Raw genomic sequence first — 51,171 nt, 5'->3', positions numbered from 1 at the left:
CGGATCGTAGCCATGTCGTTCTGTGAGCCAAGGAGTTGGAATCCTGATTTGTCTTTCTAAGACCGCTTGGCCTCCGACTTGGGGCGGCCTGGTCGTCGCCCTGGTGCTCGCCGGGCTGTACTTCCTCGGCACGCAGCTGGCCGGCGGTGGCGCAGCGGAGACGCCCGTCGCGACGACCCCCGCATCCGCCGAGCCGACTCCCGAGCCGGCCCCCGAGCCGACCGGCCCGCAGCCCGCGGGCGTCCACGCGTGGGACACGCTGTTCGGCGGCGAGTGCCTCGACGGGTTCACCTCCGTGTGGGCCGAGGAGTTCTCGGTCGTCGACTGCGCGGCGCCGCACGCCGCGCAGCTCGTCTACCGCGGCGTGCTCGCCGAGGATGCCGCGGCGCCGTTCCCGGGCGAGGCCGAGATCGGCTCGCGCATGAACCTCCTGTGCACCGCGCCCGGCGTCATCGAGGTCGGCGCGGCCGCGGGCATCGACGACCTGCAGGTGCAGGGGTCCTATCCCGTCACCGAGGAACAGTGGGCCGACGGGGAGCGCACCTACTACTGCTTCGTGAATCGTGCGAGCGGCGAGCCGCTCACCGGGTCGTTGCAGGGTCCCGGGCCGACGGGCTGACGCGGTCTGACGCGGCCTGACGCGGGCTGACGCGGGCTGACGCGGCCTGCGCGCCACGCGCCGGCCTGAGCGGGGGTTCGGCGGTGACGGTGCTCGCCGGTAGCGTCGTGACATGGGTTCGGCCGAGGTGACGCGCGCGGGCGCGGCGAGGGAGCAGCTCGCGGCGGTCGCCCGCGATCCGGGGTTGCTCGCCGACTGGCAGGAGACGGACTGGCCCGACGGGGTCGAGCCGCGGGCCGCGGCCGTGCTCATGCTCTTCGGGGTGCTCGACCGGGTCGAGAGTGCGCGGGACGCGCAGGCGAGCGCGGTCTCGGCCGACCTCGACGTGCTGCTGCTCGCGCGAGCGACCACGCTGCGCGCGCACGCCGGCCAGGTGGCCTTCCCCGGCGGGCGGGTCGACCCCGGGGACCGCGGGCCGGTCGATGCGGCGCTCCGTGAGGCGACCGAGGAGACCGGGCTCGACCCCGAAGGGGTCGAGGTGCTGGGCAGCCTGCGCCAGGTCCCGCTGCCGTTCTCGGGTCACGTCGTGACCCCGGTGCTCGGCTGGTGGGCGGTGCCGTCGCCCGTGCGGGTCGTCGACGTGGCCGAGTCGGCGGGCGTGTTCCGGGCGCCGGTGGCCGACCTCCTCGACCCGGGCAACCGGTACACGTCGGTGATCCGGCGCGATGGGCGCGACTGGCGCGGCCCCGCGTTCCTCGTCGAGGCGGGCGGTGCCCGCCGGCTCGTCTGGGGGTTCACCGGGCTGCTGCTCGACCGGCTCTTCGACCGGCTCGGCTGGAGCGAGCCGTGGGACGCGGGGCAGGAGCTGGAGCTGCCGTCGTCGTGAAGCCGGACGCCCTGCCTACTGACATAGTGATATACTTTCCCGACCGTGTCGAGCGTGAGGGGAAGTCCCGATGTCACTGCGATCCCGCGCTCTCGATTCGGCCCTGTTGGGCGCGCTGGTCAGCGTCGCGATCGTCGCCGGCGGGCTCACGTCGGCCTCGGCCGCCGAAGGGGGCGGCGAGTCGTCCGTGGTCGGCGGGTTCGGCGTCGGCGACGCGAGCGAGGCGCTGATCGACGAGCGCGACGGCTCGGTGCAGCTCTCGGTCCCCGTCGCCGATCTCGGCTTGGCCTGGAGCTCGCGAGCGGTCGCGGGCGGCGACCTGACCGGCTTCGGGCCCGGGTGGGGCGTCGGGCTCACGCGCATCGGCGTGCGCGGCGGGGTCACGGTCGCGATGCCGTCAGGCGGCGTGCACGAGGCCGACGACACCCAGGCCTCAGGGCTCGCCGGGTATGGCGTCGGCGATCTGCGGTTCGACGTCACACCCGGCGGGGTGCTCGAAGCCCGTGCCGACGGGGCGGCCGGCGAGATCGGCTACGCCTACACGCTGGCCGAGCTCGGCGGCATCGTGACCTACTTCGACGCCGACGGGCGCGCCGTCCGCGAGGTCGACGTGGACGGCACCGTCACCGAGACCGAGTACGCGCCAGCGGCGCCTGGCGCGACCCGACCGCCCGTCGGGCTCGCGGTGCGCGAGCGCGTGACCGGGCCCGACGGATCGATCGTCGAGACCAGGCACGCACTCGACGACGCAGGCAGTGCGATCGTCGCGACCGAGACCCTGGCCGGCGACGACCCGGCGGCGCTCGCGGTCACGGCGCGCACGGAGTTCGCCGTCGAGCCCGACGGCTTCGTCTCCGAGCAGCGCGCGTACCCGGCGGGCGACCCGGCGCAGACGCCCGTCGTCACCCGCTGGCAGCGCGAGACCGACCTCGTCGCGGGCATGCGGACGGTCACCGAGACCTCGGCAGCCGGGAGCGGGGTCGAGGCCACGGCATCGACGACCGTCTCCCTCGCGCACGGCGGCGTGGTCGCCGAGGTCGACGCCGCAGGCACCGAGCGCGCGGCCGAGTACGACGCGCTGGGCCGCGTCACGGAACTCACCGACGCCGCCGGCGCGGTGACGACGCGCTACGCGTACGGCGACTACGGGCAGGTCACGGTGCGCGGCATCGCCGAGACCGAAGCCGATCCGCTCCGCCGCAATCCGTTCCAGTACTCGGGCGCGTACACGCATATCGACGGCACGCAGTGGCTGCGGGTCCGCACCTACGACCCCGTCAGCATGCGCTTCACGACCATGGACGAGGAGGATCTGCTGAACGTCTACGCGTACGCCGACCTCAACCCGGTCATGATGGTCGACCCGAGCGGGCGTGCGTCGAAGGCGGACTCCGCCCTCGACATCCTTCTGCTCGCTGCGGCCGCGGGATTCGCCGTCGGCATGGCGGTCGCAGCGGTCTTCACCGGGGGCTGGTCGTTGACCATGCTCGGCATCGCCGGCTGGGTTGCCGACGCGGTGACCATCGGCGCCTCGGTCTACCGCATCGACGCCGCGATGCGCGGCGAGGTGATCGACCCCGAGGTCGACCAGGCGCTGTTCTGGGGCGAGATCGCGTTCGCCGCCGTCGGGGCCATCGCGCTCGTGCACACGGTCAAGACCCTGCCGCGAGCAGTGGAGCTGCAATCAGCCGCGTCGAAACTGCAGTTCGTTCCGCACGAACAGGTCGCTGCTCTTTCCTCGACGAAGAAGGCGACCGACCGGTGGATCTTCGCCAACAACGGGACGGTCGACGGAGGGCTTCGCGGCGCGATCGAGAATCGCTTCAAGTCAGACCGAAGGCTCATTGGCAAAGCCACCCGGCTCCAGGATGCGCGATTGAACGAGACCAAGACACTCATCAGCGACTCTTGGCCCATATCGGAGGCAGCACGCGGCCCCTTGCTCACCAGACCGCTCCTGGCGGCGTCCACTGAGCGACGAGTGATGGATCAGCTGCGCCGTGTCAACCAGAACGTCAAGACGCTCCAGGACTACTCCCGCCGGTGGATGAAGGAGGCGCTCGAAACCGGGGTGGTCAAGCGAGCAGCGAGCACTCCGGAGAGACCAACAGGCGGTCTCGCAAAGCCCGCAGCCGGCGATGGCGAGTACTGGTACCCGCCGTCCGACTCTGCAACCCGTGCTCCGATCAGGTCAACGGACTTCGCGCCGAAGCCCGTGCGCAAGTACAGCTGACGCCAAGCGCCCCCGCTACAGCTCCGTCTCGCGCGGCTCTGCCGCGACCAGCTCGTGCACGCCCTTCAGGATCTCGTCCGGCCGGAACGGGTACTTCTCGAGCTCGCGCTGATCGCTGATGCCCGAGAGCACGAGGATGGTGTGCAGCCCCGCCTCGATGCCCGCCACGATGTCGGTGTCCATGCGGTCGCCGATCATGGCGGTGTTCTCGGAGTGCGCGCCGATGGTGTTGAGCGCCGAGCGGAACATCATGGGGTTCGGCTTGCCGACCACGTACGGCTCACGCCCGGTCGCCTTGGTGATGAGCGCCGCGATCGCGCCCGTCGCGGGCAGCGGGCCTTCGGCGCTCGGCCCGGTCGCGTCGGGGTTCGTGACGATGAAACGCGCACCCTTGCCGATCAGTCGGATCGCCTTCGTGATCGCCTCGAACGAGTAGTTCCGGGTCTCGCCGACGACGACGAAGTCGGGGTCGGTCTCGGTCATCACGAATCCGGCCTCGTGCAGCGCCGTGAGGATGCCGGCCTCGCCGATGACGAATGCGGAGCCGCCCGGCACCTGCTGCTTCAAGAAGTCCGCGGTCGCGAGCGCCGAGGTCCAGATGCGCTCCTCGGGCACGTTCAGGCCCGAGGCGCGCAACCGTGCCGACAGGTCGCGCGCGGTGAAGATCGAGTTGTTCGTCAGCACGAGGTAGGGCGTGCCCGCGTCCTCCCACTGCTGCAGCAGCTCGGCGGCGCCCGGCAGCGCGTGGTTCTCGTGGACGAGCACACCGTCCATGTCGGTCAGCCACGCCTCGACCTCGTCACGTCCTCGCAAGCGCTCCATGCGTTCCAGCGTAGAGGGATCGGGAGACCGCCGGGTTCAGTGCAGCAGGCTCCGCCAGTCCTCAGGCACATTGCCGGTCGGCCCGGGGCACTCCTGGTCGTCGGGGCGCCAGCGCGGCGGCGTCAGCGGCACCGGCCGGGCCGCCGAACCCGTCGCGTAGTTCCAGAACCACCCCTCGCCCGGTTCGAACGACGCCGCGATCGGGTGCCCGGTGTCACGCGCGTGCGCGCTCGCGTGCTGCGCGGGGGAGGAGTCGCAACAGCCGACGTGCCCGCACTCGACGCACCGCCGCAGATGGAACCACCACCCGCCGGCCTCGATACAGCTCGCGCAGCCCACGCCCGATGGCGCCGGCGCGAGCCCCGTCACGCGAACACCTCGGCCGCAGCCAGCGCCCGGTGCACCGACGCGACGGCGCTCGAGCCCTCGCCGACCGCCGCCGCGACGCGTTTCATCGAGCCCCGCCGCACATCGCCCGCGGCGAACACGCGCGGCAGACTCGTCTCGAACGGCAACGGCATGCGCCCGAGACTCCGCCACGGATCGCCGAGCGAGATGACGTCGGCGCCCGTGTGCACGAAGCCGTGCTCGTCGCGCTCGACCGCGCCCAGCCAGTCGGTCGCGGGCTCGGCGCCGATGAAGCAGAACAGCGCCGCGCACTCGACGGCGCCGTCGACGGCGCCCGCGAGCGTCACGCGGTCGAGCCGCTCCCCGCCGTGCAACTCCACGACCTGGGTGCCGGTGTGCACGTCGATGCGGGCGTCCTCGACGATCCGGTCCGTGAGATAGCTCGACATCTGCGCGCCGAGGTCGCCGGAGCGCGCGACGAGGCGCACGTGGCATCCGTTCGCGGCCAGCGCGAGCGCCGCCTGCCCGGCGGAGTTCGCGCCCCCGACGACCACGACCTCGGACCCGGCGGCCTGCCGCAGCTCGAGCGTCGACGCCGCATAGTGGATGCCGGCCCCCTCGAAGTCCTTCCAGCGATCGAGGTCGAGCGAGCGGTAGGCGACGCCGGTCGTCACGACGACCGCTCGCGCGTGCACGGTCGAGCCGTCGGCGAGGGCGATCTCGAGCGCGCCGCCGTCGCCCGGCTCGAGCCGCACCGCCTCACACGGCGCGATCACGCGCACGCCGAACTTGAACGCCTGCAGCGAGGCCTGCGATGTGAGCTGGTCGCCGCTCACGCCGAACGGGAAACCCAGGTAGTTCTCGATGCGACTCGTCGCGGCCGACTGGCCGCCGGGCGCCACCGAGTCGAGCAGCACCGTGCGCAACCCCTCCGAGGCGCCGTAGATCGCCGCGGCGAGCCCCGCGGGACCGGCCCCGACGACCGCGAGGTCGACGGACTGGTCGTCTTCGGCCGTGTACGCGAGCCCCAGCACCTCGGCGAGCCGCCCGGGCGTGGCACGCAGGATCGGCTCGCCCTGCACGAGCGCGACCGGCAGGTCGTCGGGGGAGAACCCGTGCGAGGCCATCGACTCGGCGCCGCCCGGCTGGTCGATGTCGAACCACGTGTGCACGAGCTCGAGGCGTTCCGCGTACCGGCGCAGCGCGACCGCGTCGCGGTCGCGCTCGGAGCCGACGATCTTCAACGTCCAGGCCGCCGGCCCCCGGCGCAGCTCTTCGCGGCGAGCCCAGAGCGTGCGCAGCATGAGATCGCACAGCTCGTCGTCCTCCGCCATCATGCGCTGCAGCGACTCGTGGTCGACGCGGCGCACCCGTCCGGGCTCAGCCACGCGTGCGGTGAGGAACGCGCGCTGCCCGTTCAGCAGCCCGAGCTCGCCCACGAACGTGCGCGGGCCGAGCGTCGCGATGTGCGTCTCGTCGATCCAGGCGAGCGCATCGCGCACGACGTCGACCGCGCCGGTCTCGACCAGGATCAGGTCGATCCATCGCTCGCCCGAACGGAACAGCACGTCGCCGGCGCGGGTGTCGACCGCCGTGCCGTACTGCCGCAGGCGGTCCCACTGTGCGTCGGTCAGGGTGGGGACGATGTCGGGGTGCTCGGCTCCCATGGGGCCCATCCTGCCCCAGCCCGACCCGTTGGTCGAGTAGTGAGCGCCAGCGAGCGTATCGAGACCCTGGTGGGCCGCTCTCGAGGCCGGGGCACCGGGTCTCGATACGCTTCGCTACTCGACCAGCGGGTCGGCGCTCACCCAGATCGCCTCGGCTGCGGCGCGCGGCAGCGCGACGGATGTCTCGGCGCCGGCGATGCGCAGACGAACCGCCTCGGGCGAGGCATCCGTCACCTCGATGGCCGCGCCGGGGCCGAGCCCCGCGTCGTCCAGGTCGCGCAGGATCGCCGGGTCGCGGTCGCTGATGCGGATCACGCGGCTCGCATGACCCACGGCCGCCTCGTCGAGCCGCGTGTACGGCTCGCTCACGAGCGTGCCGTCGGCGGCCGGGATGGCATCGCCGTGCGGATCGCGCGCGGGGCGTCCGAGCCGGGCGTCGACGGCCTCGAGCAACCGGTCGGAGACCGCGTGCTCGAGCACCTCGGCCTCGTCGTGCACCTCGTCCCACGCGTACCCCATCTCGCGGACGAGCCAGGTCTCGATGAGCCGGTGCCGCCGCACGACCGCGAGCGCGCGCGCCCGGCCCGCCTCGGTGAGCCGCAGCGGCCCGTACGGCACGTGCTGCACGAGCCCCTGCGCAGCCATCTTCTTCACCATCTCGGTCACCGACGACGGGGCGACACCGAGCTGGGCCGCGAGCACCGACGGCGTGATGGGGTCGGGCTGCCACTCGGTGTGGGCGTACACCGTCTTGAGGTAGTCCTCGATGGCTGGGCTGGCGGTCGCGGGCATCGGACTCAGGATACCGGCGGGTGCGAGCGCGCGGATGTCTCGGCACGGCGAAGACCGCCCCGGTCACCTCATGCGTCGGTGACCGGGGCGGCCGGTTCAGCGGGACGATCCTCGTCAGTCGGCCCGCCGCTCAGCGGCGGGTCAGTTGCCCAGCCCGCCGAGGTCGATGGCGCCGGTGACGTCGTCGACGATGCCGCCGATGTCGACGCTGCCGGTCACGTCTTCGACGATGCCGTCGACGCTTCCGGTCACATCGCCGACGACGTCGTCCACGTCGGCTTCGATGCCGCCGAGGTCCACGTTCGTCTCATTGCCCGAGCCGATGGGGGCCTGCACGTCGTTGCCCGAGCCCACCTCGTTGCCCGAGCCCACGTCGTTGCCCGAGCCGACCTCGTTGCCGGAGCCCACGTCGCCGACCTCGTTGCCGGAGCCGATATCACCGGGCGCGACCACCACGGGGCTCGAGTTCGAGACGTCGCCGTTCGCGATCCCGCCATCCGCGACGTCGCCGAGCACGTCGCCGAGCACGTCGCCCACGCCGAGCCCGGTCGAGACGCTGCCGATCAGGTCATTGGCGATGTCGGTCCAGTTCGACGTCTCGGTCGTCGACGAGTCGCCGTGCTCGGCCGACCAGTCGGCGGCTGCGGCGGGCATCGCGAGGCCCGCGGTGAGCAGGCCTCCGGCGGCGAGGGCCGAGATGCCGATGGCGGTGGCGCGGGTCTTGCGGGTGCCGGTGAACGCGTTCATGTGAACTCTTCCTTCCGTCGTGGATCCGGGCCGGCTGCCGTGTGGCGGCCGTGCTGCCCGGGACGTGAAGGGATCCGGCGCGGGGTCGCGATCGGATTGGCCATCGGGGCGGACCCGCCCGGGATCGGGCTCGTTCCGCACGGGTTCCTGAGAGACCCTGGGAGCGCGCTCGCGCACGAGGCCGGGCGGCGTGCCGCCGAGGCATCCGGATCCTGAGCGTTGGCTCAGAGCGCGGCCTGCCCGACGCTGCTATCGGGCAACCGGTCCCGGGCCCGGTCCCGGCCCCCGCGGCCGCGGGCATAGGGTGGCTGGAGCATGTCCGAGAACGACTCCCGCTCCCGTATCCGCTGGCCCGCCGCGGCCGCACTCGACGTCGCCCTGGTGCTCGTGTTCGCGACCATCGGCCGCGCGAGTCACGAGCGCGGGCTGAGCCCGCTCGGCATCCTCGAGACCGCGTGGCCGTTCCTCGCCGCGCTCGCCGTCGGGTGGCTGGTGCTGGCCGCGTGGCGTGCACCCGCGGCGCCGCTGCGCACCGGTCTGCCGCTCGCGGCGATCACGGTGGCCGGCGGGATGGTGCTGCGGCTCGTGAGCGGCGCGGGCGCCGCGATCCCGTTCATCATCGTCGCGTCGATCACCGTGGTGGTGCTCCTGGTGGGCTGGCGGGCGATCGCCCGGCTGGTCGCGCCGTCGCGGTCGCGGTCGCGGTCGGCGGGGCGGCCGGTCACGCCCCGGTGAACACGAGCCAGAGCAGCAGGCCGTTCAGCGTGATCAGGAAGATCGACGCCGCGACGCCCGCGGCCGTGGTCGCCCAGTGGTTGCGCCAGCGGCCGAGGAGCCCACGCTTCGCGGTGAGCGCGACGAGCGGCACGAGCGCGAACGGGATGCCGAACGACAGCACGACCTGACTCAGCACCAACGAGAGGGTCGGGTCGAACCCGAGCGCGAGGATCGCGAGCGCCGGGACCAGCGTCACGAGTCGCCGGAAGATGAGCGGGATGCGCACGCGCAGCAGCCCGTGCATGATCTCGGCGCCCGCGTAGGCGCCGACCGAGGTCGAGGCGAGGCCAGAGGCGAGCAGCCCGATCGCGAACAGCGTCGCGATCACCGGGCCGAGCGACAGCTCGAGCGCGGCGTAGGCGCCCTCGAGACTGTCGGTGCCGGCGACGCCCGCGAGGTTCACGGCGGCCAGCAGCAGGATGCACAGGTTCACGGTTCCCGCGATCGCCATGGCGACCGTCACGTCGATGCGGGTCGCGCGGAGCAGCGTGTCGGTCGGCAGGTGCGTCGCGCTGCCGGGCAGCAGCTCGGCACGGTCGGTCCCTCGGGTCACGCGGAACCACGAACGGATGCCGCGCGCCGAGGTCGCGGCCTGCGGGCCGTCGGCGGCGCCGCCCGCCCTGGCCTCGGCGGCACCGCCCGCCTGGAGTCCCGGGGTCGCGAACCGGTCGCGGCTCAGCGCTGAGTGCGCGTAGATCGCGTGCGGCATGATCGTCGCGCCGAGGATCGAGGCGGCGAGCAGCACCGAGTTCGTGTCCTCGAAGCGCGGCACGAGCCCCGCGAACAGGCCGCCGGGATCGGGCGGGGCGATGAACACGCCGACCGTGAATCCGATCGCGATGATCGCGAGCAGGCCCATGATGACGAACTCGAACGTGCGCGGTCCGCGCCGCGACTGCAGCACGAGCAGCCCGATCGACACGGTCCCGGTGATGACGCCGCCCCAGATCAGCGGGATGCCGAACAGCAGGTTCAGGGCGACCGCGCCGCCGATGACCTCGGCGAGGTCGGTGGCCATCGCGACGAGCTCGGCCTGCAGCCAGTACGCGCGGCGGCCCCAGGCGTTGCGGAGGCGCCCCCCGAGCACCTCTGGCAGGCTGCGGCCGGTGACGATGCCGAGCTTCGCCGAGAGGTACTGGATGAGCCACGCCATCACATTGCCGAGCACGACGACCCAGACCAGCAGGTAGCCGTACTGGGCGCCCGCCGTCATGTTGCTCGCGACATTGCCCGGGTCGAGGTAGGCGACCCCGGCGACCAGCGCCGGCCCGATCAACCAGGCGACGCGCGGAATCCCATTTCGGGCGGCTCGCGGAGCGGGCGCGGCATCGTCACGTTCGACGGACTCGTCTTCGAGAGTTTTCGGCACGCCTAAATCGTACACATATTCGGCACACCGAAACCCGGCGGTCCGCTCCCCGATGTCGGGTCACCAGGTCTCGATACGCGTGCTCGTTCCTCGCGCGCTACTCGACCAACGGGGGCGCGATAGCGTGGCCGGGTGGACGACGAGCGCGAGACGGATGCCCCGGGCGCGCCCATGCACGGCGTCGGGCCCTGGCCGGGCGGGCGAGAGACGTGGCCCGACGACCCGCGCTACGACCCCGAGCTGCTCGAGGCGGGCGACACGCGCAATGTCGTCGACCAGTACCGGTACTGGCGCATGGACGCGATCGTCGCGGATCTCGATGCGAAGCGACACCCGTTCCACGTCGCGATCGAGAACTGGCAGCACGACATGAACATCGGCTCGATCGTGCGCAGCGCGAACGCGTTCGCGGCCGACACCGTGCACATCATCGGCCGTCGCCGCTGGAACAAGCGCGGGGCGATGGTCACCGACCGCTACCAGCATCTCGCGTACCACGAGGACGTCGCGGCGTTCGCGGCCTGGGCACAGGGTGCCGGGCTCCCGGTCATCGCGGTCGACAACATCGACGGCGCCGTGCCGATCGAGGTGTTCGCCTGGCCCGCGCGCTGCGTGCTGCTCTTCGGCCAGGAGGGCCCGGGCCTGTCAGCCGAGGCGCAGGCCGCGGCCGACGCGGTCGTTGAGATCACCCAGTTCGGCTCGACCCGCTCGCTGAACGCGAGCGCCGCGGCCGCGATCGCCATGCACTCCTGGGTGCTGAGCCACGCCGCCCTCCCCCCGCGCTCCTCGCTGATCGAGTAGCGAGCGAGGAACGAGCACGCGTATCGAGATCCGGTGCGGTGGTCTCGATACGCTTCGCTCCTCGACCGGCGGGCTCGCGTCAGGCCGGGGTCTGCTGGTGCGCGGCGACGTGCCAGGCGCCGTCGTCGTAGAGGTACGTGGTCGACATGCGCAGGTTGGCGACGTCGTCGCCGCGCCGCGCGACGGCCCGGTAGACCAGCACTCCTGCGTGCTCGCCGAGCCGGATCACCGCGGGCTCGTGCAGCTCGTACTCGTCCCACGGGGGAGCGCTGCGGAACGCCGCGATCATCTCGTCGCGCCCGAGCACCGCGCCCTCGATCACCATGAGTGCGTCGCGGGTCATCGCCCGGGCGTAGTGCTCTCCGCCGCGGCCGGCGAGGATCGCGCGCCAGCCGGTGTGCTCTTCGTGCAGGAGTCGCGCGGGCAGATCGTCGGTGATCTCGGTCATGGTTCCACGCTATCCGCGCACGCGGCGCACTGTCACGGGTTGACGGATGTCCCGTGCCCGGCGCCGGCCCCGAGGCATCCGCGCTGCCCGCCCCGCGATCTTGCGCGTCGACGAGCGCGATGCCTCGCCCGCGCCCCGTGTGACCGTCTGCGCCGCGTACGACCGTCGTACGTGGCGCAGACGGTCACCGATGGCGCGATACCGCGGGGCTCAGTCGGTGCCGAGGTCGAACGCGGCGGCCTCGTTCGCGGCATCCGTCGCGGCCTCGAGGTCGCTCTCGGTCGCACCCGCGGCGATCTCGGCCGCCTCGCCCGGGGCGAGGTCCCCGACCAGTGCCGCGGTCGCGCCGCCCACGATGCCGAGCTGCGCGTACTGCTCGAGACGCGCGCGCGAGTCCGCGATGTCGAGGTTGCGCATGGTCAGCTGGCCGATCCGGTCCTCGGGGCCGAACGCCTGGTCGCCCACGCGCTCCATGGACAGCTTGTCGGGGTGGTAGCTGAGCGCGGGGCCCGTCGTGTTCAGGATCGTGTAGTCGTCGCCGCGGCGGAGGCGCAGCGTGACCTCGCCGGTCACGGCCGAGCCCACCCAGCGCTGGATCGACTCGCGCAGCATGAGCGACTGCGGGTCGAGCCAGCGGCCCTCGTACATGAGCCGGCCGAGGCGGCGGCCCTCCTGGTGGTAGTTCGCGACCGTGTCTTCATTGTGGATCGCGTTCAGCAGCCGCTCGTACGTGATGTGCAGCAGCGCCATGCCCGGCGCCTCGTAGATGCCGCGCGACTTCGCCTCGATGATGCGGTTCTCGATCTGGTCGCTCATGCCGAGCCCGTGCCGGCCGCCGATGCGGTTGGCCTCGAGCACGAGCTCGACCGCGTCGGCGTACTCGACGCCGTTGAGCGCGACCGGGCGGCCCTGCTCGAATCGCACCGTGACGTCTTCGGCCGCGATCGCGACCGACTCGTCCCAGAAGCGCACGCCCATGATCGGCTCGACGATCGTGACGCCCGCGTCGAGGTCTTCGAGCTTCTTGGCCTCGTGCGTGGCGCCCCAGATGTTCGCGTCGGTCGAGTACGCCTTCTCGACGCTCGACCGGTACGGCAGGTCGCGCGCCTGCAGCCACTCGCTCATCTCGGTACGTCCGCCGAGCTCGGTCACGAAGTCGGCGTCGAGCCACGGCTTGTAGATGCGCAGCCGCGGGTTGGCCATGAGGCCGTAGCGGTAGAACCGCTCGATGTCGTTGCCCTTGTAGGTCGAGCCGTCGCCCCAGATGTCGACGCCGTCCTCCATCATGGCGCGCACGAGCAGCGTGCCCGTGACCGCGCGGCCGAGCGGCGTCGTGTTGAAGTAGGTCTTGCCGCCCGAGCGGATGTGGAACGCGCCGCACTGCATCGCGACGAGGCCCTCCTCGACGAGCGACGACCGGCAGTCGACGAGCCGCGAGAGCTCGGCACCGTACTGCAGGGCGCGCCCGGGCACCGCCTCGACGTCGGGCTCGTCGGGCTGCCCGAGGTCGGCCGTGTACGTGCAGGGCACGGCGCCCTTCTCGCGCATCCATGCGACCGCCACGGAGGTGTCGAGACCACCGGAGAACGCGATGCCGACACGCTCGCCGACGGGGAGGGAGGAGAGGACCTTGGACATGAGCACCAGCCTACTTGCGCGCGCGGGCGCGAGATGACGCGACGGCGGATGCCTCGTGCGGGCCGCTGCGCGAGGCATCCGCCCGCCCGCCTCCCGGGCCGTCGGGAGGCCCCGCGATACAGTGAGGTGTGACTGCAGACCAGACACCTCCGGCGCGCGTGCCCACGCTCGCCGACGAACCCGAAGTCCGTGCGGCGCTCGCCGAACGCGAGCGCGGTGCCGTGGACGAGGTCGTGGCGGAGCATCCGTCGTCGCCCCTCGCGTGGGCCGAGCTCGCCGATGTCGCCGACTCGCAGGGCCGGCCTGTGGACGCGTTCGCCTACGCGGTCGTCGCGGTCGACCTCGCGTGCGAGCAGCTCAGGGCGGCCGGCTGGGAGCCGGGCGCAGCCGTCTCGTGGTCGGACGAGCCCAACCGCGCCTACCTGCGCGCGCTCGACGCCCAGCGTCGCGCGGCCCGCGCGCTGGGGCTCGACGCGCGAGCCGAGCGGCTCGCGGGCGAGCTCGCCGCCGCCGACGCCGAGGCGCCCGCTCGCATCGCGAGCGAGTTCACGCCAACGCAGATCCTGTCGCTCGCCGACGTCGAGGCGGCGGTCCGGCGCGAGACCGCGACTGAGGCCGCGACCGCCACCGGCGCCGTCGCCGGTGACCCGATCACCACCCCCGGCTCGTTCGAAGCCGTTGGCGCCGCTGGCGCCGGAGAGGACTGATATGCCCGCGGTCGTACTCGTCGGAGCACAGTGGGGCGATGAGGGCAAGGGCAAGGCGACCGACCTGCTCGGCTCGCGCCTCGACTACGTCGTGAAGTTCAACGGCGGCAACAACGCCGGCCACACGGTCGTCGTCGGCGACGAGAAGTACGCGTTGCACCTGCTGCCGTCGGGCATCCTGACGCCGGGCGTCACGCCCGTGATCTCGAACGGCGTGGTCGTCGACATCGAGGTGCTGTTCGAGGAGCTCGAGGGGCTCGAGAGCCGCGGGGTCGATGTCTCGAAGCTGCGCATCTCGGCGAACGCGCATGTCATCACGCAGTACCACCGCACGCTCGACAAGGTCACCGAGCGGTTCCTCGGCAAGCGTCAGATCGGCACGACCGGGCGCGGCATCGGACCGACCTATGCCGACAAGATCAACCGCGTGGGCATCCGCATGCAGGACCTGTTCGACGAGAACATCCTGCGGCAGAAGGTCGAGGGCGCCCTCGACCAGAAGAACCACCTGCTGGTCAAGGTGTACAACCGGCGCGCGATCGGCGTCGACGAGATCGTCGACGAGCTGCTGACGTACGTCGACCGGCTGCGCCCCATGGTGACCGACACGGCACTCCTGCTGCACCAGGCGATCGATCGCGGCGAGACCGTGCTGTTCGAGGGCGGCCAGGCCACGATGCTCGACGTCGACCACGGCACCTACCCCTTCGTGACGTCGTCGAACGCCACGTCGGGCGGAGCCGTGACGGGCTCGGGCATCGCGCCGAACGCGATCGACCGGGTCATCGCGGTGGTCAAGGCGTACACGACGCGGGTCGGTGCCGGCCCGTTCCCGACCGAGCTGTTCGACCAGTGGGGCGACTTCCTGAGCGAGCAGGGCCATGAGTTCGGCACGACGACGGGCCGCCGTCGCCGCACGGGCTGGTACGACGCGCCCATCGCGCGCTACGCGAGCCGCATCAACGGCGTGACGGACTTCGTGCTCACGAAGCTCGACGTGCTGACCGGCATCGAGCGCATTCCGGTGTGCGTCGCCTACGACGTCGACGGCGTGATCATGGAGGAGGTCCCGGTCTCGCAGTCGGACTTCCACCACGCGAAGCCCGTCTATGAGGAGTTCCCCGGCTGGACCGAGGACCTCTCGGGTGCGCGCGAGTTCGACGACCTGCCCGCGAACGCGCAGAGCTACGTGCGCGAGCTCGAGGCCATGTCGGGCTCTCGCATCTCGGCGATCGGCGTCGGCCCCGAGCGCGACGAGATCGTCCAGGTGCACGACCTGCTCGACTGAGCGGCGCCGCACGCCAGTGTGGCCGGTGCACGCGAATGTGGCCGCCCGAGCGGTCTGTCTCGGGTGCAGTGGTCACACTCACGGCTGCCGGCGCTGTATTTGGAGCCACCAGTCCGTTTCTTGCTATGGTCTGGAGTGTGCCCCTCGGGAGGGGCGCGGCGCCGGCGAGGCCCTCACCTCGTCCGACGCCACTCTCTGGGCGCCCGAAAGGCCCCCACCATGGCTCGCTTGGTTCCGAACGCCTTTGCCCCTGCCGCCGCACGGCGCAGCCGACGACGCTCGAACGCGCCGCTCGTCCGCCGCCTCGGCGCGGTGCTCGCGGCGCTGACGCTCGCCGTCACGTCGGCGGTCATGCTCCCGGCCGCCGCGACTGCGGCGCCGAACCCGGCCATCGTGGTGGGCGACGTCACGGTCACGAGCTCCGACGGCGAGCAGGCCACGGTCGGCGACACCCTCACCGTCTCCGGCAGCTGGGATGCGACGACCGCAGACCCCCACGTGGGCGACACGTTCACGGTCGGCCTGCCGATCGAGCTCGCGTTCGACCAGGCCGTGCCGTTCACGCTCGACGGCCCGGACCCTGGCGGCCAGATCCAGACCTGGGCGAACTGCCTCACCGACCCTGCGACCGGAATCGCGACGTGCACGCTCACGCCCGAGGTCGAGCTCTACCCCGAGCTCGTGCACGGCACGTTCGAGTTCGACGTCGAGCCGTGCAGGCGACCACCGCGGAGGAGTTGGTCTTCGACCTGAACGGCACCGCCACGCCCGTGGAGCTGCCGGGCGGCGGGGGCATCGACGACGGCATCGTCGTGCCCGACGACTGGACGAAGTCCGGCTCGCTGAACGACGACAAGTGGTCGATGTCGTGGACGATCGAGCTCCCGGGTGCCCGGCTCGCCGGGCAGGATGTGGTCAACATCTTCGAAGATCTGAGCGACAACCACGTGCTGTGCGACCCGTCGAACCTCCGTGTGGAGACCGTGCGCGGCACGACCGTCGTCGACGTCACGTCGATCGCCTCGACCTCGACCGACGTCGCCGAGCCCTACGAGTTCGCGATCGTGCTGAACGCGCCCGAGGGTGGCTTCGACCCGTCGGTCACCTACCGCATCACGTACGACACGTGCACGCCCGACGGTCAGATCGACCCGCAGGGCACCGAGTACCTCAACGAGGCCACGGTGGACATCTGGGGCGAGACCTCGGGCGTCATCGGCGTCGAGCAGGACTGGGCGTTCTCGGGCGAGCTGAACAAGCAGGGCACGGTCCTCGGCGGCGCGAACCGCAACGGTGTCATCCGCTGGACCGTGACGGTCGCGGGCGACCATCTGGCCGGCAAGGACGGGTTCACGTTCAGCGACACGCTGTCTGGTGCGCACGAGCTGTGCACCGACGCCGACGGCGACTACGTCGTGCAGGGGCTCGGCGTCCAGGAGCGCTACGGACCCAGCCAGGCGATCACGAGGTCGATCGGCACCGACCTGCTCTCCGTCGCGGTCTCTGACGCGACGGCAACCGGGTTCACGCTCGACTTCGGCGTCGTTCCGGGCTCGGGCTTCGAGTTCCTGCCGTCCGACTACCTCTACGTCATCACCTACCAGACCTGTGCGAACACCGACGGGCTCCCCGAGGCCGGCACGGCTTTCGGCAACGAGGCGAACGTCGACGGCGCGATCGACGGCAGCGAGGCGACCGTGCCCGGCCGGTCCGAGGGCAAGGGCGGACGCATCAATACGACCCCCGTCGAGCTCGACGGCGTCACGTACCTGCCGCAGACGACACTCGGCTGGACCATCACGGTGCCGGGCCAGGAGGTCGCCGCGGTCGGCGGTCCGCTGACCATCACCGACACGCTCACCGGCGCGCACGAGGTGTGCACGGGCAGCGGCGGCGATCTCGTGGACCGGCTCGGCCTCCGGGTCGAGGCGCGCGATCAGATCTCGGGCGGCGGTCTCACGACGGTCGACCTGACCGAGGGAACCACCGCGGAGATCGTGGACGGCTCGATCGTCATCACGATCGCGCAGCCCACGCTCGCGCTGCCTGACGGCAGCTCCGCGACCGGCTTCAGCCGCGAGTACCAGTACGTGGTCGCCTACTCGACGTGCACGACGAGCGGGGGCATGGATGCTCCGGGCACCACGTACGGCAACAACGCCGAGGTCGCGGGCACCACGTACACGCAGTCTGTGACGCAGAACAACCGCGGCAGCGGCACCGGCACGGGCGTGACGCGCGGCTCCATCGCCATCGTGAAGTCGCTCGCGGACACCCCGGGTGCGGCGTTCGTACCCGAGGACACCACGTTCTCCGTGCACGTGAAGGAGATCGACCCGACCGGGGTCACCCAGATCGAGTACGACCTCGAGCTCCCGCTCGACGGTTCGCCCGTGAGCGGTCCGAACTCGCGCGGCACGGGCTGGACCGTGGAGCTCTCCGAGGTCGAGTTCCCGACGGTGCCCGGCGTCGTGTTCGGTGCTCCCGTCTTCGCCGAGTCCGAAGGGGTCACGCTGAGCGCCGACGGCACGGTCGCGACCGCCGCGCTCGTGCCCGCCTCGAACATCGCGGTCTCGCTCACGAACACCGCTCAGACGGGCGCACTCGAGGTGCTGAAGGCGATCGAGGGCCCGGCCGCCGATCTGGTCGAGGCGGACCGCGAGTTCGCCCTGACCGCGGCGATCGACGTCACGGCGCTCAGGCCCGACTTCCCGGCCCAGGCGGACCGTTCGTTCTCGATCACGGCGGGTGAGCCGCACGTGCTCGACGGCCTGCCGATCGGCGCGACGGTGACCTTCACGGAAACCCAGCCGGCCGATGACGACCGGCTGACCTGGTCGGAGCCGGTCATCGAGCCGGGCAGCATCGAGGTGCTCGCCGAGCACGCGGCGGAGCCCGCGGTGATCTCGGTCACGAACACGGTCGAGCGCACGGTCGGCACCTTCGCGGTGACGAAGACCGTGACGGGCGACGAGGCCGAGAACCCCGCGGTTCCGGCCCAGGTGACCGTCACGGCGACCTGGGATGAAGAGGGCGTGCCGGGCTCGAAGACCCTGACGCTGCCGACGGACGGCACGTCCGTGCCGTTCGGCGAGGACCTGTTGATCGGCACCGAGGTGACGCTCACCGAGACGCCGCTCGAGAACGGGTCGGGCATCGCCTGGGGTGCGCCGGTCTGGTCGGGCACGGGCGTCGAGCTCGCGGGCGAGTCCGCGATCGTGACGGTCGGCCGGGATGCCTCGGCGGCGGTCGCGCTCGAGAACCACGCCGCGACGTCGACGGCCGGGATCAGCCTGCTCAAGGGCATCGGCGGCGAGGCGGCCGGCGAGGTCGACCCCGACGCGCAGTTCCCGGTCACCGCGGCCTGGATCGATGCCGAGGGCGTCGAACAGACGCGGGATCTGCTGATCGGCGCGCTCGAGCCGACGCCGCTCGGCGAGGAGCTCCCGGCCGGCACGGTCGTGACGATCACCGAGGGCGAGCGTCCCGCCATCGACACCGTCGTGTGGGGGTCGATCGTCATCAGCGGCACGGGCGTCGAGGACGCCGGTGACGGGAGCGCCACGGTGGTCGTGTCCGACCTGCAGGACGACGTGACGCTCGTCACCGTCGTCAACGAGGCGACGTGGGCGCCGGGCACGTTCTCGCTCGCGAAGGACGTGACGGGCATCGCGCTCGATCACCCGGGCGTGCCCGAGTCGGTCGTGGTCGTTGCGACCTGGCTGGACGAGGAGATGGTCGAGCAGGTCCGCGAGCTCGTTGTGCCGACCGACGGCTCGGCGGTGGGCCTCGGCGAGGATCTCCCGCACCTGACCGAGGTGACACTGACCGAGGTCGACCTGCCGGAGGCGGCGAGCTTCACGTGGGCCGTGCCCGAATGGGCCGGGCCGGGTGTCGTCGCTGGCGAAGACGGCAGTGCGGTCCTGACGATCGGCGCGGCCACCGAGGCCGAGGTGTCGCTCACGAACGAGGCGGTCGCCTCGACCGGTTCGCTCGTGCTCACCAAGGCGCTCGCGGGTGCCGGCGCGGGCAAGGTCCCGGCCGACCGCGTCTTCCCGGTGACGGCGACCTGGACCGACCTGCTCGGTGAGGAGCACGAGCGCCGCATCGAGCTGAAGGCAGGCGCGACGACGACGCTCGAGGAGCTTCCGCTCGGCGTCGAGGTCCGCCTCGTCGAGGGTGAGACGGCTGTGCCGGACGACGTGCGCTGGACGAGCGTGACCTGGGCCTCCGACGACGAGCGCGTGCACGCGGTCGCCGAGTCCGGCACCCGGGCCGTCGTCGTCACGGTGTCGGCCGACCCGGGCGCATCGGTCGCGCTCACCGCGACGAACGCGTACGAGCTCGTCCCGGGCCTCGCGTCGACCGGCCTCGACCTGGGTGCCTGGCACCTCGCAGCGCTCACCGGCGGCCTCCTCGTGCTCGCCGCGGGAGCCTGGCTGCTCGTGCGCCGCCGCAGCACCGCGAGCTGACCGGGCCGTTGGTCGAGTAGCGCAGCGTATCGAGACCTCGTGAGCGAGTCCGAGGAGTGGCTCACCGGGTCTCGATACGCTCGCCGGCGCTCGCTACTCGACCAGCGTGCTCGGCCTACTGGTTGCCGATCTTCTTGTCGAGGTTCTCGCGCACGCCGTCGATCTTCGCGTCGTGCTCGTCGGGCGTGATCTTCTTCACGCCCTCGGCGAGCCCGCCCAGGATCTTGTCGCTGATGTCTTCGGCCTGCTCGCTCTTCAGCGCCTCGTCGATCTTGTCCTTGTTGTCGGCGATGAAGTCCTGTGCCTTCTTGCCGAGGTCGTCCAGTGCACCCATCGAAGCATCCCTCCTCGCTTCCATCGACGACGGACCCGCCGTCGCGCTCATGCTAGGGCGACGCGTGCACGGCCGGAAGGGGTTGCCGTCCGCCTTCGCCGCCCGCGCTGGTCTGGACCGGGGGAGCAGACACGCGTAGCGTGGAGCGACCGAAGGGGAGCGATGGTGACGTGGATCGTCGACCCGGAGTCCCAAGTCGAACTCTGGGTTCCTGAGTATGCAACACCGGAGAGCGTCATCGTCCGCGAGTCGATGCGACGCGACGGCACGCTCACCGTGGTGCGAGTATTCCCCGAGTGGGGCACGGAGTCACCCCTCTGGGTGAGCGGGCCGGACGATGGCGTGATCCGCGCTGAGCCCGCGCTGAGCGAAGCGCTTCGTGTGGCCCTGCAGAGCTGGGTCGAGCGATGGCGGACCGACTTCGATGTCTTTTCGGGCTGGTCCTCCGCCGAACGCCGCGAGAGCTGGTTTCGTGAAGGAGACCTGCTCGCATCCCGCCTTCAGCAGGAGCTCTGGGACTTCGCCGAGATCGTTCCCGAGTTTCGCCTCGCCGCATACTGAGCCCGGTGGTCAGCGCTCGGGGACGTGCAGGCGCGCGAGGAAGGCGTCGACGCCCCGCGGGACGCGCGCGCGGTCGAGGCGCGAGACGAGCACCGTGACGGCGATCGCGAGGGGCACGGTCCAGGCGGCCGGCTGCTCGACGAGCGGCGAGAGCCACGGCGCGCCGACCGCCACGGCGGGCACCGCGAGGATCGCCGTTCCCGAGAGCAGCGCGCCGCTCAGCATGCCGGCGATCGCGCCGCGCGCGGTGAGCCCGCGCCACCAGATGCCGAGCAGCAGCACGGGGCACAGCGTCGACGCGGTGAACGCGAACACGAGGCCCACGCTCCCGGCGAGCCCGGCGGGTTCGGTGAGCAGCGCGACGCCGAGCGGCACGAGCGACGAGATCATCGCGGCGACCCGGAAACCGCGGACGCTGCCGCCCATCAGGTCCTGGCTGATCACGCCCGCGAGCGAGACGACGAGCCCCGACGACGTCGACAGGAACGCCGCGAACGCCCCGGCGATCACGAGTGCGGTGAGCAGCTGACCGACGGGGCCCGGAACGAGCCGGTCGGGCAGCACGAGGATGAGGGCGTCGGCCTCGCCCGGCACCGCGAGGTCGGGCGCGAACGCCCGGCCGAGCAGGCCGAACGCGGTCGGGAACAGGTAGAACGCCGACAGCAGGCCGAGCACGATGAGCGTCGTGCGCCGCGCCGCGGTTCCGTCGGGGTTCGTGTAGAACCGCACGAGCACGTGCGGCAGCCCGAGCGTGCCGAGCAGGAGCGCCACCATGAGCGACACGGTGCGGTAGACGTCGAGTGAGCCCGGCCCCGCGGTCGCGGGGAACGCCGCCTCCTGCGCGAGCTCCGGGCGGGGCTCACCGCCCCCGAGGATGAGCAGCAGCACGACGACCGGCACCGCGAGCGCGGTGAGCTTCAGCCAGAACTGGAACGCCTGCACGAACGTGATCGAGCGCATGCCGCCCATGATGACGACCGCCGCGACGATGACCGCGACGGCGAGCGAGCCGACCCACGAGGGCAGTCCGGTCGTGATCCGCACCGTGAGCGCCGCGCCCTGCAGCTGCGGCACGATGTAGAACCAGCCGATCACGATGACGAGCAGGCTCGTGACCCGGCGCACCGCGACCGAGTCGAGGCGGGCCTCGGTGAAGTCGGGGACGGTGTACGCCCCCGACCGGCGCAGCGGTGCCGCGACGAACAGCAGCAGCATGAGGTATCCGGCCGTGTACCCGATCGGGAACCACAGCCCGCCCGCGCCCGTCAGCAGCACCAGCCCGGCGACGCCGAGGAACGAGGCCGCCGAGAGGTACTCGCCGCCGATGGCTGACGCGTTCCACCACGGGCGCACGGTCCGGCTCGCGACGTAGAAGTCGCCGGTCGTGCGCGAGACGCGCAGGCCGTAGAACCCGATGAGCGCCGAGCTCACGGCGACCAGGGCGATCGCGGTGTACCCGATGGCGGGGTTCACGCGTCCTCCGCGAGCGAGCGGTACCGGGCCTCGTTCCGGGTCGCGGCGCGCACGTACAGCGCGGCGACGGTGATCGCGAGCGGGTAGACGCCCGCGGCGAGCAGGAGCCACGACACGGGCACGCCGGCGACGAAGGTCTCATCGAGCGCCGGCGCCCACACGATCGCGAACACGAACAGCGCGGTCGCGATGACGAAGCCGCCGGCGCACACGAGCGCGAGTCGCAGCTGCGACCGGATCAGCGAGCGGACGTACACGGCGGGGACGTCGGTCGACTCCGGCGCGCCGGTCGCGCCGGTCGCTGCAGACGGATGCCTCGGGGCATCCGGTCGTGGCGCGGTGACCCGCACCCGGGCGGGCGGTGCGCCACCCGCGGCGCGGCCGCCCGCGGCGCGGTCACCCGCGGCGCGGTCGCTCGCGGCACCGTCGTCACGTGCCGGGGTGTCCGTCATGACCGCATCCGGAGCGTCGTCGACTCCAGGCGCTCCCGCAGCGCGGGCAGGAGCCGCCGGCTCACGGGCAGCTCGGCACCGCCCACGGTGACGCTCGCCTGGTCGCCGCCGAGCCGGACGCGCGTGACGTGGGGGAGCGCGACGAGGTACGAGCGGTGCACGCGCACGAAGCCCGCGTCGGCCCACTGCCGCTCGAGGTCCGCCATGGGCACGCGCACGAGGTAGCTCGCCTCCTCGGTGTGCAGGCGGGCGTAGTCGCCCTGCGCCTGCACGTAGCGGACGTCGTCGCGACGGATCATGCGCGTCGTGCCGCCCAGGGTGACCGCGATCGTCTCGGGCTGGCTGGGCGGTGCGGGTGCGGTGCCCGCGCGCAGCGTCTCGACGATGCGCGAGACCGACCGCTCGAGACGCTCGGTGCGCACGGGTTTCAGCAGGTAGTCCACCGCGGCGAGGTCGAACGCCTCGAGCGCGCCCTCCTCGTCGGCCGTCACGAACACGAACGCGGGCGGATGCTCGAAGCGCTGAAGCGCGCGGGCCAGGTCGAAGCCCGTGAGACCCGGCATATGCAGGTCGAGGAATGCGGCGTCGACCCGCTCGCGCGTGAGCAGCCGGATCGCCTCGGCGCCGGACGACGCGACATGGATCATGCCGATGCGGGGATCCTGCCGCAGCAGGAACGCCAGCTCGTCGATGGCGGGCTGCTCATCGTCGGCGATGAGGACGGAGATCACCGTTCGATCCTTCCATCTGGGTCGTGCCGCGGTTGCGACTTCGGCACGCGGAGGCGTACGAGCGTACCGGCACCGACGTTGGTCTCGATCACGAGGCCGTGTTCGTCGCCGTAGACCTGTCTGAGCCGGGCGTCGACGTTCCGCAGGCCCACGTGGTCACCGACCGGGCCGCCGGCCAGGGCGCGCTCCAGCGCTGCGGGGTCGATGCCGACGCCGTCGTCCTCGACGGTGAGCTCGGCGTACGCGCCCGAGTCGACGGCGGTGATCGTGATGCGCCCGCCGCCCTCCTTCGACTCGAGCCCGTGCCGGACGGCGTTCTCGACGAGCGGCTGGATGGACAGGAAGGGCACGACCGTCGACAGCACCTCGGGCGCGATCTGCAGGGTCACGGCGATCCGGTCGCCGAACCTGGCGCGCTCGAGCCGCAGATAGCTGTCGATCGAGCGGAGCTCCTCGGCCACGGTCGTGAAGTCGCCGTGCCGCCGGAAGGAGTAGCGCGTGAAGTCGGCGAACTCGAGCACGAGCTCACGGGCGGTCGCCGGGTCGGTGTTGATGAACGACGCGATCGCGTTCAGGGAGTTGTAGATGAAATGCGGGCTGATCTGCGCGCGGAGCGCCCGCACCTCGGCCTCCGCGAGGGCCGCGCGCGACGCGTCGAGCTCGCCGAGCTCGACCTGCGCGGCGACCCAGTCCGCGACCTCGCCGGTCGCGCGGACGAGTCCGGCGCGCACGGTCGGCTCGAACGCGACGACGGCTCCCACGGTGCGGCCGCCGACGAGCACGGGTGCCGCCGCGGCATCCGTCTCGTGACGACCCGAGCGGATGCCTCGCCGGATCTGCTGACGCCCGCTCGCCGCGACCTCGGCCGCGAGCTCCGCCGCGGCCGGGCGGAGCGCGTCGTCGCCGTCGAGCGCGACCCCGCCGGCCGCGTCGACGAGCGCGAAGCTCCGGCAGTCGAGCAGCGCGCGGAGATGGCGCACGGCGCGCGCCGCGTCGGGCTCGCCGAGCCCGTCCCGCAGGTGCGTGGCCGCACGCGAGGCGAGGTGCAGGGTCTGATACGTGGCCCGCTCCTCGTCGGTGCCGAGGTCGCGCGCGGCGAGCACGACGCGCCGCAACAGCACGACGAGCCCGACCGCGAGTGCACCCGCCACGACGCCGGCTGCGGCGGCCAGCAGCGTCGACTCGGGCATGCGTCAACGGTAGCCGTCGTTCGTCGGGGCTCGGGCACCGTTCGTCGCACGAAGCCCGCCGTTCGCCGACGACGAGCGGTCTGCGCGCACGGGTGGGCCCCGTGTCTCGGCACGATGGTGCGAACTGCCGGCACGCGTGACGTGCACGAACAGCGACCATCGAAGGAGATGCCATGGGCAACGACGCCCTGAGCGTGGGACGTGCCGATCTCGAGCACGTCGACTACCGCGCCGTGCAAGAGTCCCCAGAGTTCCAGCGACTGCGGAGCCGGCACCGGCGCTTCGTGTTCCCGGTGCTGGGCGCGTGCCTCGTCTGGTACCTCGCGTACGTGCTGCTCGCGGTGTACGCGCACGACTTCATGTCGACGCCCGTGTGGGGGAGCGTGAACATCGCCATGGTGCTCGGGCTCGCGCAGGTGGTGACGACGTTCGCCGTCACGACCTGGTACGTGAGCTTCGCGAACCGGCGGCTCGACCCGCTCGCGGGGCAGATCCGTGAGGAGATCCTCGCGGACGACTTCGACGCCCGCGCCATCGATCCGGAGGGGACGCGCTGATGCTGCGCTTCGAACAGGCCGCGGCGACCGCGCCCGGCGAGCCCTGGCTCAACATCGCGATCTTCGGCGCGTTCGTCGCGATCACGATGGTCATCGTGTTCCGCGCGAGCCGGAACAACAAGACCGCGGCCGACTACTACGCCGCCGGCCGGTCGTTCACGGGCGGCCAGAACGGGTCGGCGATCGCGGGAGACTACCTGTCGGCCGCGTCGTTCCTCGGCATCGTCGGCGCGATCGCGCTCACCGGGTACGACGGGTTCCTGTACTCGATCGGCTTCCTCGTCGCGTGGCTCGTCGCCCTGCTGCTCGTCGCCGAGCTGCTGCGCAACACGGGCAAGTTCACCATGGCCGACGTGCTGAGCTTCCGGCTCAAGCAGAAGCCCGTGCGCATCGCGGCCGCCACGACGACCCTCGTCGTCTGCTTCTTCTACCTGCTCGCGCAGATGGCGGGCGCGGGCGGGCTCGTGTCGTTGCTGCTCGGCATCGGCGACCAGCTCGGCCAGGCGCTCGTGATCACGGTCGTCGGCGCGCTCATGATCCTCTACGTGCTCGTCGGCGGCATGAAGGGCACGACCTGGGTGCAGATCATCAAGGCCGTGCTGCTCATCGCGGGCGCCGGCGCCATGACGATCTGGGTGCTCGCGGTGAACGGGTTCGACTTCTCGGCGCTGCTCGACAAGGCCGTCGCGGTCGCCGACAACCCGGCGATCCTCGACCCGGGTCTGAAGTACGGCGTGTCCGAGATCGCGAAGGTCGACTTCGTGTCGCTCGGCCTCGCGCTCGTGCTCGGCACCGCGGCGCTGCCGCACGTGCTCATGCGGTTCTACACCGTGCCCACGGCGAAAGAGGCCCGCAAGTCCGTCGTGTGGGCGATCTGGCTGATCGGCATCTTCTACGTGTTCACGCTCGTGCTCGGCTACGGTGCCGCGGCGCTCGTTGGGCCGGCGGTGATCGCGGCCGCGCCCGGCGGGCCGAACTCGGCGGCGCCGTTGCTCGCGTTCGAGCTCGGCGGCCCGCTGCTGCTCGGGCTCATCTCGGCGATCGCGTTCGCGACGATCCTCGCCGTGGTCGCCGGTCTCACGATCACCGCGGCCGCGAGCTTCGCGCACGACATCTACGCGTCGGTCGTGAAGAAGGGCAAGCCCGAGCCGGGTGCCGAGGTGAAGGTCGCGCGGCGCACGGTCGTGATCATCGGGGTCGTCGCGATCATCGGCGGCATCGGGGCGAACGGGCAGAACGTCGCGTTCCTCGTGGCCCTCGCGTTCGCGGTCACGGCGTCAGCGAACCTGCCGACGATCGTGTACTCGCTGTTCTGGAAGCGGTTCACGACGCGCGGTGCGCTCTGGAGCATGTACGGCGGGCTGGCGTCGGCCATCGTGCTCATCGTGTTCTCGCCCGTCGTGTCGGGGTCGGAGGCGTCGATGCTGAAGACCGCAGACATCGACTTCGCGTGGTTCCCGCTCTCGAACCCCGGCATCGTGTCGATCCCGCTCGCGTTCTTCCTCGGCTGGCTCGGCACCGTGCTCTCGAAGGAGAAGGAGGACCCCGCGAAGCAGTCCGAGATGGAGGTGCGCTCGCTCACGGGCGTCGGCGCCGAGGGCGCCACCCAGCACTGACCCGTCGTTCGACGAGGAGAGCTTCCGGCGGCGGGCGGTCCCACCCGCCGCCGGAGACGAACTTCGGCCCGGCCCCCGCATCGCCTGCCCGGGGCCGGGCCGAAACGCGCCTTGACGGGAAAGAGGGCGCCGCGCGATGTACTCGAAGCGGGATATTAATGTTGTAGCAGGCGGAGATGTACGGCACTCTTTGAGAGGCATGTCGCCACGGGGTGTCATGCGGATCGGGGGAATGATGAAGACACGTATCAGATCGACACTGGTCATCGCCTCGGCGCTGGCCTTCATTGGCGCGGCCATCGCGCCCACGCAAGCCATGGCCGCGGACGTGGCTTCCGCGTCGGGTGGCGCCTCAGGCGTCGCGGACGAGCTGCCGCCGGAACTCCTGCAACGGGCGTACAGCGATTTGGTCGCTTCCGCCGTGCCGCGCACGCGTTCACACGCCGATGTGGCCGGAATCATCTTGACGACGTTCACGCTTCCGACGGGGTCCGAGCTCACGTTCACGATGCCGGAGGTGACGGCTGAGCTCGGGGGCGGCTGGGATGAGCGATATGGGCTGTATGTGGAGTTCAATCGAACAGATCAGGGCGTCCTTCTGGCCGGCGGCGGTGGAGCGCTCGCGGTCGCCATGTGCGCGATCCCTGGTGTCGGGATCCCGCTGTGCATCGTGGCAGGTGGCGTCGTCGCCGCGGCCACCACGGCGCTGGCTGCACATGGACTCTGTCGAAACATCATGCGGGTATATGCGCAGATGCTCGGGTACCCCGAATGTCGATGAGTGAAAAGGGTGGAGCCCACATGAAGCGCCCCCTGCACCTACTGCGAGCGATGATCGCCGGGGTCACCGTTGCGACGATCACGATCGTGGCCTGTTCTCTGGCATTGGGTTACTCCGTCGCCGAGGTCCTGGTCGTGAGTCTGGGTGCCGCAGCAGTCCTGTCCGTCGTTTTCGTGATCCTCTGGTTCATCAATCGCCGACGAATGGCGCATGATCCGAAGAGGTCGGGTTGACCGGCTATTGAGACGAACTTCAGCCCGGCCCCCGCATCGCCTGCCCGGGGCCGGGCCGAAACACGTCTGCACGTGTCAGTCCGAAGATTCCTCTCGGGTTATGCCAGGATCTGCGCGGAGACTCTCTCGCACCACGCTGATGAAATCGATCACGGCCATCACGACGAAGGCCAGTGCGGTCGCCGACATCACTCCGAGGACTACCCAAGTCTGGGCCTCAGTCATCTCGATCCCTTTTCCAGCGTCAGTTGCGGTCGAGCCCGAACGTGCGCTTCACGAGCACCTGCACATCCCGATCGATAGCGTCCACCCGTGAGCCGAGGGCATCGATGCGCGTGTTGACGGTTTCGAACTTGGCGTTCATCTCACCTCGGAGCCCGCCGATCTCGGCCCGGAGGACGCGGGTGAACAGCACGGCGAAAATCGTGAGGGTGCCGAAGAAGAGCGTGGTGAACACGCCCAAAACGGTCCAAATCTGAGGTTCATTCAGTTCGATCACCTTCCCATTCTTGTATATCGGGAAGGACTATGCCAGCCGCTCGCTGAACTCGTGGAGATAACGGCCGAACCGTGGAGAACGCGAGAGGCGGCCGCGCTGCGGAGGAGCGGTCGGCGCGGGGCTACATGTTGATCATGTGCCCCGTGAGGCCGTGGAACGCCTCCTGCAGCGCCTCCGACAGGGTCGGGTGGGTGTGCACGTTTCGGGCGAGCTCGAGGGCACCCAGGTCCCACTTCTGCGCGAGCGTGAGTTCGGGCAGCAGCTCGGAGGCATCCGGCCCGATGAGGTGACCGCCCAGGAGCTCGAGGTGCTTGGCGTCGGCGACCAGCTTGACGAAGCCGACCGGGTCGCCGAGGCCGTTCGCCTTGCCGTTCGCGGTGAACGGGAACTTCGCGACGACGACGTCGTAGCCCTCGTCGCGGGCCTGCTGCTCGGTGAGGCCGAAGCTCGCGATCTGCGGTGAGCAGAACGTCGCGCGCGGCATCATGCGGTAGTCGCCGAGTTCCATGGTCTCGGCGTCGCCGATGGTCTCGGCTGCGACGACGCCCTGCGCCTCGGCGACGTGCGCGAGCATGAGTTTCGCGGTGACGTCGCCGATGGCGTAGATGTGCGGCACGTTGGTTCGCATGCGCTCGTCGATCCCGATCGCGCCCCGTTCGGTGAGTTGCACGCCGGTCTGCTCGAGTCCGAAGTCCTCGACGTTCGGGGCGAAACCCACGGCCATGAGCACGCGGTCGGCCTCGAGCGAGCCCGGCTCGCCGTTGGCACCGGTGTACGTCACGGTCACCGACGAGCCGTGGTCGGTGACGGTCTCGACCTTGGTCGACGCCAGGATCGGGATGCCGAGGTTGCGGTACTGCCGCGTGACCTCCTTCGACACCTCGACGTCTTCGTTCGGCAGTGCCCGGTCCAGGAACTCGATGACGGTGACCTCGACGCCGTAGTTGCGCAGCACGTAGGCGAACTCCATGCCGATGGCGCCCGCGCCGACGATCGCGATCGAGCGCGGCAGGTCGCGGGTGAGGATCTGCGACTCGTAGGTGACGACGTTGTCCGACAGCTGCACGCCCGGCAGCAGGCGCACCCGCGAGCCCGTCGCGATGATCGCGTGGTCGAACGTGACGGTCGAGGTCTCGCCGTCGGCCTTCGCGACGTCGATGGTGTTCGCGTCGCGGAACGTGCCGCGCCCATCGAGCTCGGTGATGCCGTTCTTCTTCATCAGGAAGTGCACGCCCTTGACGTGCTTCTCGGAGACCTGCCGGCTGCGGTCGAACGCCGCGCCGAAGTCGAAGTGCACGTCGCCGGAGATGCCGAACGTCGCGGCCTGGTCGTGGAAGATGTGCGCGAGCTCGGCATTGCGCAGCAGCGCCTTCGACGGAATGCAGCCCACGTTGAGACAGACCCCGCCCCAGTACCTCTCCTCGATGACCGCGACCTTCTGGCCGAGCTGCGCCGCGCGGATGGCGGCGACGTAGCCGCCGGGGCCCGCGCCGAGAACGATGACGTCGAAGTGGCTCATGCGGGCCAGCCTAGGCGCGTCGGTCGCTGCGCGGCAGGGGCGAGCGGATGCCTCGGGCCGGCCGTGCCGGCTCACCCCGCCGTCGGCTCGCAGTTCGCGAGTTCGGTCTCGGCGAGCGGCTTGCCCTCTTCCGTGACATACGTCACGAGCAGGACGAGGTCTTCGTCGCCCTCGTTCACGCCCTCGTGCACGTAGCTCGCGCCCTCGATGACCGAGTCGCCGGCCTCATAGACGTGGACGCCGTCGGGGTAGATGGGCGCCCGATGCGTGAACTCGCCCGACTCGACGACCGCGATGAGCTGACCGTAGTGGCAGTGCAGACCGGTGCCGGCGCCCGGTGCGATCGTGATGCGCCGATAGGTCACCGCGACCGGCCCGGCCACGTCGACCTCGACCGTGGCCTCGGTCTCGCCGGCGCCGAGCTCCTCGACGGTCACCGGCGACGCCGTGGTCGGGGCCGGGCTGGTCGTCGGGCTCGCGGTGTCGGCGGCGGGGGCGAGGGGCGTCGCGGCGCAGGCGCTGAGCGCCACGGCCGCGGTGAGTCCGGCGAGTCCGGTGAGTGCCAGGGTTCCGGCGGTGCCGAGGCGACGTCGTCTCGATGCGTTGGGGAGGGGCATGGCGCGAACCTAGCGGAGAACGGTGTTCGCCGTCCGATTCGGCGCGCACCGTGCGTTGGGCTGCCGACGGCCGGCGGATTCCGGACAACGTGCTCGGCGGGGGTCATTGGGTGTCGGTGGGCGGTCCTATGCTCGGTCCGTGAGTGAACCGCGCACCGTGCAGCAGGCCCCTGTCGTGGCATCCGTCGCCAAGCCCGGCGCGGTCTCGGCGTGGGTGCAGTTCCTGGCCATGGGCCTCGTGTGGGGAGCGAGCTTCCTGTTCATGAAGGTGGCGCTCGACGGGGTGTCGTTCGGCCAGATCGCGTGGTCACGCACGGTGCTCGGCGCGCTCGCGCTCGGGCTCATCGTGCTCGTGACCCGGCCGCACGTGACGTCGCCCGACGGGCGGCGCGGCCCGGTGCTGCCGCGCGAGCCGATCGTGTGGGTGCACTTCCTGGTGGTCTCGCTCACGACGTGCGTGATCCCCTACCTGTGCTTCGCGTGGGCCGAACAGTACGTCTCGTCGAGTCTCGCGTCGATCTACAACGCGACGACGCCGATCATGACGGCCATCATGGCGACGCTCGTGTTCCGCGTCGAGAAGCTCGGTGCGAGCCGGTGGTTCGGGGTCGGCCTCGGCATCCTCGGCGTGCTCGTGGTGATCGGCCCGTGGCAGCTCGCGGGTCTCACCGGCAGCCTCGCCGGGCAGATCGCGTGCCTCGTCGCGACGCTCTGCTACGGCATCACGTTCGGCTACCAGCGCCGGTTCCTCAGTCATCGGCCGATCGCGCCGGCGACGTTCGCGTTCCTCTCGATCGGCACCGCCGCGGTCGTCATGCTCCTGCTCACGCCCGTGCTCGCACTCGAGCCGGTCACGCTCACCTGGCCGATCATGCTCTCGCTGCTCGCCCTCGGCGTGCTCGGCACCGGCGTCGCCTACATCTGGAACATCAACGTGCTGCGCGCGTGGGGCCCGACCGGCATCTCGACGGTCACCTACGTCACACCCGTGGTGGGCGTCGCCCTCGGCATGGCCGTGCTCGGCGAACGCCTGAGCTGGCACGAGCCCGTCGGCGCGCTCGTCGTCTTCCTCGGCATCCTCTTCGCGCAGGGCCGCCTGCGGTTCGGGCGTCGCCGCGAGCCCGCCTCCGCGTAACAGGTTCCAGCACACCGTGCTGCTCGCCGAGCGCGCGTAAGCGCCGGGCCTCGCGCGCTCCGCGCCTGACCCGAGCTCACTCACCGCGCCTCCGCACTTCCGCGCCTCCGCACTTCCGCGCCTCCGCACTTCCGCACTTCCTTGCTCAGGAACACGGCGCTTCAGCGCGGCGTGTCGGCAGCGCCGGCACGGCGTGCCGCGCCGATCTTCCTGAGCAAGGAGATCCGTCGACGGAGTCAACGCGGCACTTGACAGCGACCGCCTTCAGCTGGTTGGTTAGTTACACAAGTAATGAACCAACCAGGTTGGACCCGGACGAGTGAAGGCGGCATGGACGAATCACGACCGATCTTCATCCAGATCGCGGAGCAGATCGAGAACGACATCATCGACGGGAGCATGCCCGAGGGCAGCCAGATCCCGTCGACGAACGAGTTCGCGGCGTTCCTCCGCGTGAATCCGGCGACCGCGCTGAAAGGGGTGAACCGCCTTGTCGACGACGGCATCGTGGAGAAGCGACGGGGGATCGGCATGTTCGTGACCGTCGGGGCCAGGGACCGGCTCGTCGAACGGCGGCGTGCCGAGTTCAGTGCCCAGTACATCCGACCGCTCATCATCGAGGCCGAGAAGCTCGGCATCGACATCGACCAGCTCGCGGGCCTGCTCCGCGCCGAAAGGATCGAATCATGACCGCCACCGTCGTCCGCGTGGAGGGGCTGACGAAGCGCTACGGCTCCTTCACCGCCCTCGACCGCGTCGGCTTCAGCCTCGAGGAGAACCGCATCTACGGCCTGCTCGGCCGGAACGGCGCGGGCAAGACCACGATCATGCAGCTGCTGACCGGTCAGCTCTTCCCCGACGGCGGCACGCTCGACGTCTTCGGCCGCACGCCGGCCGAGCACGCCGACGTCCTGCGCCGGGTGTGCTTCATCGCCGAGTCGCAGCGCTACCCCGAGGACTTCACCGTCGCGCACGTGCTCAAGTCCGCGCCGTGGTTCTTCGAGAACTGGGACCAGGAGTTCGCCGAGCGGCTCATCGCCGACTTCCGGCTGCCCGTGAAGCGCCGCATCAAGAAGCTCTCCCGCGGGCAGCTGAGCGCCGTCGGCGTGATCGTCGGCCTCGCAAGCCGCGCGCCGCTGACGTTCTTCGACGAGCCGTACCTCGGCCTCGACGCGGTGGCCCGGCACATCTTCTACGACCGGCTGCTCGAGGACTACGCCGAGCACCCGCGCACGGTCGTGCTCTCGACCCACCTGATCGACGAGGTCGCGAACCTCCTCGAGCACGTGATCCTCATCGACCAGGGCCGGATCCTGCTCGACCGCGACGCCGAAGAGGTGCGTGGCTCGGCCACGACGGTCGCCGGCCCGAAGGCGGCGGTCGAGCAGTTCGTCGCGGACCGCCCGGTCATCGGGCGAGAGGGCCTCGGCGGGCTCGCCTCGGTCACGATCGACGGCCGGCTCGATCAGTCGTCGCGTATCCAGGCGGCCGAGCTCGGTCTCGAGCTCGCGCCGGTCTCGCTCCAGCAGCTCATCGTCCATCTCACCGGCACCGACCTCGCCGGTTCGTCAGATCAGGAGGCCGCAGCATGACCGCCGTCGCCACCACTGCGTCCGTCGCCACGTCGACGTCGCGCATCCGACCCAACGAGCTCTGGCGGATCATCCGGCTGCACGCCGTGAACCCGTCGGTGTTCTTCGGGATCCCGTGGATCATCCTCGGTGCCGCGTGGGCGGTGACCATGGTGATCGCGCTCATCATCAGTGGTGCCGCCGGGCCCGAGGGTACCGCCGACATGACCGAGGGCTTCCGCTACAGCTGGGCCGTGCTCTCGCCGCAGTGGTACCTCATCGTCGTCGGCGTGCAGGCCGTCGCGTACACGTTCTCGTTCGCGCTCGGCTTCGGCGCGACCCGCCGGGACTTCTGGCTCGGCACCGCGCTCATGTTCTTGTTCGTCTCGTTCGAGATGGCGATCGCGATCGCGACGCTCGTGCAGATCGAGCTCGCGACCGACGGCTGGGGCATCGGCGCGGCCATGTTCAGCTCGCTCTGGTACGGGCAGGAGGGCTGGCTGGTCGACTTCTACACGACGTTCGCGCTGCAGCTGCTCGTGCTCTTCATCGGCGCGAGCGCGACCACGGTCTACATGCGCTGGCGCACGCGCGGCATGCTGATCGTCGCCCTCGGCGCGGTCGTCCTCGTGCTCGGCCTCATCGCGATCGCGACGTTCACCGACGCGTGGATCGACGTGTTCACGTGGTTCGGCAGCATCGGCATCGTCGGGGTGTTCACGATCGTGCTCGGTCTCGCGGCGTTCTTCGCGGCCGCCGGCTTCCTCGTCATCCGGCGCGCGACCCCGCGCTGACCCCGGCCTGATCCGGGCGCCCGCAGACCGCGGCGCGGCATCCGTCCCCCAAGGCGGATGCCGCGCCGCTTCAGCCGAACGCGATGGAAGTCGAATAGTGGGTTGGAGGTCGGGTAGGGCCGACTTCCAACCCACTATTCGACTTCCAACACACCAACGGCGGCATCGGGTGCGGCATCGGGTGCGGGTGCGGGTGCGGGTGCGGGTGCGGGTGCGATCAGGCGCGTTCGAGCACGGTCGCCTCGGTGCCCCAGCCGAGCGGGATGACGCGGGCCGGCCGCCAGCCGGCGGCGCCGGCGAGTGCGGCGATGGCGGATGCCTCGCGCAGCGGGCTGCCCGTCGCCGCGAACGCGAGCAGTGACGCCTCGGCGGTGTGCGCGCCGAGCCCGTCCGGACGCGAGGCCTCGATCACGATCGCGGTCTCGGACCATCGGGCGAGATCCGAGAGCAGTTCGACGCATTCGCCGTCGGTGCGGTGCGCGAGCGCCCTGGCGGCGATGGCGAGGTCGGCCGGCCCGGCGGTCCATTCGAGTCGCTCGGGGTGCTCGACGGCGTCGCGCAGCGCGGCCGCGGGGCCGTCGTCCTCGGCCACGCGGAGGAACGGGCGGACCGCGCTCTGCTCGAGCGCCGCGACGACCGAGGCCGCCCCGGGTCCGGTGAGCAGGCAGGTCTCGGCGCGCTGTACGAGCGGGTCCGCGACGAGCCCGTCGAGGATGAAGGCGAGCTGCTCGGACTCCTCGACGAGGTGCGCGAAGCGCTCGCGCTCGGCGCGCGCGGACTCGGCGAGCGTCGTGCCGGTCGCGGTTCGCCACGGCGACTCGCCCGCGCGGATCGACGACGCGAGGCCGCCGAGCGCGAGCAGCAGATCGGCCTCGGGGCCGTCGAGCTCCTCGCGTTCGTGCTCGTCGAGCAGCTCCTCGCCGGCCGGCCCGAGCGTCAGCTCGCCGTCGGCGGCCTCGGCGAGCACGCCGTGCGCGGTGAGCACGGGCAGCAGCATCGCCAGTGTGCCGCTCGCGACCCCGACGCGTTCGGCGAGGCGCTCGACGGGCATTCCGGGTGCGTCGGCGACCGCGTCGATCACGCCGAGCTGCAGCGCGGCGCGCGTGACGAGCCAGGGCAGCGGCGAGGGGATCTCGCCGGCCTCGGCCGGCGTCTTGTCGGAGCCGGGTGCCGCCGAGGCATCCGCCACCGACTCGCGATGCCAGTACCCGGTGATGTTGACGCGGTCCTTCGCGAGCCCGCGCTCGCGCTGCAGGTAGCGGCGCACGGGCAGCAGCGCGCGGCTCTCCGCGGCGGCCCACGCGTAGCCGTCGCCGTCGGGCAGCTCGACGGCGCGCACCGCTGCGTCGAGCGCCTCCGCGTCGCCGGGCTCGGCGACCACCCAGGCGATCGTGTCGCCGTCGCGTAGCGCGAGCTCCTGCCTGGCCTCGTCGTGCGAGACGGTGACGAGCACGTGCGCGGGCGCATCGTGCGGGCGCTCGTCGAGGTAGCGGCCGATCGCGGGCAGCGCGGTCTCATCGCCGATGAGCACGATCCAGTCGAGCTCGTCGGGCAGCTTCAGCGAAGACTTGGGGCCGACGAACCACAGCTCGTCGCCGACGCCCGCCCTGCTCGCCCACTCGGCAGCCGGCCCGTCGCCGTGCAGCACGAAGTCGAGGTCGAGCTCGCCCGCGACGGGGTCGAACCGGCGCGGCGTGTAGTCGCGCGCCTGCCGATGCTCGGACGGTCCCCACTCGATGCCGTGCGGCAGCTGCGCCGGCAGCGCCGCGTGCACGTCGCCGTCGGCGGCGAAGATGAGCTTGAGATGGTCGTCGAAGCCCGGCGCCGCGAACGGCGGGTGCGTGACGCCGTCGCGGGTGATCGACCCGAGTCCGTCACCGCCGACGACGATGCGCCGCATCCGAGGGGTCACCTCGTGGATGCGGCGCACGGTCACGCGGCGGACGACGAGCGGATGTGTCGTGTACGCGCGCTGGGCGGCCATCAGCCGAACTGCTCCTCGATGATGTCGAGCAGGGCCATGGCCTCGTCGTAGTCGCCGCGGAGCACCCAGTACGGCAGGTCGTACGCGTTGCCCGAGGTGAACGCGGGCAGCGCCGCGTAGACCGGGTTCTGCTGCAGGGTCGCGACGTCGGTCGTGTCGCCGTTGAAGCCCATGACGAAGACCGTGGGCTGCGTGATCGTCTGCCCGACCTGCTCGGTCGACAGCTCGAACATATCGCCGCCGCCGCCGTAGACCTCGAAGTCGCCCTCGGCGAAAATCGGCGCGGGCTCGATGCCGACGGCCGCGAACTCGGTCGGCAGGCCGAGGCTCTCGACCAGCGCGTAGGCCGTGCCGTCGCCCGTGATGGTGAGGAACGACGCGGGCGCGGGCGGCGGGGTGATCGCGGCGCGCACCTCGTCGACGCGCGCGTCGTACGCGGCCACGAGCTCCTCGTACCTGGCGCCGTCGTCGAACACGTCCTCGGCGAGGAACGAGAACTGGCCGCGCCAGTCGCCGAGGTCGCCTGACACGAGCACGGTCGGCGCGATCGCGGTGAGGTCGTCGTAGACCTGCTCGGCCTGGAAGAGCGGGAAGCCGATGCCGCCGCCGATGATCAGGTCGGGGTCGAGGTCGAGGATCGCCTCGAGGTCGAATCCGTCGACGCTCCAGGGCAGGAACTCGGTGCCGTCCTGCTCGGCCTCCTCGGCCCAGAACTCGGAGAACTCGCCGGTGCCGTCCGCGGACTCGGGGATGGTCGCGAGCACGGGCACGTCGAGGTCGTAGAGGTACCCCGCGAGCGCGTAGTTCAGCACGACGATGCGTTCGGCGTCGACGGGGACCTGCACGTCGCCGTAGTCGGTGGCGACCGTGCGGGTCGCGTCGGCTGAGCCGGCGGGCTCGGCGGCATCGGACGAGCCTGAGGCGGTGCAGCCGGTCAGGGCGAGCGCGGCGACGAGTGCGACGGCGGCGAGCGGGCGGGCGGACGCGGCGCGGGACGAGCCTTGCCGGGCTGGGATGGGCATGGTGACCTCACATGACGAGACAGGGGGCCTGCGGCTGGCGGCGCACGACGGATCGCGGCGGCACGCAGTAAGGTAAGCCTAAGCTCATGGCTCGGCGCGCGCGTTCCGAACGCGACACCGTCGGCGCCGGACACGACATCACCATCAGCATCCGATCGAACGCACGGGGAGGCAGTGTGCCGGTCACCTCGCTCGGTGCGGTCGTCGCCGACCACGCCATCCGATTCCTGGGTCACGACACCCACGAGCACGACTCGCCGCACCTCGTCTACGTCGTGAGCGGGTCGGCCAGGCTCAGCGCCGACGGCGACGAGCTCACGCTCAGACGCCACGAGGCCGCGTGGCTCGCGGCGGGCGTGCCGCACGCCGTGCACGTCGAGGAGGGCGGCATGGTGCTCGGGCCCATGCTCGACGCCGAGCGATCGCCGCGCGGCCGGGTGCAGCTGCTCGGTGTGGTGCCTGCCCTCGTCGACGTGATGACCACGGTGCTCGGCGCGGCCCCCGCGACCGACGCCGAGATCGAACCGTTCCGGCGCGCGATCGGCCGGGTGCTGGGTGCGACCTCGAGCCCGTACTTCGCGGTGACCCTGCCCACGCATCCCGCGGTGCGCGCGCTCGCGCGCGAGGCCGCGCGCTCGACGGCCACGCTCGAGCGGCTCGCCGAACGGTGGCGCATGAGTGCGCGGCAGGTGCAGCGGGTGTTCCACGACGAGACGGGGTTCACGTTCACGCGGTGGCGCACGCGGGTCCGGCTGAACGTGGCGGTCGCGCAGCTGCTCGGCGGAGCCGAGCTCATGGCCGCATCGCGTGCGGCGGGCTTCGCGACCCGCACGGGGTTGCTGCGGGCGCTGAGCCGGGAGAGCGGCATCGCGTTGGCGGCGCTCTCCGACGACGCCGCGGCGGTGCTCGCGGCGCACCGCGCGAGCGATCCCGCGGAGCCCCGCACGGCCCTGATCGGCGCCTGAGACCCTCCGTCGACCTGTTAGCGTGACGGCGGCTCGGAGGGAGGACACATGGCCGCGACGGTGATCGCCGCGCCCGAACGACCGTCCACCCTCCGCGCGCGGCGCACCGCGCGGCGGCTGCTCGGCCTCGGCGCGTCCGTCGTGGTGCTCGGCATCGCGATCGGGCTCAGTGTCGCGGTGGGCTCGGCGCTGCTGCCGATCGACGTGGTGTGGGCGGCACTGACCGCGCCCGACGGCTCGGCGGCGCACGCGACCGTGAGCGCCGCGCGCGTCGAGCGCACGATCCTCGGCGTGCTCGTGGGCGCGGGCCTCGCGGTCGCGGGCGCGCTCATGCAGGCGCTCACGCGCAACCCGCTCGCCGACCCCGGGGTGCTGGGCGTGAACGCGGGTGCCGGCTTCGCGGTGACGCTCGGGGTGGCGGTGCTCGGCGTCACGCGCATCGAGCAGTACCTGCCGTTCGCGTTCGCGGGCGCGATCGCGGCCTCAGCGGTCGTCTACGTGGTCGCCGGTGGCGGCCGGGGCGCGCCCTCGCCCGTGCGGCTCACGCTCGTGGGCGTCGCGCTCGCCGCCGTGCTCACGGGCATCTCGCAGACCCTCGCGCTCATCGATCGTGAGACGTTCGACCGGATGCGGTTCTGGGACGCCGGGTCGATCACGGATCGCCCGGACGGCACCATCGCCGCGATCCTGCCGTTCATCGTGGTGGGGCTCGTGCTCGCGGCGCTGTGCGCGCGGCCGCTCAATGCGATGGCGCTCGGCGAGGAGGCCGCGCGGAGCGTGGGCCTCCGGGTCGGCATGACGCGGTTCGGCGTCGCGCTCGCGATCGCGCTGCTGTGCGGCGCCGCGACCGCCGCGGCCGGACCGCTCATGTTCGTGGGGCTCATGGTCCCGCACGCCGTGCGCTGGCTGACCGGGCCCGACTGGCGGTGGATCGTCGCGTTCTCGGCGGTGCTGGGGCCGGTCATCGTGCTGCTCGCCGACGTGCTCGGCCGGGTCGTCGTGATCCCGGCCGAGCTGCAGGTCGGCGTGGTGCTGCCGCTCATCGGCGCCCCGGTGCTGATCGCGCTGGTCCGCGGACGACGGGCGAGGGCGCTGTGAGCGCGTCGATCGTGCTGCGGGCCGGGCCCGTGAGCCTGCGGACGACCCGGCGGGCCGTGCTCGTGAACGCGGCCCTGCTGATCGCGGTCGTCGTGGCCGTCGCGGTCGCGTTCACGCTCGGGAGCTACCCGATCACGCTCGGCGACCTCTTGGCGGTGGTCACGGGCACGGCCGACGACCGCATCCGCACGGTCGTGACCGAGTGGCGTGCGCCGCGCATCGTCGCGGCCGTGCTGTTCGGCGGTGCGCTCGCGATCGGCGGCGCGATCTTCCAGTCGCTCACGCGCAACCCGCTCGGCAGTCCCGACGTGATCGGCTTCACGGCGGGCTCGTACACGGGTGTCGTGATCACGCTGCTGCTGGGTGCGACGGGATACGTCGCGCTCGCGGCGGGTGCCCTCGTGGGCGGGCTGCTCACCGCGTTCGCGGTGTACCTGTTCGCGTTCCGCCGCGGCGTGCAGGGGTTCCGGCTGATCATCGTGGGCATCGCGGTCGCCGCGCTGCTCGGCTCGGTGAACACCTGGTTCTCGGTGAAGGTCGACGTCGACGTCGCGCTGCGCGCTGCGGTGTGGGGTGCGGGCTCGCTCGCCGTGGTCGACTGGCCGGCGCTCGGCGCGGCGGCCGTGGTGCTGGCCGTCGTCGCGCTCGCCGCGCCGGTCGCCCAGCGACGTATGCGCCGGCTCGAGCTCGGCGACGACGCGGCCGCGATGCGCGGTGTCCCGGTGGAGCGCACGAAGGTGTTCCTGATCGTGCTCGGCGTCGCGGCGACGGCCGCGGTCACGGCTGCGGCCGGGCCGATCGTGTTCGTGGCGCTCGCGGCCCCGCAGATCGCGCGCCGGCTGACCGGTCACGGTGCGTCGGTCGACCTTGTGGGTTCGGCGCTCGTCGGGGCGATCCTGCTGCTCGGCGCGGATATCGTCGCACAGCATGCCATCCCCGGGGTGCTGCTGCCGACCGGTGCGGTCACGGTGTGCGTGGGCGGGCTGTATCTGCTCGTGCTGCTGGTTCGGGAGAGCCGGCGGGGCGTCGATGGGAGGCGTGGATGACCAGACTCGAGGCGCGCAGTCTCGCGGCGGGATACGGCGGCAGGGGGGTGCTCGACGGGCTCGACCTGGCGGTGCCCGACGGCGGGCTGACGGTGATCGTCGGCCCGAACGCGTGCGGCAAGTCGACGCTGCTCCGCGCGCTCGGCCGGCTGCTCGCGCCGACGCGCGGGGCGGTGCTGCTCGACGGCGGCGACATCCGCCGGCTGCCGACGAAGGAGGTCGCGCGCCGCGTCGGCCTGCTGCCGCAGAGCCCGGTCGCGCCCGAGGGCATCACGGTGGCCGATCTCGTCGGGCGGGGGCGGTACCCGCACCAGTCGATCCTCTCGGCGTGGTCGATCGAGGACGAGCTGGCGGTCACGGCCGCGATGGCCGCGACCGGCGTCGAGGACCTCGCGGACCGTCACGTCGACGAGCTCTCCGGCGGTCAGCGGCAGCGTGCCTGGATCGCGATGGCGCTCGCGCAGGAGACCCCGGTGCTGCTGCTCGACGAGCCGACCACGTTCCTCGACATCGGGCACCAGTTCGAGGTGCTCGAGCTCGTCTCGCGGCTGCGCGCCGAGGGTCGCACGGTCGTCGCGGTGCTGCACGACATCAATCAGGCGGCGCGCTACGCGACGCACCTCGTGGCCATGAAGGACGGCCGCATCGTCGCCGAGGGCGATCCGCGCGACGTCGTCGACGCCCGGCTCATCGACGAGCTCTTCGCGTTGGAGGCGCGGGTCATCCCCGACCCCGACACGGGTGCGCCGCTCGTGCTGCCCGGCCGCGTGTAGCGGCAGCGCGAACGCGTTGGAAGTCGGAAAGTGGGTTGGAGCTCGGGTAGGGCCGGCTTCCCACCCACTTTCCGACTTCCAACACGCGAATGCGGGTCATCCCAGGGGATGACGGATGGTGCGGGCGGATCATGCTCGGGCCCGACGCGCGGCACGCGGCGGCCGGGCGAGGCTGGCGAGCATGAGTTCTTTCGTGCTCGAGGCGGCCGGCCTCGTGAAGTCCTTCGGTTCCACGCGCGCGCTCGACGGCGTCGACCTCGCGGTGCGCCCAGGCGAGTCGGTCGCGATCATGGGCGCGTCGGGTTCGGGCAAGACGACGCTGCTGCACTGCCTCGCCGGGGTGGTCGCGCCGGACTCCGGATCGGTCGCGTACCGGTACGGTACGGCGCGCACCGAGGTCACCGCGCTGTCCGAGCGAGAGCGTTCGCGGCTTCGGCGTGAGGCATTCGGGTTCGTGTTCCAGCAGGGGCTGCTCATCCCCGAGCTCACGGCGGTCGAGAACGTCGCACTCGCGCTCATGCTGAACGGCATTCCCCGGGCCAAGGCCGAGGAGCACGCGCGCGGCTGGCTCGCCGCGCTCGGCCTCGCGGGTCTCGAGGATCGCCGCATCGGCCAGCTCTCGGGCGGGCAGGCGCAGCGCGTCGCGATCGCCCGTGCGCAGGTGACGGGCGCGCCCGTGGTGTTCGCCGATGAGCCGACGGGTGCGCTCGACTCGGCGACCTCGGCCGAGGTCATGCGCGCGCTGCTCGACTCGACGGTCGGCCAGGGCCGCACGCTCGTGCTCGTGACGCACGATGCGGGCGTCGCCGCGCGCTGCGCGCGCATCGTCGAGGTCCGCGACGGCCGCATCGTCGCCGAGCGCGCCGGGCATCCCGCAGCGGGTCGCGCGGGCGACGCGACGGGTGTGGCGGATGCCTCGGGCGGGCCGGATGCCTCGACGGTGACGGATGCCTCGGGCGGGGCGGGTGCCTCGGGTGGGGTGGGTGCCGCGGGCGCGGGGCCGGCCGTGGGGTCGAGCGGGTCGGCGGTGCGCGCGTGATCGCGCGCGTGGCGTGGCTGCTTGCGCGGCCGGGGCGCCAGGGTGTCGCGACGATGGCCCTGCCCATGACGGCGTTCGCGATCGTGACCGCGCTGCTGCTCACGGTGCTCGGTGGCGCGCAGACGTTCTGGACCTGGACCGACGACCTCGGCGTCACCTACCAGGCCCTCGCGGTCGTCGCGCTCGTGCTGCTCGTGGTGCCGCTCGCCTCGCTCGGCGGCGCGGCCGCCCGGCTCTCGGCGCGTCGCCGCGACGACCGGCTCGCGACCCTGCGCCTGCTCGGCGCGACGCCCGCGACGGTCTCGGCGCTGGCCGTGATCGAGGCCGCCGTGCTCGCGTTCGCCGGCGCGGTCCTCGGCGTCGCCGTGTACGCCGCGCTGCTGCCCGCGCTCGCACTCATCCCGTTCCGCGGGCAGGCGCTCGGCATCGACGGCGTGTGGCTCGGAGCATCCGCCGCGCTCGTGCCGCTCGGCGTGACCGCGCTCGCCGTGGTGAGCGCCGTCGTGAGCCTCCGCCGCGTGGTGATCTCGCCGCTCGGCGTGCGTACGAAGCAGGAGGCGCCGCGCCTGCACTGGGCGCGCCTCGCGATCGGCGTCGCGGTCGTCGTGCTCGCGTTCGGGGCCATGGCCGTGCTGCAGGTCGCGCCATCGGTGCTCGTGATCCTCGGGATGCTCGCCGCCGCCTTCGGCGGCACGATCGCCGTGCTGAACCTCATGGGTCCGTGGATCCTGCGGCTCGTGACATCCGCCCAGGTCAGGCGCGCGAAGACGCCCGCGCGCCTGATCGCCGCACGCACCGTGCTCGAGTCGCCGAAGGCGGCGTGGCGGCAGGTCTCTGGCGTCGCGATGACGAGCTTCATGGCGGTGTTCGCCGGGTCGGGCGTCGCCGTGCTCGACGCCATGGGCGCGGGCGCAGGCAGCGGCGATCCGGAGTCGACGATGCTCATCGAAGACATCCGCACGGGCATCCTCATCACCGTGGCCGGCTCGTTCCTCATGGTGGCCTGCTCGGTCGGTGTGAACCAGGCGGCCGGTGTGCTCGACCGGCGCGACCTGTACCGGTCGCTCGACCTGCTCGGCATGCCGCTCGAGGTCATGGACGCCGCACGCCGCCGCGCCGTCATGTCACCGCTGCGGATCACCGCGCTCGGCTCGGCGGTCACCGCGGCGATCGTGATGCTGCCGCTCACGGGGATCACGCTGATCGTCGCCCCGCTGTCGCTCGTGGTCATCGCGGGCGTGCTCGCCGCGGGCATCGGCGTCGTCTGGCTCGGGTTGCGCGCGACGCGACCCGTGCTCGAGCGGGCGGCCGTCGGCGCGTCGGAGGCCGTCGTCGCCTAGGGTTGAAGGCATGCGCCTAGGGTCGAAGACATGAGTGCCATCGACGACCGCGACGCCGCGATGTCGGAGCTGCTCGGCATCCGCTCGAGCATCGACAACATCGACGCCGCCCTCATCCATCTGCTCGCCGAACGCTTCAAGTTCACGCAGCAGGTCGGGCGGCTGAAGGCCACGCACGGGCTGCCGCCGAGCGACCCCGACCGGGAGAAGCGGCAGATCGCCCGCTTGCGCGGGCTCGCCGAAGACGCCCACCTCGACCCGGCGTTCGCCGAGAAGTGGTTCAACTTCGTCGTCGCCGAGGTGATCCAGCACCACGAGCAGCTCGCGGGCAACGGCCGCGGCGCGGAGCACGCCGAGGGCCTGTGAACTGGTACCCGGCGCCGCTGCCCGACCAGACCGGCCGCCGGTTCCTCGTGACCGGCGCGAACGCCGGGCTGGGGTTCTTCACGAGCGCACGGCTCGTCGGTGCGGGCGCGCAGGTCGTCATGACGGGGCGGAGCCCTGAGCGACTGCAGGCCGCCGCCGACGTGATCAACGCGCGGGTCGCGCAGGGGGTCAGCGCGGGCGAGACCGGGGGAGCGGCGAGCACGCTCGTCATCGACCAGTCCTCGCTCGCGTCGGTCGCCGAGGGCGCGGCCGCAGCGGCCACGCTCGCCGGGGGCGCGCCGTTCGACGGGCTCGTGCTGAACGCCGGCATGGTGCACACGCCCGCGCGCCGGGAGCTGAGTGTCGACGGCAACGAGCTCGTGCTCGCGACGAACGTGCTCGGACACTTCGCGCTGCTCGCGCGACTGCTCGGGCACGTCGCGCCCGTCGGCCGTGTGGTCTCGCTCGGGTCGCTGTCGACCCAGCTCTCGACGTTCCGCGTCGACGACCTGCAGCTCGAGCGCGGCTACGACCTGTGGCGTGCGTACGCGCAATCGAAGATCGCCGCGCAGTCGCTCGCGTTCGAGCTCGACCGGCGGCTCAGAGCCGCGGGGTCGGGCGTGCTGAGTGTGGTCGCGCACCCGGGCTACTCCATCTCGGGCCGGACTCCGCTCGTGCCCGGCGTCAACGAGCCGTCCCGCGGCAGCCGGTTCGCCGACCAGCTGCAGGGGCTCTGGGCGCAGGGCAAGCACCGCGGCGCCGAGCCCGTGCTGCACGCGCTGACCGCGCCCGGCGTCGAGGGCGGGCAGTTCTGGGGTCCACGGTTCCGGACGAAGGGCGAGCCCGTGCTCGCGAACGCGACGCGCGTGTCGCGCGACGCGGGCATCGGTGCGCGCGTGTGGGCGTTCGCGGAGCAGGCGACGGGCGTCCCGTTCGACGTCGCCGCGGTCGCGCCCCGGTGAGCTCGCTGGGGCCGCGGTTCCGCCTCGCCCTGGCTCGGGGGCTCGTGATCGCGGGCGTCGTGGCCGGTGTGATCGCCGTGGTCGCGGGGCGGTGGGGGCTGCTGGTGGTGGCGGTGCTGCTCGTCGTGCTCGGGGCGGCGGCGGCGTGGCGGGGGCGTGCAGGTACGCGATCGCGCTGAACCGCCGACCGTGCTGAGTTGCCGACCGCGCTGAGTTGCCGACCGTGCTGAGTTGCCGACCGCGCTGAGCGCTTCGGTCGACGAGAGCTTCGTATGCCCCAGGCCTTCTCGACGCATGCTAGAATACTGGAATTGCATCCTGGCGGCGAATGGGGTATTCGGTGAAGACGATGGCCGGCGCGAAGCGCCTCAGTGCGGTGGTCGCGGCGGTCGCGCTGCTGGTGAGCGGCGGTGCGATCGCCATGACTGCCGACGAGGCATCCGCAACGCAGAGCCCTTCGCCGGTTGAGTCGGTGCCGGTTGAGTCGGTGCCGGCCGAGTCGGTGCCGGGCGAGTCGGTGCCGGGCGAGTCGGTCGTGGCGTCGAGTGCGATGTTCGGCGCATCGAGCCTGCCGGCCGACGCCGGCATCACCGTTCCGGGCTTGAAGAACGAGGTTCCCGCCGACGTGCTCGGGCTGGGGTACGAGCAGGTCGTGCGCCTGAACGAGTCCAAGGTCGAGGTGCTCGATCCGGTGAGCCGGGGCTCGAAAGTCCTGCGGTCGTTCGAGGCCGGGGCGAAGTCGGCATGGCCGACGTACGGCTTCGGCCTCCCCCTGTTCTACGGCGGAACCAACATGACGACGAAAGTGGCGCATCATCAGGCGAGCCGGGTGGCGGTCGCCGGGCGGCACATCTACGTGAGCAACCTGCTGACCAAGACGACGGTCGACCCGTGGGGAAAGACGATCGTCACGGAGAACGGCTCGGTGCTCAAGCGGTACACCGCCGACGGTCACTTCGTCGACGAACGGTATGAGGCGGACCCCGGTTTCGCGATCACCGCGCTGGACGGCTTCGTCTGGAACGACGAGGAGTACCTCGCGATCGGGTACAACAAGCTCGGGGTCCGCATCGTGAAGCCCGCCGTCGACGGCATGCCGAACGACCAGCAGCTGCTCACGCACTGGTCGGGGCCGGAGCGGGGGCTGGCCGAGCGTGACCAGGTCATCGAGGTCAAGTTCGGCACCGATGTCGACGGGCGTCTACTTCTGGCGGTCGGGGCCGTGACCCAGGAGCTGCCCGCGCTCGCGATGCTCGATGTGGGGGCGGGCGAAGAGGAAGAGATCGGCAGGGAGATCTGGACCAAGAACTTCCGGCCGCACACGGCGGGGTGGGAGTGGCCCGAGGTCATCGCGTTCGGCAAGCTCGGGGACGAGGGGCGGCCGCATGTCGCCGTAGGCTGGCCCACGCTCGGCACCGTGAGCTTCATGGATGCGACGACCGGCCAGGAGAAGGGTTCGCTCGGTGGCGGGGTCGTCAGCGTCATCCGCTTCTTCACGGATGCGACGGGCGAGCACCGGGTCGGCATCCGCCGCGGCATCGGGCAGGACTTCACCTCGCATGTCGCCCGGCTCGACGCCGGCGGGTCGCCCGCCTTCGTCGAGAACGGCGGTGCGGGCGAGCTGGAATGGATGGTGCCCGGCTACCGGGCGGTCTCGATGCACGTCGAGAACCGTTCGCGAGCCGAGATCAGCTTCAAGAACTATTCGGGAGCGGTACGCACGCGCGGGTGCTGGTACAGCGCCGAGCTGAAGGGGGCGTCCCCCACCCTGCCGAAGCAGGCCGTCCGGGTCGCGCCGGGGGCGAAGGCCGGGCCCTACGCCTCAGCGTGGCGCACGGTGGGCGAGCAGTGCTACTCCGCTGACATCGGGGTCTTCTACCTGCAGGTCGACGTGCCGGGCGAGCCTGGGCAGCGTCGTATCGTGCAGTTGCAGGGCGACCGAACCGGCATCCGCATCAAGGAGCAGGTCGGGAGCGACCGGGTCTCGGTGCAGGTCGAGCCGCGCGATGCGCGGGTCGACGGGCCGTTCGGTGTGCGGCTCATCGTGACCGACACGCACGAGGCTCCTTCAATCGTGGGGGCCCCGACACTCGAGGGCGCCAGGCTCACGCCGGCCCCGGCCGAAGGCCGTGCCCCGACCGACAAGGTTGACGACCCGTCGCGGCCCGTGCACCGGTTCACGGTCTCGGACGTCAGCTGGCAGGTGCCCGGTGCCGGTTCTGGCCTCACCGAGGCCCAGCTGCCACTGCCCGTCGCCGAGGGCTCGGTCGACGGCCAGACCTGGGTTCGCCTGGGCACGGTCGCGTCGCCCGTCGCGCCGACCCGCGAGGGGGACCGGGTCACGATGGGGAGGGCCGTGTTCGACTGGCAGACCCCGCCACGCACCTCGAGCGACTACCGGTACATCCGGGTGAGCGCCGGAGCCGCCGTCTCCAATGTCATCGATCGTAGGGCGCTCCCGGTGCCGCCGGAGGCCCCCGTGGTGGGCGGTGTCTCGATCACGGCCGAGGGCGGGGCCCGCGCGAACGGGCTGGATCAGGCGCCGATGCGGGTGAGCCTCGTCGGCACGGACCTCCGGAATCTGGATGCGACCACGCACGCCGCGCTCTATCAGCGGATCTACTACCGCGACGGCCTGACGAAGGCCCTGATCACGGGGCTCGGCGACCCCGACGACCCGAGCCAGCTCGTCATGTTCTCGACCACCCCCGGGCAGTACTCCAACGAGGGCGCGACCGCCTCGGCGGCCACCTCGATCGGCGCCTACTTCTCGACCCGATCGACCCAGCCCGGCCGACAGGTACGCGCCATGTTCAAGCACACCGCGACCGGACCCGACGCGCTCGAGGGCAGCGCCCCGCTCACCCCGATCACGAATCCGCTCGTGCCCGCCCAAGACAGCGCGGGAGCGCGCGGCATCAGCATCGACACCTGCGCCGAGGGAGCGTGCACGCTCGCCGATCCGTCGGCGGCGCCTGCGCTGCACAGCCTGACCTCGACGAGCGTGAGCGTCCAGCTCGCGTCCGTGGCTGTCCACGGCGCCGCCTCGCTGCCGCTCAGCGCGCCGAACATGCCGGGTGAGCTGCTCACCGTGGCCGAGGACGGCTTCGAGATCTGGGGGAGCCGAGCGGTGCTCCGGAACCCGAGCGTATTCGGGTACAACGCGACGATCTCGGGGCAGGTGATCACGCATGGCGAACGCGTCGTCCTCGAGAACCTCTATGTCTGAGTCAGGAGAGCCGCACGTGACGCATTCGCACGGAACCGGACGTGCCGGTTGGAGCTCACGCGGCCTGCGCTGGGCGATGGTGCTCGTGAGCGCGACCGCGCTCGTGGCGGGGGTCGGGGTCCCCGTCGCGTCGGCGGTGCCCGTGGGGCAGGTTTCGGCCGGTGACGGGGTCGTGGAACCTGCGGCGCGGGCGTCGGACGCCGTGACCGCTGTGCCGGCGGCCCTCGGGGTCACCGCTCCTTCCCGGAAGAACGAGGTCGCGGCTGACGTGCTGGGTCTCGGATACGAGCAGGTCGTGCGGTTGAACGGCTCGAAGGTCGAGATCGCGGAGCCGGTGACGCGGGGCTCGAAGGTGCTGCGGTCGTTCGAGGCCGGAGCGTCGAAGGAATGGCCGGTCCGCGGGTCGGGGTCGACGTACCCGCTGTACTACGGGGGCACGGCCATGACCCTCCGCGTGGCCGACCATGTGGCGAGCCGGCTCGCGGTCGCCGGCGATCACATCTATGTCAGCAACCTGCGCACGCGCGAACTGCCGAGCGGCGTCCGGGTCGAAGACGGTTCGGTGGTGACGAAGTACTCGGTCGACGGTGAGGCGATGAACTCCCGGGTCGAGGGCACGGATTTCGCGATCACGGCGCTGGACGGGTTCGAGTGGAAGGGCCGCGAGTATCTCGCGATCGGCCTCAATCAGCTCGGCGTCCGGATCGTCGACACCACCGTGAACGGCATGCCTGACCGGCACACGTTGATGTGGCACTATTCGGGTTCGCTCCGGTCGGACTCGCGCAATGGCGATCAGATCACCGATCTGCGGTTCGGCGTCGAAGGTGATCGAGTGCTGCTGGTGGTCGGCGCCATGACGAAGAGCCGGCCGGCGCTGCTCGCCTTCGACGCCGCGTCGGGCGACGAGATCTGGGCCAAGAACTTCCGCCGAGACGAGTGGGACTGGGAGTGGCCGGAGGCGCTGGCCATCGGGCCGTTCGGCCCAGGTGGGCAGGTCCAGGTGGCCGCGGGCTGGCCGACCCTCGGCCAGCTCGAGGTCATGGATGCGGTCAGCGGCGTTGAACGGGGAAGGATCGGCGGGGGCGTGGTGAGCGTTGCCCGGTTCTTCTCGGACGCACTGAGCGGCGAGCCGAGACTCGCGTTCCGACGCGGTATCGGCACGCAATTCGACTCGCACCTCGTCAAACCAGACCCGACCGGTGCGCCCATCGTGATCGCCTCCACGGAGGCGAGTGCGCTCGAGCGCATGGTGCCCGGCGTCAGGGTGAGTTCGGTCAGGATCGAGAACCGTTCGCGTTCGGCGGTCGACGTGCAGGCGTTCACGGGCAGCAGCCGAGCGCAGGGGTGCTGGCTGGGAGCCGGGTTGCACGGTGTGACCAACCCGCTCCCCGCGCAGCCGGTGTCGATCCCCACGGGAGGGCTGGGTGGGCCCTACGTCACGGCGCAGCAACTCTGGGGCGAGGCATGCGGGGAGCATCCGGGCGTGTTCACGCTGCAGGTCGGCCCGCAGGGCGAGGGCGCGCAGCGCCAGCTGCTGCAACTGCATGCCGACGCCCATGGTCTGCGCATCGTGGAGCAGGTCGGCGGCGACCGGCTGGTCGCGAGCGTGGAGTCGGACGGCGGGCTCGGCGTACGACTCGTCATCGACGACCGGCATGAGGCGCCCACGATCATGGGCGCTCCCGTGGTCGAGGTGACCCGGCTGACTCCCGCCGAGGCTCCTGGGCGGACGCCGACCGAGAACGTCAACGATCCCTCGCGTCCGGTGCACCGGTTCACCGTCTCGGGTGTGAGCTGGAACGTGCCCGGTGCGGGAACCGAGCTCAGTGACGTCGCACTGCCGCTGTCGCTCGCGGAGGGCTCGGTCGACGGTGAGCAGTGGGACACGCTGGGCACGATCGCGTCGCCGCTGACACCAACGCGCGACGGTGACCGGATCACGCTGGGTGAGGCGGTCTTCGACTGGCAGACCGCGCCCGGCGCCCAGAAGGACTACCGGTTCATCCGAGTCTCCGCCGGCGGCGCGAGCTCGAACGTGATCGACGTGCAGTCGCCGATTCCCGCGCCCGCGCCGACCGATCTGCTCAAGGGCACCGGCGGGGCCATCGCCATCACCGGCGCGGGCATGCCCCGCGCCAACGGCTTGGACCAGGCGCCCATGCGCGTGACCCTCTACAGCAAGTCCCGGGCGCTGGACGTGGTCCAGCACGCCGAGCTGTACCGCAGGATCTATTTCCGCGATGCGACGAGCAAGGCGCTGATCACCGGGCTCGGTGACCCGGCGGAGCCCACGCAGCTGATCATGTTCTCGCTGCACCCGGGCCAATACGCCAACGACGGCCTGAGCGCGGCCTCGACGACCTCGATCGGCGTCTACTTCTCGGCGCGCTTCCGTCAGCTGGATCGCCAGGTCATGGCCGTGGTCAAGGGCGACGGCGTCGAGGCCGACGGCACGTTCTCGAGCGCACCGCTGCGCCCGACCTCGAACGTGCTCGCCCCGACGCAGACCAGCACCGGCGCAGGCGGCGTGAGCATCGGCTCGTGCGCCGAGGGTGCGTGCCTGATCGCCGATCCGGAGGCCGCGCCGGCGTTGTATGACCTCAAGCCGACGACGTTCAGCGTGCAGTTCCGCGCGGTAGCGGTCCCGGGCACGGCCTCGTTGCCGCTCGTGCTGGCCGATCGAATGCCGGAGGAGCTCGAACTCGCTGAAGACACCTTCGAGGTGCGGGGAAGTCGCGCGACCCTGCGCAATCCGAACGGGTTCTCGGCCTCGCCGACCGTGAGCGGTCACGTGGTCTCGCACGGTGAGCGTGTGGCGCTGGACAACGTGTACGTCACGGCGAGGTGAGATCTCGATCGGGCTCATGTAGAATACCAGTGTACTAGCGTCGAATGAGAGAGCTGATCATGAACGGAACGCGCGCTTGGGTGGCCGTGCTCGCGAGTGCGGCCCTCCTGAGCGGGGTCGGCTTGCCTGCCGCGGCCGATGCCCCCGCGGGCTCCACCTCCGAGGCGCGGGTGCCCGAGATTGCGGTGGAGTCGTCGTCGTTGCCGCCTGGCGTGGGGGTGACGGTGGGTGGGACGAACACGGTGGCTGCTGATGTGCTGGGGCTGGGGTATGAGCAGGTGGTGCGGTTGAACGGGTCTCGGGTGGAGGTGGTGGAGCCGGTGACGCGGGGTTCGGCGGTGTTGCGGTCGTTCGAGGCGGGGGCGTCGCATGCGTGGCCGACGGGCCTGTTCGGCCCGGTGTTCTACGGCGGGATCAATATGGCCAATCGGGTGGGGCAGGGTGCGAGCCGGCTCGCGGTGGCCGGTGAGCACATCTATGTCAGCAATCTGCGGACCCGTCAGGCCGAGGCTGCGCCTCCTGACGTGCGTGTTCCGGATGGGTCGGTGACGACGAAGTACTCGGTCGACGGGGTGGTGTTGAACCAGCGGGTCGAGAAGCCGGACTACGCGGTGACGGCGTTGGCGGGGATCGAGTGGCGGGGCAAGGAGTATCTGGCGATCGGGTTGAACCAGTCCGGGGTGCGGATCGTGGACGACACGGTGCAGGAGATGCCCGATGTGCACGCGCTGATGCTGCACTACTCGGGTCCGCTCCGGTCCGGGTCGGTGCGGAGCATCAACGAGCGGGATCAGATCACGCAGTTGCGGTTCGGGCCGGTCGGAGACAAGTTGATGCTCGCCGTGGGGGTGTTGACGGGGGATATGCCGGCGTTGCTGG

The 51,171-nt window shown here is 71.4% G+C and carries 47 protein-coding genes and 1 pseudogene; 30 read left to right on the top strand and 18 right to left on the bottom strand.

The features are described 5' to 3' along the window. The first annotated feature begins 103 nt into the window (after positions 1-103). The 3 genes from RH864_RS17910 to RH864_RS17900 all read left to right on the top strand — a co-directional run bounded on the left by RH864_RS17910 (position 104) and on the right by RH864_RS17900 (position 3,678). Positions 104-619, top strand: coding sequence for a septum formation family protein (locus tag RH864_RS17910; protein WP_310518942.1), 516 nt, complete (start codon positions 104-106; stop codon positions 617-619). Positions 620-731: 112 nt separating this feature from the next. Continuing rightward, entirely contained in the window at positions 732-1,445 is a 714-nt protein-coding gene (locus tag RH864_RS17905) for an NUDIX hydrolase (protein WP_310518941.1), read from the top strand. Between the two features lie 70 nt (positions 1,446-1,515). Next, positions 1,516-3,678 carry an RHS repeat-associated core domain-containing protein gene (locus tag RH864_RS17900; RefSeq protein ID WP_310518940.1) on the top strand — a complete coding sequence of 721 codons (2,163 nt, stop codon included), beginning with the start codon at positions 1,516-1,518 and terminating at the stop codon, positions 3,676-3,678. A gap of 15 nt (positions 3,679-3,693) precedes the next feature. Here the strand turns inward: RH864_RS17900 and RH864_RS17895 are convergent, their stop codons facing one another. The 5 genes from RH864_RS17895 to RH864_RS17875 form a co-directional block, all read right to left on the bottom strand. Further along, positions 3,694-4,500 carry an HAD-IIA family hydrolase gene (locus tag RH864_RS17895; protein WP_396130003.1) on the bottom strand — a complete coding sequence of 269 codons (807 nt, stop codon included), beginning with the start codon at positions 4,498-4,500 and terminating at the stop codon, positions 3,694-3,696. A gap of 36 nt (positions 4,501-4,536) precedes the next feature. Beyond that, positions 4,537-4,869 carry a UBP-type zinc finger domain-containing protein gene (locus tag RH864_RS17890; protein ID WP_310518939.1) on the bottom strand — a complete coding sequence of 111 codons (333 nt, stop codon included), beginning with the start codon at positions 4,867-4,869 and terminating at the stop codon, positions 4,537-4,539. Next, positions 4,866-6,515, bottom strand: a complete 1,650-nt coding sequence (locus tag RH864_RS17885) for an FAD-dependent oxidoreductase (protein ID WP_310518938.1) — start codon at positions 6,513-6,515, stop codon at positions 4,866-4,868. Before RH864_RS17885 ends, RH864_RS17890 begins: the two co-directional genes overlap by 4 nt. A gap of 114 nt (positions 6,516-6,629) precedes the next feature. Continuing rightward, complete coding sequence (locus RH864_RS17880) at positions 6,630-7,307, bottom strand: metal-dependent transcriptional regulator (RefSeq protein ID WP_310518937.1); 678 nt, start codon at positions 7,305-7,307, stop codon at positions 6,630-6,632. A 141-nt stretch (positions 7,308-7,448) separates the two neighbouring features. Continuing rightward, positions 7,449-8,054, bottom strand: coding sequence for a hypothetical protein (locus RH864_RS17875; RefSeq protein ID WP_310518936.1), 606 nt, complete (start codon positions 8,052-8,054; stop codon positions 7,449-7,451). A gap of 315 nt (positions 8,055-8,369) precedes the next feature. Here RH864_RS17875 and RH864_RS17870 point away from each other — a divergent pair, with 315 nt between their 5' ends. Continuing rightward, complete coding sequence (locus tag RH864_RS17870; protein ID WP_310518935.1) at positions 8,370-8,789, top strand: DUF3054 domain-containing protein; 420 nt, start codon at positions 8,370-8,372, stop codon at positions 8,787-8,789. Here RH864_RS17870 and RH864_RS17865 read toward each other — a convergent pair. Continuing rightward, positions 8,776-10,125 carry an Nramp family divalent metal transporter gene (locus RH864_RS17865; protein ID WP_310518945.1) on the bottom strand — a complete coding sequence of 450 codons (1,350 nt, stop codon included), beginning with the start codon at positions 10,123-10,125 and terminating at the stop codon, positions 8,776-8,778. The genes RH864_RS17870 and RH864_RS17865 overlap by 14 nt on opposite strands. Positions 10,126-10,371: 246 nt before the next feature. Between RH864_RS17865 and RH864_RS17860 the strand changes: the two genes are divergently transcribed. Then, on the top strand, positions 10,372-11,001 hold the full coding sequence (locus tag RH864_RS17860; RefSeq protein WP_310518944.1) for a TrmH family RNA methyltransferase: 630 nt from the start codon (positions 10,372-10,374) through the stop codon (positions 10,999-11,001). Positions 11,002-11,080: 79 nt separating this feature from the next. On the opposite strand, the gene RH864_RS17855 is transcribed toward RH864_RS17860, so the two are convergent. Together RH864_RS17855 and argG are read right to left on the bottom strand one after the other, a co-directional pair. Then, complete coding sequence (locus tag RH864_RS17855; RefSeq protein ID WP_310518934.1) at positions 11,081-11,449, bottom strand: nuclear transport factor 2 family protein; 369 nt, start codon at positions 11,447-11,449, stop codon at positions 11,081-11,083. Positions 11,450-11,659: 210 nt separating this feature from the next. Next, positions 11,660-13,087: an argininosuccinate synthase gene (gene argG, locus RH864_RS17850; protein WP_310518933.1), complete on the bottom strand. Its 1,428-nt coding sequence runs from the start codon at positions 13,085-13,087 to the stop codon at positions 11,660-11,662. Positions 13,088-13,215: 128 nt separating this feature from the next. Between argG and RH864_RS17845 the strand changes: the two genes are divergently transcribed. The 4 genes from RH864_RS17845 to RH864_RS17830 all read left to right on the top strand — a co-directional run bounded on the left by RH864_RS17845 (position 13,216) and on the right by RH864_RS17830 (position 19,554). Further along, positions 13,216-13,794 carry a DUF3151 family protein gene (locus RH864_RS17845; RefSeq protein WP_310518932.1) on the top strand — a complete coding sequence of 193 codons (579 nt, stop codon included), beginning with the start codon at positions 13,216-13,218 and terminating at the stop codon, positions 13,792-13,794. Between the two features lies 1 nt (position 13,795). Then, positions 13,796-15,082, top strand: a complete 1,287-nt coding sequence (locus RH864_RS17840; RefSeq protein WP_310518931.1) for an adenylosuccinate synthase — start codon at positions 13,796-13,798, stop codon at positions 15,080-15,082. A gap of 219 nt (positions 15,083-15,301) precedes the next feature. Beyond that, positions 15,302-15,835 carry an Ig-like domain-containing protein gene (locus tag RH864_RS17835; protein ID WP_310518930.1) on the top strand — a complete coding sequence of 178 codons (534 nt, stop codon included), beginning with the start codon at positions 15,302-15,304 and terminating at the stop codon, positions 15,833-15,835. Beyond that, positions 15,796-19,554 carry a DUF5979 domain-containing protein gene (locus tag RH864_RS17830; RefSeq protein ID WP_310518929.1) on the top strand — a complete coding sequence of 1,253 codons (3,759 nt, stop codon included), beginning with the start codon at positions 15,796-15,798 and terminating at the stop codon, positions 19,552-19,554. The genes RH864_RS17835 and RH864_RS17830 overlap by 40 nt, the downstream gene beginning before the upstream one ends. A 115-nt stretch (positions 19,555-19,669) precedes the next feature. On the opposite strand, the gene RH864_RS17825 is transcribed toward RH864_RS17830, so the two are convergent. Then, on the bottom strand, positions 19,670-19,888 hold the full coding sequence (locus RH864_RS17825) for an antitoxin (RefSeq protein ID WP_310518928.1): 219 nt from the start codon (positions 19,886-19,888) through the stop codon (positions 19,670-19,672). 162 nt (positions 19,889-20,050) lie between these two features. Here RH864_RS17825 and RH864_RS17820 point away from each other — a divergent pair, with 162 nt between their 5' ends. Continuing rightward, positions 20,051-20,449: a hypothetical protein gene (locus RH864_RS17820; RefSeq protein WP_310518927.1), complete on the top strand. Its 399-nt coding sequence runs from the start codon at positions 20,051-20,053 to the stop codon at positions 20,447-20,449. Between the two features lie 9 nt (positions 20,450-20,458). Here RH864_RS17820 and RH864_RS17815 read toward each other — a convergent pair whose 3' ends face one another. The 4 genes from RH864_RS17815 to RH864_RS17800 are packed head-to-tail and all read right to left on the bottom strand — an operon-like array spanning position 20,459 to position 24,295. Then, the gene (locus tag RH864_RS17815; protein ID WP_310518926.1) at positions 20,459-21,922 is read right to left on the bottom strand and encodes a sodium/solute symporter; all 1,464 of its coding nucleotides are present in this window, start codon (positions 21,920-21,922) and stop codon (positions 20,459-20,461) included. After that, complete coding sequence (locus tag RH864_RS17810; protein ID WP_310518925.1) at positions 21,919-22,374, bottom strand: DUF485 domain-containing protein; 456 nt, start codon at positions 22,372-22,374, stop codon at positions 21,919-21,921. Before RH864_RS17810 ends, RH864_RS17815 begins: the two co-directional genes overlap by 4 nt. Next, positions 22,371-23,105 (bottom strand): LytR/AlgR family response regulator transcription factor, encoded by a 735-nt coding sequence (locus RH864_RS17805; RefSeq protein ID WP_310518924.1) that lies wholly within the window; start codon positions 23,103-23,105, stop codon positions 22,371-22,373. The genes RH864_RS17810 and RH864_RS17805 overlap by 4 nt, the downstream gene beginning before the upstream one ends. Beyond that, complete coding sequence (locus RH864_RS17800) at positions 23,102-24,295, bottom strand: sensor histidine kinase (protein WP_310518923.1); 1,194 nt, start codon at positions 24,293-24,295, stop codon at positions 23,102-23,104. Before RH864_RS17800 ends, RH864_RS17805 begins: the two co-directional genes overlap by 4 nt. Before the next feature lie 173 nt (positions 24,296-24,468). Between RH864_RS17800 and RH864_RS17795 the strand changes: the two genes are divergently transcribed. The 4 genes from RH864_RS17795 to RH864_RS17780 all read left to right on the top strand — a co-directional run bounded on the left by RH864_RS17795 (position 24,469) and on the right by RH864_RS17780 (position 27,482). Beyond that, on the top strand, positions 24,469-24,852 hold the full coding sequence (locus RH864_RS17795) for a DUF485 domain-containing protein (protein WP_310518922.1): 384 nt from the start codon (positions 24,469-24,471) through the stop codon (positions 24,850-24,852). Continuing rightward, on the top strand, positions 24,852-26,468 hold the full coding sequence (locus tag RH864_RS17790) for a solute symporter family protein (RefSeq protein ID WP_310518921.1): 1,617 nt from the start codon (positions 24,852-24,854) through the stop codon (positions 26,466-26,468). Before RH864_RS17795 ends, RH864_RS17790 begins: the two co-directional genes overlap by 1 nt. A 232-nt stretch (positions 26,469-26,700) precedes the next feature. Next, positions 26,701-27,249 carry a hypothetical protein gene (locus tag RH864_RS17785; protein WP_310518920.1) on the top strand — a complete coding sequence of 183 codons (549 nt, stop codon included), beginning with the start codon at positions 26,701-26,703 and terminating at the stop codon, positions 27,247-27,249. 20 nt (positions 27,250-27,269) lie between these two features. Beyond that, positions 27,270-27,482, top strand: coding sequence for a hypothetical protein (locus tag RH864_RS17780; protein ID WP_310518919.1), 213 nt, complete (start codon positions 27,270-27,272; stop codon positions 27,480-27,482). Positions 27,483-27,726: 244 nt separating this feature from the next. Here RH864_RS17780 and RH864_RS17775 read toward each other — a convergent pair whose 3' ends face one another. The 3 genes from RH864_RS17775 to RH864_RS17765 all read right to left on the bottom strand — a co-directional run bounded on the left by RH864_RS17775 (position 27,727) and on the right by RH864_RS17765 (position 30,117). Further along, entirely contained in the window at positions 27,727-27,981 is a 255-nt protein-coding gene (locus RH864_RS17775; protein ID WP_310518918.1) for a hypothetical protein, read from the bottom strand. A 121-nt stretch (positions 27,982-28,102) separates the two neighbouring features. Continuing rightward, positions 28,103-29,500, bottom strand: coding sequence for a dihydrolipoyl dehydrogenase (lpdA, locus tag RH864_RS17770; RefSeq protein ID WP_310518917.1), 1,398 nt, complete (start codon positions 29,498-29,500; stop codon positions 28,103-28,105). 71 nt (positions 29,501-29,571) lie between these two features. Next, the gene (locus RH864_RS17765) at positions 29,572-30,117 is read right to left on the bottom strand and encodes a cupin domain-containing protein (RefSeq protein WP_310518916.1); all 546 of its coding nucleotides are present in this window, start codon (positions 30,115-30,117) and stop codon (positions 29,572-29,574) included. 229 nt (positions 30,118-30,346) lie between these two features. Here RH864_RS17765 and RH864_RS17760 point away from each other — a divergent pair, with 229 nt between their 5' ends. The 4 genes from RH864_RS17760 (at position 30,347) to RH864_RS17745 (ending at position 33,617) form a co-directional block, all read left to right on the top strand. After that, positions 30,347-31,252 carry a DMT family transporter gene (locus tag RH864_RS17760; protein ID WP_449224136.1) on the top strand — a complete coding sequence of 302 codons (906 nt, stop codon included), beginning with the start codon at positions 30,347-30,349 and terminating at the stop codon, positions 31,250-31,252. A 330-nt stretch (positions 31,253-31,582) separates the two neighbouring features. Next, entirely contained in the window at positions 31,583-31,942 is a 360-nt protein-coding gene (locus RH864_RS17755) for a GntR family transcriptional regulator (RefSeq protein ID WP_310518915.1), read from the top strand. Continuing rightward, positions 31,939-32,844: an ABC transporter ATP-binding protein gene (locus RH864_RS17750; RefSeq protein ID WP_310518914.1), complete on the top strand. Its 906-nt coding sequence runs from the start codon at positions 31,939-31,941 to the stop codon at positions 32,842-32,844. Before RH864_RS17755 ends, RH864_RS17750 begins: the two co-directional genes overlap by 4 nt. Continuing rightward, positions 32,841-33,617, top strand: a complete 777-nt coding sequence (locus RH864_RS17745; protein ID WP_310518913.1) for a hypothetical protein — start codon at positions 32,841-32,843, stop codon at positions 33,615-33,617. Before RH864_RS17750 ends, RH864_RS17745 begins: the two co-directional genes overlap by 4 nt. A 217-nt stretch (positions 33,618-33,834) precedes the next feature. Here the strand turns inward: RH864_RS17745 and RH864_RS17740 are convergent, their stop codons facing one another. Together RH864_RS17740 and RH864_RS17735 are read right to left on the bottom strand one after the other, a co-directional pair. After that, a complete protein-coding gene (locus RH864_RS17740) occupies positions 33,835-35,601 on the bottom strand; it encodes a siderophore-interacting protein (RefSeq protein ID WP_310518912.1) in 1,767 nt (588 codons plus the stop codon). Further along, on the bottom strand, positions 35,601-36,623 hold the full coding sequence (locus tag RH864_RS17735) for an ABC transporter substrate-binding protein (RefSeq protein WP_310518911.1): 1,023 nt from the start codon (positions 36,621-36,623) through the stop codon (positions 35,601-35,603). Before RH864_RS17735 ends, RH864_RS17740 begins: the two co-directional genes overlap by 1 nt. Positions 36,624-36,709: 86 nt before the next feature. On the opposite strand from RH864_RS17735, the gene RH864_RS17730 reads away from it, so the two are divergent. The 12 genes and pseudogenes from RH864_RS17730 to RH864_RS17675 all read left to right on the top strand — a co-directional run. Next, on the top strand, positions 36,710-37,588 hold the full coding sequence (locus RH864_RS17730) for an AraC family transcriptional regulator (protein ID WP_310518910.1): 879 nt from the start codon (positions 36,710-36,712) through the stop codon (positions 37,586-37,588). Positions 37,589-37,636: 48 nt separating this feature from the next. After that, positions 37,637-38,686, top strand: coding sequence for an iron chelate uptake ABC transporter family permease subunit (locus RH864_RS17725; RefSeq protein WP_310518909.1), 1,050 nt, complete (start codon positions 37,637-37,639; stop codon positions 38,684-38,686). Continuing rightward, positions 38,683-39,732, top strand: coding sequence for a FecCD family ABC transporter permease (locus tag RH864_RS17720; protein WP_310518908.1), 1,050 nt, complete (start codon positions 38,683-38,685; stop codon positions 39,730-39,732). Before RH864_RS17725 ends, RH864_RS17720 begins: the two co-directional genes overlap by 4 nt. Beyond that, positions 39,729-40,505: an ABC transporter ATP-binding protein gene (locus tag RH864_RS17715; protein WP_310518907.1), complete on the top strand. Its 777-nt coding sequence runs from the start codon at positions 39,729-39,731 to the stop codon at positions 40,503-40,505. The genes RH864_RS17720 and RH864_RS17715 overlap by 4 nt, the downstream gene beginning before the upstream one ends. Before the next feature lie 181 nt (positions 40,506-40,686). Continuing rightward, positions 40,687-41,364: pseudogene (locus RH864_RS17710) on the top strand (ABC transporter ATP-binding protein); the annotation flags it as partial. Between the two features lie 233 nt (positions 41,365-41,597). Beyond that, a complete protein-coding gene (locus RH864_RS17705; protein ID WP_310518906.1) occupies positions 41,598-42,884 on the top strand; it encodes an FtsX-like permease family protein in 1,287 nt (428 codons plus the stop codon). Between the two features lie 30 nt (positions 42,885-42,914). Then, the gene (locus RH864_RS17700) at positions 42,915-43,250 is read left to right on the top strand and encodes a chorismate mutase (RefSeq protein ID WP_310518905.1); all 336 of its coding nucleotides are present in this window, start codon (positions 42,915-42,917) and stop codon (positions 43,248-43,250) included. Further along, positions 43,247-44,212 (top strand): SDR family NAD(P)-dependent oxidoreductase, encoded by a 966-nt coding sequence (locus tag RH864_RS17695; protein WP_310518904.1) that lies wholly within the window; start codon positions 43,247-43,249, stop codon positions 44,210-44,212. Before RH864_RS17700 ends, RH864_RS17695 begins: the two co-directional genes overlap by 4 nt. Next, positions 44,209-44,391, top strand: a complete 183-nt coding sequence (locus RH864_RS17690; RefSeq protein WP_310518903.1) for a hypothetical protein — start codon at positions 44,209-44,211, stop codon at positions 44,389-44,391. Before RH864_RS17695 ends, RH864_RS17690 begins: the two co-directional genes overlap by 4 nt. Positions 44,392-44,540: 149 nt before the next feature. Continuing rightward, a complete protein-coding gene (locus RH864_RS17685) occupies positions 44,541-47,441 on the top strand; it encodes a hypothetical protein (RefSeq protein ID WP_310518902.1) in 2,901 nt (966 codons plus the stop codon). A gap of 16 nt (positions 47,442-47,457) precedes the next feature. Continuing rightward, positions 47,458-50,292 carry a hypothetical protein gene (locus RH864_RS17680; RefSeq protein ID WP_310518901.1) on the top strand — a complete coding sequence of 945 codons (2,835 nt, stop codon included), beginning with the start codon at positions 47,458-47,460 and terminating at the stop codon, positions 50,290-50,292. Positions 50,293-50,336: 44 nt separating this feature from the next. Further along, positions 50,337-51,171, top strand: an 835-nt coding sequence (locus RH864_RS17675) for a hypothetical protein (protein ID WP_310518900.1), incomplete at its 3' end; no start/stop codon positions are given.

The sequence above is a fragment of the Agromyces aerolatus genome (genome assembly GCF_031432255.1).
Taxonomy (GTDB): Bacteria; Actinomycetota; Actinomycetes; order Actinomycetales; family Microbacteriaceae; genus Agromyces.
The sequence above is the reverse complement of the archived record's forward strand: the minus strand, read 5'-3'. Positions and strand labels throughout refer to the sequence as shown.

Bases quoted from the DNA above. Each gene is read 5' to 3' on its own strand.
- RH864_RS17900 (WP_310518940.1), top strand. From the start codon at position 1,516: ATGTCACTGCGATCCCGCGCTCTCGATTCGGCCCTGTTGGGCGCGCTG.
- RH864_RS17870 (WP_310518935.1), top strand. From the start codon at position 8,370: ATGTCCGAGAACGACTCCCGCTCCCGTATCCGCTGGCCCGCCGCGGCC.
- RH864_RS17755 (WP_310518915.1), top strand. From the start codon at position 31,583: ATGGACGAATCACGACCGATCTTCATCCAGATCGCGGAGCAGATCGAG.
- RH864_RS17885 (WP_310518938.1), bottom strand. From the start codon at position 6,515: ATGGGAGCCGAGCACCCCGACATCGTCCCCACCCTGACCGACGCACAG.
- RH864_RS17860 (WP_310518944.1), top strand. From the start codon at position 10,372: ATGCACGGCGTCGGGCCCTGGCCGGGCGGGCGAGAGACGTGGCCCGAC.
- RH864_RS17750 (WP_310518914.1), top strand. From the start codon at position 31,939: ATGACCGCCACCGTCGTCCGCGTGGAGGGGCTGACGAAGCGCTACGGC.
- RH864_RS17895 (WP_396130003.1), bottom strand. From the start codon at position 4,500: ATGGAGCGCTTGCGAGGACGTGACGAGGTCGAGGCGTGGCTGACCGAC.
- RH864_RS17725 (WP_310518909.1), top strand. From the start codon at position 37,637: ATGGCCGCGACGGTGATCGCCGCGCCCGAACGACCGTCCACCCTCCGC.
- RH864_RS17810 (WP_310518925.1), bottom strand. From the start codon at position 22,374: ATGACGGACACCCCGGCACGTGACGACGGTGCCGCGAGCGACCGCGCC.
- RH864_RS17705 (WP_310518906.1), top strand. From the start codon at position 41,598: ATGGCCCTGCCCATGACGGCGTTCGCGATCGTGACCGCGCTGCTGCTC.
- RH864_RS17735 (WP_310518911.1), bottom strand. From the start codon at position 36,623: ATGCCCATCCCAGCCCGGCAAGGCTCGTCCCGCGCCGCGTCCGCCCGC.
- RH864_RS17745 (WP_310518913.1), top strand. From the start codon at position 32,841: ATGACCGCCGTCGCCACCACTGCGTCCGTCGCCACGTCGACGTCGCGC.
- RH864_RS17795 (WP_310518922.1), top strand. From the start codon at position 24,469: ATGGGCAACGACGCCCTGAGCGTGGGACGTGCCGATCTCGAGCACGTC.
- RH864_RS17800 (WP_310518923.1), bottom strand. From the start codon at position 24,295: ATGCCCGAGTCGACGCTGCTGGCCGCCGCAGCCGGCGTCGTGGCGGGT.
- RH864_RS17905 (WP_310518941.1), top strand. From the start codon at position 732: ATGGGTTCGGCCGAGGTGACGCGCGCGGGCGCGGCGAGGGAGCAGCTC.
- RH864_RS17790 (WP_310518921.1), top strand. From the start codon at position 24,852: ATGCTGCGCTTCGAACAGGCCGCGGCGACCGCGCCCGGCGAGCCCTGG.
- RH864_RS17880 (WP_310518937.1), bottom strand. From the start codon at position 7,307: ATGCCCGCGACCGCCAGCCCAGCCATCGAGGACTACCTCAAGACGGTG.
- RH864_RS17730 (WP_310518910.1), top strand. From the start codon at position 36,710: ATGGCTCGGCGCGCGCGTTCCGAACGCGACACCGTCGGCGCCGGACAC.
- RH864_RS17780 (WP_310518919.1), top strand. From the start codon at position 27,270: ATGAAGCGCCCCCTGCACCTACTGCGAGCGATGATCGCCGGGGTCACC.
- lpdA (WP_310518917.1), bottom strand. From the start codon at position 29,500: ATGAGCCACTTCGACGTCATCGTTCTCGGCGCGGGCCCCGGCGGCTAC.
- RH864_RS17820 (WP_310518927.1), top strand. From the start codon at position 20,051: ATGGTGACGTGGATCGTCGACCCGGAGTCCCAAGTCGAACTCTGGGTT.
- RH864_RS17740 (WP_310518912.1), bottom strand. From the start codon at position 35,601: ATGGCCGCCCAGCGCGCGTACACGACACATCCGCTCGTCGTCCGCCGC.
- RH864_RS17700 (WP_310518905.1), top strand. From the start codon at position 42,915: ATGAGTGCCATCGACGACCGCGACGCCGCGATGTCGGAGCTGCTCGGC.
- RH864_RS17855 (WP_310518934.1), bottom strand. From the start codon at position 11,449: ATGACCGAGATCACCGACGATCTGCCCGCGCGACTCCTGCACGAAGAG.
- RH864_RS17835 (WP_310518930.1), top strand. From the start codon at position 15,302: ATGGCTCGCTTGGTTCCGAACGCCTTTGCCCCTGCCGCCGCACGGCGC.
- RH864_RS17685 (WP_310518902.1), top strand. From the start codon at position 44,541: ATGGGGTATTCGGTGAAGACGATGGCCGGCGCGAAGCGCCTCAGTGCG.
- RH864_RS17765 (WP_310518916.1), bottom strand. From the start codon at position 30,117: ATGCCCCTCCCCAACGCATCGAGACGACGTCGCCTCGGCACCGCCGGA.
- argG (WP_310518933.1), bottom strand. From the start codon at position 13,087: ATGTCCAAGGTCCTCTCCTCCCTCCCCGTCGGCGAGCGTGTCGGCATC.
- RH864_RS17715 (WP_310518907.1), top strand. From the start codon at position 39,729: ATGACCAGACTCGAGGCGCGCAGTCTCGCGGCGGGATACGGCGGCAGG.
- RH864_RS17760 (WP_449224136.1), top strand. From the start codon at position 30,347: ATGGGCCTCGTGTGGGGAGCGAGCTTCCTGTTCATGAAGGTGGCGCTC.
- RH864_RS17785 (WP_310518920.1), top strand. From the start codon at position 26,701: ATGATGAAGACACGTATCAGATCGACACTGGTCATCGCCTCGGCGCTG.
- RH864_RS17840 (WP_310518931.1), top strand. From the start codon at position 13,796: ATGCCCGCGGTCGTACTCGTCGGAGCACAGTGGGGCGATGAGGGCAAG.
- RH864_RS17875 (WP_310518936.1), bottom strand. From the start codon at position 8,054: ATGAACGCGTTCACCGGCACCCGCAAGACCCGCGCCACCGCCATCGGC.
- RH864_RS17825 (WP_310518928.1), bottom strand. From the start codon at position 19,888: ATGGGTGCACTGGACGACCTCGGCAAGAAGGCACAGGACTTCATCGCC.